Here is a 53,599-nt window from a genome sequence, read left to right as displayed (position 1 = left end):
CGCCGGTCGAGCCGGTGAGCGACGTGACGTATCACGACCCCTGCTACTTGGGCCGGCACAACCGCGTGTTCGACGCCCCGCGCGAGCTGCTGGGCGAGATCACCGAGATGCCGCGCAACCGCGAGCGTTCGTTCTGCTGCGGCGCGGGCGGCGCGCGGATGTGGATGGAGGAGAAGATCGGCAAGCGGATCAACATCGAACGCACCGAGGAAGCCCTCGCCACCGGCGCCAAGACCATCGCGGTCGGCTGCCCGTTCTGCTACACCATGATCGGTGACGGCGTCACCGCGAAGGGCGAGCAGGAGAACGTCCAGGTCGTCGACGTGGCCTCGGTGTTGCTCCGCTCGCTCAAGCAGGAGGTCTAAGCCGACGATCCCGCGGTCGCCGCGGTGGTCGAGGCGATGATCGCGACCATCACGGCGGCCTGGATCTCCTCGATCGTCTTGCGTACGGCCTCGGCGGCCCACGCGCCCTCGCCGATCTCCTTGAGCCGGGCCGTCACCCGCTTGCGGTCGATCCCCGGAAGGATCTTGCGGTCGAGCTCGGTGGCCGCGACCAGCGCGCAGAGCGCGGCCGTCCGGGGCTCGACCTCGCCGGCGCCGAGCACCGCGGTACGGATCCGCTCGCGCGCGGCGGCCTCGACGGCCGGGACAACGCCGTTCACGGACGGGTACTTCGTACGCGGAAAGACCCAGAGCACCCGGTCCTTCTCGACGGTGAGCACGCCGTCGGCGACCAGCTTCTCGAGGATGCGCGGGCGGGCCTGCTTCGAGAGTTTCGTGACCCAGTGGCCGGGTTTGCGGGGCTTGTCCTCGGCGATCCGCGCCAGCGCCTCGTCGGCGAGAGCGTCCCCGATCGGCCCGCGATCGACCACGACCACCCTTTTGTCCGCGATGTCCACGCGGCGGGCCAGCGCCAGCTCGAGCAGGATCGCCCCGCCCAGCCCGTTGTCCAGGCGGGTGCCGTCCGTCAGCGGCGTGCCGTCCTCGTCGTAGGCCAGCAGCAGGAACTCCTCGGGAAGGCTCATCCTTCGACGGTAGCCGGTGGTGCGGCACACGTACTTCCCGCGCCCGTGTTCACGCATGCGAATGGCCGGTCCGGCACAATGAGGACCGAGGTGAATCCGATCATGGACGGCGTGCTCCTGACCGCGGTGCTCCCGTTGGCGGCGTTCGCGCTGCTCACGACGGCGAACGCGTTCTTCGTGGCGGCCGAGTTCGGGCTCGTCACGGTCGACCGGGCCGAGATCGACACGCGGGCGGGCGAGGGCGATCGCCGCGCCCGTACCGTGCAGCACGTCCTGCACAACCTCTCGTTCCAGCTCTCCGGCACCCAGCTCGGCATCACGCTGGCCACGATCCTCACCGGCTACCTCGCCGAGCCGGCCCTCTCGAAGCTGTTCGACCCGCTGATCAAGCCGATCGCCGGGGAGGCCACCGACGGGATCACCCACGCGCTCGCGCTGATCGTCGCCACGCTGCTGTCGATGCTCTTCGGCGAGCTCGTCCCCAAGAACGCGGCGCTGGCCCGGCCGATGCCGATCGCGCTGGCCACCGCGGCGCCGCTGCGCACCTTCTCGCGGCTCTTCAAGTGGCTGATCGCGGCGCTCAACGGCTCGGCGAACTGGCTGGTCCGGCGGATCGGCATCGAACCGCAGGAGGAACTGGCCAGCGCCCGCTCGCCCGAGGAGCTGGGCCTGCTCGCCGCGATCAGCGCCCGGGCCGGTGCGCTGCCCACCGAGACCGCGACGCTGCTGCGCCGCACGATCCGCTTCGGCGAGAAGCGCGCGGCCAAGGCGATGACCCCGCGGGTCGACGTGGTCGGGCTCAAGACCACCGCGAGCGTCGCCGACCTCATCGCCGTCTCGCGCGACACCGGGCACACCCGTTTCCCCGTCTACGAGAACACCATCGACGTGGTCATGGGGGTGGTCGGGGTGCCGGACGCGCTCGGGGTGCCACTCGAGCGCCGTGCCGCGACTCGCGTCGCGACGATCGCGAAAGAGCCCGTGTACGTGCCGGAGAGCCTCGGCCTCGACCGGGTGCTCGCGGCGCTGCGCGCGGCGGACGCCGACCTGGCGATCGTGGTCGACGAGTACGGCGGCACCGACGGCGTCGTCACGGTCGAGGACCTGATCGAGGAGCTGGTCGGCGAGATCACCGACGAGTACGACGCCGACGTCGAGGAGGCCGGCGCGCAGGAGCTGACCGCGCCCAGCGGCGACAAGACGTTCCTGGTGGACGGGATGCTGCGCGAGGACGAGCTGATGGAGCAGACCGGGTTCACGCTGCCCGAGGGCCCGTACGAGACGCTCGCCGGCTTCCTGCTGGCCCGGCTCGGCCACATCCCGGTGGCGGGCGAGTCGCTCGAGGAGCACGGCTGGGAGTTCACCGTGATGGAGGTCGACCGGCACCGCATCGAACAGGTGCGCGTCGTCGTACCTGCCCCGCAGGGGCTCGGGTTCTCCGCGCCGTCCGTAGGACCAGGCGCCGGTAGCGGCACAGCCACGGAGCCCGCCGATGACTAAGCTCCTGGTCACCGTCCTGCTGCTGATCGGCAACGGCGTGTTCGTCGGCGGCGAGTTCGCGCTGATCGCGTCCCGGCGTACCGCCCTCGAGCCGCTCGCCGCCACCTCCCGGCCCGCCCGGTGGGCGCTCTCGGCGATGAACCAGATCCCCCTGATGATCGCCGGCGCCCAGCTCGGCATCACGGTCTGCTCGCTCGGGCTCGGCGCGATCGCCGAGCCGGCCCTCGCGCACGTGCTGGAGGGCCCGTTCGCCGCGCTCGGCCTGCCCGAGAACATGCTGCACCCGGTCGCCTTCGTGCTGGCCCTGATCGTGGTGGTCTACCTGCACACGGTCATCGGCGAGATGGTGCCCAAGAACATCACCCTGGCCGGTCCGGAACGAGCCGCGCTGATCCTGGGCCCGTTCATGCTGGCCTTCTGCACCGCCACCAAGCCGCTGCTCAACGCGATGCGCTGGGCCTCCCGCACGGTGCTCAAGCTGTGGAAGGTCGAGGCCACCGACGCGGTCAAGACCGTCTTCACGGCCGAGGAGCTGGCCGGCATGGTCACCCAGGCACGCAGCGAAGGCCTGCTCGGCTCGGAGCAGTACGCCCGGATCCACGCGGCGCTCGGCCTCAACGACCGCACCGCCGCCGACACGCTGCGCCCCTGGTCGGGCGTGACCACGGTCGCCGACGACGTCTCGCCGGCGACCATCGAGGCGATCTCCACCCGCACCGGCCGTTCCCGCTTTCCCGTGGTGCACCGGGAAACCCGCCGGGTGCTGGGCTTCGTACACGTCAAAGACATTCTCGGGTACGCGGCGGGACAGCGCCGCCTGCCCATCCCGGCCGACATCATCCGCCCGCTCGCGGTGGTGGCGCCGGAGCGGACGCTGGCCGACCTGCTGCTGGCCATGCGCCGAGACCGCCTGCACATCATGCTGGTCAGCGACGGCCGGCGGCCGCTCGGCGTGATCACCCTGGACGACGTGATCCACGCCGTGGTCGGCGAGCCGGGGCACGCGCTCGCGCCGGCCCGCTCGATCTAGCCGGCCTTGTCGGGCACCCGCTAAGTCAGATTCGAGACGTTGAGCAGGTCAGCGGCCTCCTGGATGCTCAGGTCGGGCATGCCTTCCATTGTCCGTTAGTCGCCGATGGTGAGGAAGACGTTGTCGATCTCGCCGGCGTACTGGTCGTTGCCCTGGGCCGGGCCCTTTCCGCCGACGCGCAGTGGCTCGGCGTTGGCGATGGACAGGCGCCGCGGGACGCGCACCCACGCTCGCGGCACCCCGTCGACGATCGTGGTGAGGCGGTTGTTGGCGCGTGCGCAGGTCAAATCGTGCCAGCGGCCGTCGGCCACGTCGACCCATGGCTCGGCTCGGTAGATGCGGCCGGTGCGGCCGGTGATCACGCAGCTGGGGTGGCCGAGGCGATGGTCGACCTGGAGCTTGAACTGGCTCACGCCGCCGACCGAATAGCCCTTCTGCACCACATTCGCCCCGTCCGACAGGTCGCCGTGGGTCATCAGGACCGAGGCGCCGTACTGGAGGGTGCGCGTGCCGGGGTTGAGCCCGTCGTCGCGGAAGCCCTCGAGGATCGCCCTCGGACAGTCGATCTCGCGGGCCAAGGTGCAACGGTCGGGATAATCAACGGCAAGACCAGGGCCCTGGGGTACGAGTCGGAGCGCGCCGCCGTTCTGGGCGAGCGGGCGCAGCTCGTGCCCGCCTGCCAGGTCGGTGATCGGATTGCGCACTCCGCCGTCGAAGGTGTAGCGCAGGCTGACCGGTGCGGCGGCGACCCCGATCCGGCCCGCGGCCGGCCTGGGTGACCGGAAGTCCGCGGCGGGCAGCACCCCGCTCGCCGGTGGGGTGCCGGCCGACGCGCGGGCCGGGGTGAGCCCGGCGATGAGCAGGAGCACGCCCGCGAGGACAAGAGGTCGCCGATGACGAGACATGCGGCAATTGTCCGGATTACCCGCTCTATACGGAAACCCACACCAGCACTCCGGCAAAATGCATCGGATTGCACCCGGAAGTGGTACCCCATGTGGGTGTCCAGCGATACCCCAGCCGAACCGCGACAAGATCGCAGCCAATATTGTCAACAAAACTGGAAGGCGCAGGTGAGGTGGCCGAACTAGGGGTCGGGTACGGTCGATCCGGCCAGCGCGATTGTTGACAATCCGCCCGCGCCACCTAGGCTCTAACCCGTAACAGCGGCGCAGCGGGACGAGCGCGACGCGCCACCAAGGTCCCGCCGGGGATTCGGGAGGCTGGGGCATGAGGACCGTCGTGGTAACGAACCCGCCGCGGGCGGACGTCGACGACGCCGAGACCCTGGGCGGCTACGGCGTGGCCACCGTGCACGAGGCCCTCGGCCGGGTCGGCTATCTCGGCCCCGAGTTCCGCCCGGCCTGGCCCGGGGCCCGGATGGGCGGCACCGCGGTCACCGTGCTCTGCTGGCCCGGCGACAACCTGATGATCCACGTGGCGGTCGAGCAATGCCGCCCCGGCGACGTGCTGGTCGTGGCCACCAACTCCCCGTCCACCGACGGCCTGTTCGGCGAGCTGTTCGCGGGCGCGCTGCGCAAGCGCGGCGTACGCGGCGCGGTGCTGGCCTCCGGCGTACGCGATGTCTTTGATCTTCGGGAAATGCAGTTTCCGGTCTGGTCGCGCGCCATCAGCGCCCAGGGCTCGGTGAAGGCGACCGCCGGCGCCGTGAACGTGCCGATCGTCCTCGGCGGACAGACGATCCACCCCGGCGACGTGATCCTCGGCGACGACGACGGCGTCACGCTCGTGCCCCGGCTCGACGTGCCCCGAGCCCTCAAGTCGGCGAAGGCCCGCCTCGACAAGGAGGCCGCGACCCGGGCGGCCTTCGCCGAGGGCGAGCTCGGCCTCGACCGGTACGGCCTGCGCGACAAGCTGGCCGGCCTGGGCATCGAGTACGTCTCCTACGAGGAGTACGCCCACGGTGACTGATTACGACAGCACCGGTGTTCGCTGCACGATGCTGCGCGGCGGCACCTCGCGCGGGCTCTACTTCGAGCCGGCCGACCTGCCCGCCGACCCGGCCGAGCGCGACGACCTGCTGCTGCGCCTGATGGGCACGCCCGACCCGCGCCAGATCGACGGTCTCGGCGGCGCCACGTCGCTGACCAGCAAGGTCGCCGTGATCAGCCGCTCCGAGCACCCGTCGGCCGACGTCGACTACCTGTTCCTGCAGCTCGGCGTCGACGAGCCCACGGTCAGCACCGGGCAGAACTGCGGGAACATCCTGGCCGGCGTGGGGCCGTTCGCCGTCGAGCGGGGCCTGGTCCCGGCCGGCGACCGGGAGACCAGCGTGCGCATCCGCATGGTCAACTCGGACAGCGTCGCCGTCGCCACCTTCGCCACCCCGAGTGGCCGCGTCGAGTACCGCGGGGCCGTGGCGATCTCCGGTGTGCCCGGCACCGCGGCCCCGGTGACGCTGGCCTTCACCGACACCGAGGGTTCGGCCACCGGCCGCCTGCTGCCCACCGGCAACATCCGCGACGCGATCGACGGGATCGAGGTGACGTGCGTCGACAACGGCATGCCGGTGGTGCTGGCGATGGCCGGGGAGTTCGGCCTGACCGGGTACGAGTCGCCCGAGCGGCTCGCCGTCGACCAGCCGCTGCTCGGCCGGATCGACGCGTTCCGGCGCAAGGCCGCCCAGCTGATGGGCCTGGGCGACGAACCGGGGCCGATCCCCAAGACCGTGCTGCTCGCTCCGCCCCGTGCCGGCGGCCGGGTCAGCACCCGCTCGTTCATCCCGGTGCGGCCGCACACCTCGATCGGCGTGCTGGCGGCGATCAGCGTGGTCACCGGCATGCTGCTGCCGGGCGCGGTCGGGCACGAGCTCGCCGCGGAGTGGCCGGCCGGCAGTTCCCAGGTCGACGTCGAGCATCCATCCGGGCACCTGCTGGTCGACGTCCTCGTCGACGGCCGGACGGTCCTTCGGTCGGGGGTCGTCCGCACCGCCCGCAAGCTCTTCGACGGCACCGCCTACCCCCGGGGAGAAACGAAGTGATCATCGACTGCCACGTGCACTACACGACGGTGCCCGCCGCGCACACCGACTGGCGCAGGGCGCAGCTCGCGGCGTGGGAGACCGGCGAACGTACTCCGGCGTACCCCGACATCCCGGACGACGCGATCCGCGAGTCGATCGAGGGCAGCCAGCTGCGGCTGATGCGCGAGCGCGGCGTCGACCTGACCATCTTTTCCCCGCGCGCCTCGGCGATGGCGCACCACCAGGGCGACGAGACGGTGAGCCGGCAGTGGGCCGAGGCCTGCAACGACCTGATCCACCGGGTCACCCGGCTCTATCCCGACAGCTTCGCCGGCGTCTGCCAGCTGCCGCAGTCGCCGGGCGTGCCGATCGCCAACTCGATCGCCGAGCTGCGCCGCTGTGTCGAGGAGCTCGGCTTCGTCGGCTGCAACCTCAACCCCGACCCGAGCGGCGGCCACTGGACCTCGGCGCCGCTGACCGACCGCGGCTGGTACCCGTTCTACGAGGCGATGGTCGAGCTGGACGTGCCGGCCATGGTGCACGTCTCGGCGGTGACCAACCCGAACTTCCACGCCACCGGCTCGGCCTACCTGAACGCCGACACCACCGCGTTCATGCAGTTCCTCCAGGCCGACCTGTTCCGGGACTTCCCCGAGCTGCGGATCGTCATCCCGCACGGCGGCGGCGCGGTGCCGTACCACTGGGGCCGCTTCCGCGGCCTGGCCGACATGCTCAAGCGGCCGCCGGTGGAGGAATCCGTCATGGGCAACGTCTTCTTCGACACCTGCGTCTACCACCAGCCCGGCATCGACCTGCTGTTCGAGGTCATCGACATCGACAACCTGCTGTTCGGCTCCGAGATGGTCGGCGCCGTGCGCGGCATCGACCCGCGGACCGGGCACTACTTCGACGACACCCGCCGGTACGTCGAAGCGTTGGATCTTGCGACCGGCGACCGGGAGAAGGTCTTCGAGCGCAACGCCCGGCGCGTCTACCCGCGACTCGAACAGCTGATCAAAGCCTGAGGAGAGCCCGGACTTGCCTGCCGACGACCGTCGTCCGACCATCCCGCCCGCCGGCCCGGGCCGGACCGAAGACCCCGCCCGCCACGCCCGGGACGCCCTCCGGGACGCGATTCTCAACGGCGAGTACCTGCCCGGCGAGCGGCTCGTGGAGGCGCAGCTCTGCGAGCGCCTCGGGGTGAGCCGCTTCAACGTGCGCGCCGCGTTGCAGGACCTCGCGGCGGACGGCCTGGTCAAGGTCGAGCGCAACAAGGGCGCGCACGTCCGCAAGGTGACCCTCGACGAGGCGGTCGAGATCACCGAGGTGCGCATGGTGCTGGAGGGCCTGGTCGCGGCGCGCGCCGCGGCCCGGGTGACCGACGAGCAGGCCAGCGAGCTGGACGAGATCGGGCTGCTGATGCGGCGGGCGGTCAACGCCGGCGAGTTCCGCCGCTACGGCGACCTCAACCAGCGGCTGCACGGGCTGATCCGCGACATCGCCGGCCACCGCACGGCCGACGGCATCATCGAGACGCTGCGCGGCCAGCTCGTCCGCCACCAGTTCATGATCTCGCTCCACCCCGGACGCCCGGCGATCTCGCTGCCGCAGCACGAGCGGATCATCGAGGCGATCCGGAATCGGGATCCCAAGGCCGCGGAGTCCGCGATGCGCGAGCACATCGCCAGCGTGATCGAGGCGCTTCGCGACGTCGACGCGACGGAGTTGCGATGATCATCGCGGTGCTGGGACTGGGCGAGGCCGGCGGCCTCATCTCGGCCGGCCTGGTGGCGGCGGGGGCCGAGGTGCGAGGGTACGACCCGCGGGTCGATCCACCCCCGGGCGTACGGCGATGCGGCAGCGACGCCGAGGCGTGCGAGGGCGCGGAACTGGTGTTGAGCCTCAACAGCGCCGCCGACGCCCCGCAAGCGCTGGCCGAGGGTTTGCCCGGCTGCGCGCCCGGCACGCTGTGGGCCGATCTCAACACCGCCGCCCCGGCCGAGAAGCTCGCGCTGGCGGAGGCGGCCGCCGATCGGGTACGCGTCGTGGACGTCGCAATGATGTCCCCGGTCCCCGGCCACGGCCTGCGCACCCCGATGACCGCGAGCGGCCCGGCGGCCGGCGACTACGCGGCGATGATGCGCCCGCTCGGCGCCGAGGTCGACGTGCTCGACGGACCGGTCGGCGCGGCCGCCACGCACAAGCTGCTGCGCAGTGTGTTCTACAAGGGACTGGCCGCCGCCGTGCTGGAGGCGACCGCTGCGGCCCGGACCGCGGGCCTCTCCGAGTGGCTGCGCGGCAACATCACCGCGGAGCTGATCCGGGCCGACGCCGCCACCCTCCAGCGGCTGCTCACCGGGTCGAAGACGCACGCCGTACGCCGGATCCACGAGATGGAGGCGGCCGAGCGCCTGCTCGGCGACCTGGGCGTGCCGGCCCGCGTCACCCGCGCGAGCCGGGACTGGCTGGCCGACCTGGCCGGCGACCCCGACGCTTGAGCGCCGTCGCCGCGATTGTTGACAATCGCTGGGGGAGTATTTGAGCGCACCAACTGCCGTTTCGCGTCGGCTTCGCGGCGGCCGGGCAAAATCGTTGACAATCCTGTAACCGAGGCTCTAGCGTTCTGGCAGGTGGCACGGCCGCGGGACATTGGTCTATGCGAATGGTAGATCCCTTCTCTTTGGAAATCTCCAGTCCGGCTTCGATGACGTGAGGGTGCTGAGAACCATGCTGAGAAAACGGCTCATCGCATTGCTGACCGTCACCGCGCTGGCAGCCACCACGGCCGCCTGCGGTGGCTTGGACGACTCCTCGGACGGCAACACCGGGTCGAGCTCGCCCGACAAGGTCAAGGTCGGCGTCATCCCGATCGTCGACGTGGCGCCCATCTACCTGGGCAAGGCCAAGGGCTTCTTCGAGAAGCAGAACATCGACCTCACGCTCGAGCAGGCCCAGGGCGGCGCCGCGATCGTGCCGGCCGTGGTCAGCGGGCAGTACCAGTTCGGCTTCAGCAATGTGGTGTCGCTGCTCCTCGGCGCGTCCAAGAACGTCCCGATCAAGGTGGTCGCCAACGGCAACAACGCCACCGCCGACCCCCAGAAGGACTTCAGCGGCCTGCTCGTCAAGGACCCGGCCATCACCCGCCCGAAGGACCTCGAGGGCAAGACCGTCGCCGCCAACACGCTGAAGAACATCGTGGCCACCTCGGTGAACGAGATCGTCCGGAAGGACGGCGGCGACCCGACGAAGGTCAAGTACGTCGAGGTCGCGTTCCCCGACCAGGCCGCGTCGCTCGAGGCCAACCGCGTGCAGGCGGTCTTCCTGGTCGAGCCGTTCGTGTCCTCGGTGAAGTCGAAGAACTGGAAGCAGCTCGGCTCGTTCGCCGCCGTCAGCCCGAGCCTCATGGTCGCGGACTACTTCACCTCGTCCCAGCTGCTCGGCGAGAAGCCCGACCTGGCCAAGCGCTTCACCTCGGCGCTGAAGGAGTCGCTGGCGTACGCCGACGCCCACCCCGACGAGGTGCGGCAGATCGTCACCACCTACACGACGATCAAGGCAGACGCCGTGGCCGCCATGACGCTTCCGAAGTACAACCCCGAGATCGACAAGGCATCGCTCGACCTCATGAACAGCCTGCTGGTCAAGGACGGCCTCCTCACGGCCCCGGTCGACACGGCGAAGCTGATTCAGCAGTGACCGCTCCGCTCGGATCCCTGCGCAGGGCCGGAGACTCTCCGGCCCTGCTCGGGCTCGCCGGGCTCCTCGGCTTCGGCGCGCTCCTGGAGATCCTGCCGCGGGCGGGCGTGCTCCCCGCGGAGTATTTCCCGCCGGCCAGCCGGATCCTGAGCGCGCTGGTCGAGGAGTTCGGCCGCGCCCGCTTCTGGCAGGCGGTCCTCGGCACGGTGACGACCTGGCTGCTCGGCCTCGCGATCGCGGTGGTGGCCGGCATCGTGCTGGGCATCGTGATCGGCTCCGTCCCGGCGCTGCGGCTCGCCACCGCGTCCACCATCGAGTTCCTCCGGCCGATCCCCTCGGTGGCGCTGCTGCCGCTGGCGATCGTGCTGTTCAGCGCCCCGATCCGGTCGATCCTGCTGCTGGTGGTCTACGCGTCCTTCTGGCAGGTGCTGATCCAGGTCCTGCACGGCGTGGCCGACGTGGACCCCGTCGCCCGCGAGACCGCGGCCTCCTACCGGCTCGGCCGCTGGCGCAAGGCCCGCTACCTGGTCTGGCCGACCACCCTGCCGTACGCGATCACCGGCATCCGCCTGGCCGCGTCGGTGGCCCTGGTCCTCACCATCACCGGCGAGCTGCTGATCGGCGGCACCAAGGGGATCGGCGAGGAGATCAACGTCGCGCAGAGCAGCATCGCGGTGCCGTCGATGTACGCGCTGGTCGTCGTCGCCGGTCTCATCGGCCTGGGCGCCAACCTCGCCACCCGCCGTGCCGAGCGCCTGGTGCTCGCCTGGCACCCGTCGGTCCGAACGGAGATCCCGCTGTGACCCGCCTGCTCGCCCGGGCCGGTCTGGTCCTCGGCCTCCCGGTGATCCTGCTGGTGACCTGGTGGTTCGCCAGCGCCGGCAGCAAAAGCTTCTACCAGCCGCCGCTGGAGACGATCGTCAAGGTCTTCCCGCACACGTGGACGGCCGAGCGATTCCGCGTCGACGTGCTGCCGAGCCTGATCCGGCTGTTCATCGGCTACGGCCTTGCCCTGCTGGTGGGCATCGGCCTCGGCGTGCTGATCGGCGCCAACCGCCGGCTGCGCTCGCTCGTCGAGCCGATCCTCGAGTTCCTCCGGGCGATCCCGCCGCCGGTGCTGGTGCCGATCCTCATTCTCATCGCCGGCATCGGCAACCCGACCAAGGTGCTGGTCATCGTGGCCGGCGGCATCTGGCCGATCCTGCTGAACACAGTGGAGGGCGTACGCGGCGTCGACGAGATCCTCGCCGACACCTGCCGGAGCTACCGGATCCACGGCTGGCTGCGGATGCGTACCTTCGTCTTGCGCGCGGCCAGCCCGCAGATCGTCGTCGGCGCCCGCCAGGCGCTGTCCATCTGCATCATCATGATGGTCATCGGCGAGCTGCTCGGCGCCACCGACGGCCTCGGCTACACGGTCGTCGAGTTCCAGCGCGGCTTCCAGATCCCCGAGATGTGGAGCGGCGTGTTCGTGCTGGGGCTGCTAGGTGTCCTGCTGTCGCTGGCCTTCACCCTGGTCGAGCGGCGAGTCTTGAACTGGTACCACGGAGCGCGCGCCGCCGAGCGCAGCGGACGGTAGGGAGTACGGCGATGCTGGAGATCCAGTCCCTGCGCAAGACGTACGGCGGTCAGGGCCGGGTCGTCGAGGCGATCGGCGACATCACGCTGACCGTGGGGGACGGCCAGTTCGCCTGCGTCGTCGGCCCGTCCGGCTGCGGCAAGACCACGCTGCTGCGCTGCCTCGGCGGCCTGCTCACGCCGACCGCGGGCGAGGTGAAGGTGAACGGCCAGGCGGTGACCGGCCCGCCCGACGGCGTCGCGATCGTCTTCCAGGAGTACGGCCGCAGCCTGTTCCCCTGGCTGCGCGTCGCCGAGAACATCGAGCTCCCGCTGAAGTCCAAGGGCATCGCCAAGGCCGACCGTCGCACAATCGTCGCCGAGTCGCTCGAGGCCGTCAGCCTGGCCGACGCCGGCAAGGCGTACCCGTGGCAGCTCTCCGGCGGCATGCAGCAGCGCGTCGCGATCGCGCGGGCGATCGCCTTCCAGCCCCGCGTCATGCTGATGGACGAGCCGTTCGCCGCGGTCGACGCGCAGACCCGGGCCGACCTCGAAGACCTGGTGCGGACGGTCTGGAAGCAGTTCGGAATGACGATGCTGTTCGTCACCCACGACATCGACGAGGCGGTCTACCTGGGCCAGCGGGTCGTGGTGCTCTCGTCGTCGCCGACCCACGTGCTGGAAAACCTCGACATCGACCTGCCCGACGACCGCGACCAGCTCAAGACCCGCTCGGACGCCCGCTTCGTCGAGTTGCGCTCGCACATCTACGCCCGAATCCAGGAGGCAAAGGGCGCCGGCGGCAACGCTACGGTGGCAACCGCCCCTTGACGACCGCCCACCTCAGCCCGGTCGCCTCGCAGCGTTCGACCAGCCCGAGGATGCACCACCGCGACCGATGGTCACCGTTGGGGTTTGCGGTTGGACAGCCGAGCGTTGTCCAGCTCCCACTGCAGCACGGTGTCGAGCGTGTCAAGTGCCCGCCCCTCGACCGTGGCGTTCGGGCTCTGCAGACCGTCGACCACCTCGGGCAGGGCCGCCACCACCGCTGCGGCGGCGGCCTGAATCGGCTTTTCGGCGCCGTCGGCCACGGCCCGGATCAGGTTCACCACCGGGATGCGCGCGGTGCCTGCGTACCGTCCGGCGATCCGCTTCAGGCCGGCCGGCAGTCCCGACCCGGCCTCGCGCGTGGCCGCGGACAGCCCGGCGAGGAGAAACTCGGCCAGTTCGCTGTGGCCGGCAGCTAGACCGGGAAGCACCGCCGTGACCGCGGCGCGGGTCGCTGCCTCCGCGGTCGTCTCGGTGCCGCCGTCCGCCGGGGCGTCCGCCTGGTAGGCCAGTCGCCGCCGGCCCGCGGTGCTCATCTGGAACAGAACCATCAGCGCCATCGCCCGGTAGTAGTCGCTGATCCCGTCGGCACCCGCCAGCGCAGCCAGCCGCGGCACCGCGCCGGGGGTGCCGGGCACCGCCGTGCCCTGCGGGAACGCGTCGTCGGCGATCGCCGCAATCAGGTCGCCCACACCGTCGAAGGTGCGGCCCTCGAAGGGCACCACCTCAGCGGCCGCGCGAAGATCGGCGGCGGGACGGCGAAAACCACCGCACGTGAGTCCGGGAGGCTCGGGCAGAGACGGTGCGGCGGCCGTCTGCGCGCCGACGACCCCCGCGCGGATCCGGTCGGCCTCGGCCCGGTCGAGCTCGTGCGCCAGGCCCTCCCGGGAGAAGCGCTCGATCGCCTTGTCCGGGAACTGGCCGCACGCCGAGTTGACCTGACCGCCGAACTTCCGGGCAATGGCCGCAACGGCCTTCTTCTCGGCCAGTGAGACTTCCAGGGGACCCTCGTAGGGCGGGTCCACCGCGAGCGAGTGGGCTCGCCACCAGCCGGCGAAGCGACCCTCCAGCGGGTCGTTCGGCACCTCCCGTACCGCGACCAGCAGGTGGCCGCGCTCGGCCAGCTTCTCGGCGACGGCGTAGGCCGAGACCTCATCCGGCACCGACACGACGAAGCGCATCTCACGAATCACGGCCGCAAATCCTATTGACGAAGGGTCGGCTGCCCGGCGTCGGAAGCGCCGGGCAGCCCACGGCGCCGTATCCTCCAACCCAACTGACCGGAGCCCGACCGCCCACCACGCTTCGTGTGACAGAACCGAATTACGTGAGCGTCGACAGTCCGAAGCCGTAGCCGCCGTAGGAGCGCCCGGCCTGCACTTCAACGACCTACGGCACACCGGAAACTCGCTGGCCTCGCGCACACCAGGCGCAAGCCTGCGCGACATCATGGCCAGGATGGGCCACGACAGCCCACGCGCAGCTCTGATCTACCAACACGCCAACCGAGAGGCCGATCAGGGCATCGCAGACGCAATCGACAAGGCGGTAAAGGCGGCCCGCCGCAAGCCAAGCAAACGGACGGCAACCCCGTCGGCCGGCGGCGATGAGGCAGCCGCCTAGCGAGCTAATGGCACGTTAATGGCACGCGGCCCGTCCGAAGCGCTCAGCGCGTCCATCGCAACGTGGGGGTCTGGGGGCTCGGCCACCAGGTAGAAATGCGAGAAGCCCCTGGTCCGCGCACTTTGCGGACAGGGGCTTCCCGGATACGAGCGGGTGACGGGAATCGAACCCGCACTGTCAGCTTGGGAAGCTGATGTTCTGCCATTGAACTACACCCGCGGCGGGCATCACTGTACCTGATTTGGCACGGCCGTGGCGGGAGCGGCCCGCGGCTAACTCGCGATGGCCAGTGGGCGGGATAACTCGGCTCGCCAGGTGCGGGACAAAGGGTGGACCTTGGGGGCGGCGGCCAGCGGCAGGGCGCCGGAAGGGCCGTGGCGGCGGAGGGTTGCTGTCTCGATGCGGAGCTCGTAGAGGTGCCAGTCGACGGCCGGCGAGGCTCGCCAGGCCTCGGAGAGGGTGGCGATCACGAGCGGGTCGTGGACTCGGGTGGCTCGGCCGGTCAGGTAGGCCTCGTCGTCGCTCTCTTCCGGGGGAAATGAGTGCAAGGCGTAGCGGCCGTCGCGGGCCAGGTCGCGGCGTTTGGGGGACGCGACTATGAAGCAGTAGAGGGCCTCGTCGGTGAACACGGGCGAGACGGGATGGACCCGGGGGCCGCCGTCGGGGCGGACGGTGGCCAGGTAGGCCATGCCGGGACCGTACTGCTCGAAGAGGGCGCGGATGGCTGCTGCCAGCGACGGGTCGGCGGCGGCGAAATCGGACCAGGAAGCCATGGGGTGATTCTATCGAACATATGTTCGACACGCCCAGGGAAACACGCCGAAAGTGCAGCTCGGTATGGTGTTGCGATGCTGCTCTCCGACCGCGACCTCGTCAGTGAGATCAAGGCTGGCGATCTCGCCCTCGAGCCGTTCGAGCCGGCGCTCATGCAACCGTCCAGCATCGACGTGCGGCTGGACAGGTTCTTCCGGGTGTTCAACAACCACCTTTACACCCACATCGACCCGGCCGAACAGCAGGACGACCTGACCGCGCTGGTCGAGGTGGCTCCGGGCGAGGCGTTCGTGCTGCACCCGGGCGAGTTCGTGCTTGCCTCCACGCTCGAGGTGATCACGCTGGGTGAGCAGCTCGCGGGACGCCTCGAGGGCAAGAGCAGCCTCGGGCGGCTCGGGCTGCTGACGCACTCGACGGCCGGCTTCATCGACCCGGGATTCTCGGGGCACGTGACGCTGGAGCTGTCCAACGTGGCCAACCTGCCGATCAAGCTCTGGCCGGGCATGAAGATCGGGCAGCTCTGCATCTTCCGCCTGTCGTCGCCGGCCGAGCACCCCTACGGTTCCGCCGTCTACGGCTCCCGCTACCAGGGACAACGTGGCCCGACGCCGAGCCGTTCGGCGCAGAACTTCCGGGTCTGGCCGACCGCCTGACGGGGGTTATCCGCCCAGCCCGGCGGACTCGACGAAGGCGCGGGCGGTGATCAGAGGCTGAGCAGCTTGGCCAGGCGGCGCCATTCCTCGCGCGGCAGGTGGTCGGTGGGGTCGGCCGGCAGTACCTGGATCGCCACGTGGTTGGCGCCCGCGGCGAGGTGGGCGTCGATGCCGGCCCGGATCGCCTCGTCGTCGCCCCAGATGACGGCCTGGTCGAGGAAGCGGTCGCTGCCCTCGCCGGACAGGTCGGCCTCGGTCAGGTCGAAGCGGCGCAGGGCGTTGGTGTAGTTCGGCAAGGCGAGGTAGCTGCGCGCCATGCGGCGGGCCACCTCGTGGGCCTGGGCGCGATCCGCGCCGAGGAAGACCTTCTGCTCGGGGATGAGCAGGCGGTCACGGCCGACGATCTCGCGGGCCTGGGCTGTGTGGGCGGGTGGCATCAGGTACGGCAGGGCGCCGGCCGTGAGGTCTCGGGCCGCGGCCAGGGTCTTCGGCCCCAGGGCGGCGATCATGCGCTCGGCCGGCGGGACCTCGCTGAGCTTCTCGGTCAGGAAGGTGCGCAGGCGGGTGAGGGGCTTCTCGTAGAGCAGACCCATCTGCTCGGCGGCGGGGGCGTGGCCGGAGCCGACGCCCAGGTAGAAGCGGCCCGGGAACTGGCCCTGGATGCGTACGTGCGACGCCGCCAGGCGGGGTCCGTCGCTGCGCCAGATGTCCACGATGCTGGTCCCGACGACCAACCTGGACGTCGCTGCCAGCAGGGCCTCGGGCAGCAGCAGATCGTCCGGCGGGCTGCCGCCGATCCAGACCGAGCCGAAGCCGAGGCCTTCCAGCTCCTGAGCCGCGGAGGCGACCTGGCCCGCATTGTCCGGCCAGTGCTTGCGGGAGATCCAGATTCCGTAGCGTCCGAAGTCGTCCACACCTCGGATCGTACGATCGAGGGCGTTCACCCGCCGGAGAGGAACGCCACCGTGTACCTGATGATCTCGACTTATCTGGTCCCGCTCGACGAGATCGCCGAGGTGCGCGACGAGCACCTGGCCTTTTTGGAGGGTTTGTCCGCGCAGGGCACGCTGGTGGCGGCCGGCCGGCAGGAGCCGCCGACCGGCGGCATGGTGCTGCTCGACGTCGCGGACGAGGCGGCGGCCCGCGCGGTGATCGCCCATGACCCGTACGTGCTGCGCGGCCTCGCGGAATACGAGGCGCGCGGCTGGAACCCGACCGTCGGCGCCCTCAAGGATTACGGCAAGTCCTGACCCGTCAGAAGTCCGCGAATGTTCAGTTCCGCGGAGACTTCGGGCGGACATTCGTCGACGATCACGGCGGTGCCCACGTACGTGCCGGGGAACAGGCTTCGTAACGCCCGGCACTGGGCGCCGGTCGCCGCCCAGTCGTCGACCACCAGCACCCGGTCATCCGGATGCGTCAGGCCCACCCGTACACCCAACTGCTGTTGATCTCCTCGATGATCGCTGGGGACCGTTGCCCAGATCATCGGCTCCGCGATGGGACGCCGCGCCCCGGCGCGGTATGCCTCCACGAAACCGGCGCCCAACGCTCGCGCCACCAGGGGGCCTACCAGAAATCCGGTGACTTCCGGCGAAACCACCACGGTCGGGGCGGAGGCGCGGAACAGGTCGGCCAGCGCGTCGCCGAGACCGGAAATGACCATCGGATCCCGCCACCAGCCGGAGCGGTCGCTGACCAGATAGCCGCTGCCGTCGGCCGGGTCGGTCCAGTGGAAGCGGGACCGGAGGAGGTCACGAAGATCGACTGCCACGCGGACATCCTGTCACCGCGGCCGGCCCGACCGACCCCCGGTGACGAAACAGGTGGTTAGAACCGAGTCAGACTAGGGGTCAAGTTGATGCAGTGACTCGCCCTCATCGTGCATGCTGTTCCGCGTAACCATGCCGACTTCAACGCCGGGCCATCGCCGCCCGCTCAGCCCTGGATCCCGCGCCGGTCTCGGCGCGGCCCTCGTGCTGCTCGCGGTCGTGTCCGCCGTGGAGCTCGCGGACGGCGAGCACGCGCATTTCGTCGGCCTCCTCGCCGCAGTCCCGTTCCTCGCCGCCGTCTTCGCCTTCTGGCAGACCGTCTTGGTGGCGGGCCTGCTGGCCACGATCGTCGGGATGGTCTTCGTCGGGGTGGACCCGGCGCAGGGCATGTCCGGCGTGGTCAACATCGTCGGCGTCATCGTGGCCACCGGCATCGCGGCGGCGGGGGCGACGATCCGGCAGCGGCAGGCCGACCGGATAGCGGAGCTGCAGCGGCTCGCCGCGGTGGCCCAGCAGGCGGTGCTGCGCCCGATCGGGCCGCAGGTGGGTTCGCTCTCGGTCGCCGGCCGGTACATCTCGGCGACGGCGGCCGCGGACATCGGCGGCGACCTCTACGAGGCTCTGGACACCCCGTACGGCGTACGCATCATCATCGGTGACGTGCGGGGGAAGGGACTGGACGCCGTCCGCCTCGCGAGCATCGTGCTCGGGTCCTATCGGCACGTCGCCTACGAGCGGGCCGACCTCACGGCGGTGGCCGCGGATCTCGATCGGGCGGTGGCCCGCAGCGTCGGCGACGAAGACTTCGTGACCGCCGCGCTGGTCGAGGAGCGGGGCGGGACGCTGACGATCGTCAACTGTGGACATCCGGCGCCGCTGCTGCTGCGCCGCGGTCAGGTGATCTCGCTGGAGCCGGACGCGCCGGCGCCGCCGCTGGGCTTCATGCCGGAGGTCAAGGCCCGGGTGGATCGGCTGGAGCCGGGGGATCGGCTGCTGCTGTTCACCGACGGGCTGGGCGAGGCGCGACGGGACGGCGAGTTCTTCCCCACGGCGGACCGAGCGTGGCGGCTGCTCGGGCACGGCACGGTGGGCGACGGCCTGGCGTCGCTGGAGACCGCGCTGGTCGACTGGGTGCACGGCCGTCTCGAGGACGACATCGCGCTGGTGCTCATGGAATACACGGGGCCCGGCGACGGTCCCACCGTACCCATGCCGAGCTGGGAGGTCGGCGCCGCCGGAAGTTAGGCGGCGGCATGTCAGGCGGCGGCGGTGTCCGCCTTTTCGGGCTCCTCGGAAGGGACCGGCGAGGCCGGTGGTACCGGGTCGGCCTGGCGGTGCTTTCCGACGTAGTTGCGTGGCTGATCGGCCTGGCGAGGCTCGGGAATCAGGTTTTTGATCGTGGCGAACATGACGCGCCCCCTTGGCTCCGACAAAGAGAGAAGCTCTATCCCGACCAACGAGCCACGAGAGCGCTCGATACGTCGCCGGGACGGTCGTCGACGGTTATTGGCCGAACGGTTGTGCCCCCGCCCACCGATCCGTCGGTTCGCGTCAAAAACCCTTGCGGGTTGTCCGTTCCTACCGATGGGTAATACAGTGGGAGTTACTGACGGGTAACTCGCGTGTCACTCGCGTCGTTCGGAAGCGGGGCCAGCTCCATGACTCACTACAAGGGCAACCTTCGGGACCTCCAGTTCAACCTGTTCGAGGTCTTCGAGGCTGATCGTGCGTTCGGCCAGGCGCCGTACGATGAGATCGACGTCGACACCGCGCGCGACGTCCTCACCGAGATCAACCGCCTCGCCACCGAGGATCTTGCGGCCAGCTACACCGACGCCGACCGCAATCCGCCGGTCTTCGACCCGGCCACGCACACCGCTCCGCTGCCCGAGTCGTTCAAGAAGTCGTTCCGGACCTGGATGGCCTCGGAGTTCTGGCGCCTCGACCTGCCCTCCGAGCTGGGCGGCACGCTGGCGCCGCGGGCCCTCTGGTGGGCGCTGGCCGAGCAGGTGCTGGGCGCGAACGCCCCGGTGTGGATGTACTCCTCGGGCCCGTCCTTCGCGCACGTCGTGCACACCGAGGGCACCCCCGAGCAGAAGGAGTGGGCCAAGCTCTTCGTCGAGAAGCAGTGGGGCTCGACCATGGTGCTCACCGAGCCGGACGCGGGCTCGGACGTCGGCGCCGGACGCGCGCGGGCCATCCCGCAGCCGGACGGCTCGTGGCACATCGAGGGCGTGAAGCGGTTCATCACGTCGGGCGAGCACGATCTGACCGACAACATCATCCACTACGTGCTGGCCCGCCCGGTCGGCGTCGAGGGCGTCGGCGGCCCGGGCACCAAGGGCCTGTCGCTGTTCATCGTGCCGAAGTACCACTTCGACGCCGCGACCGGCGAGCTGGGCGAGCGCAACGGCGTCTACGCCACCAACGTCGAGCACAAGATGGGCCTCAAGGTCTCCAACACCTGCGAGCTGACCTTCGGCGAGCAGGGGACGCCGGCCAAGGGCTGGCTGCTGGGCGAGGTGCACCAGGGCATCCGGCAGATGTTCATGATCATTGAGTACGCCCGGATGATGGTCGGCACGAAGGCGATTGCCACCCTGTCCACCGGGTACCTCAACGCGCTCGAGTACGCCAAGAACCGCGTCCAGGGCGCCGACCTGGTGCGCAACGAGGACAAGGCCGCGCCCCGGGTGACGATCACGCACCACCCGGACGTACGCCGCTCGCTGATGCTGCAGAAGTCGTACGCCGAGGCGCTGCGCGCCCTGGTGATCTACACCGGCACCTGGCAGGACAAGGTCGCCATCGCCAAGGCGGCCGGCGACGAGAAGGCGGCCAAGGCCGCCGCCAAGGTCAACGACCTGCTGCTTCCGCTGGTCAAGGGGGTGGGCTCCGAGCGGGCGTACGAGCTGCTCGGGCACGAGGCGCTGCAGACGTACGGCGGCTCCGGCTTCCTGCAGGATTACCCGCTCGAGCAGTACGTCCGGGACGCGAAGATCGACACCCTGTACGAGGGCACCACCGCGATCCAGAGTCTCGACCTGATCTTCCGCAAGATCGTGAAGGACCAGGGCCGCGCGCTGGCCACCCTGGCCACCGAGATGCAGGGCTTCGTCGAGAGCGAGGCCGGCAACGGCCAGCTCAAGGAGGAGCGGCTCGCGCTCGGCAAGGCGCTCAGCGAGCTCCAGCAGATCCTCGGCGTCACCATGGGCTGGCTCGGCGCGGTGCAGGGCGGCGAGACCCGCGAGCTGTACAAGGTGGGTCTCAGCTCCCGCCGCGTCCTGCTCGCGCTGGGCGACGTGGTGCTCGCGTGGCTGCTGCTGCGCCAGGCCGAGGTCGCGCTCAAGGCGCTCAACGGCGAGGTCTCCCCGGCCGACAAGCACTTCTACGAGGGCAAGGTGGCGGCGGCCCGCTTCTTCACCCGCGAGGTGCTGCCCCGGGTCGGCGCCGACCGCCGCATCATCGAGAACACCACGCTGGACATCATGGACCTTCCCGAGGAAGTGTTCTAAACCGCTCAGCCGCGGGCCGTGTGGCGCTCGACCAGGGACATCGAACCCGGTTCGGTCTGCGCCCACGGCCCCTGCGCGCGGTGCACCGCCAGGCTCGCGGTGCGCAGCTCGACCTCCTGCCCGTCCCACTCGGCGTCCGGGACCAGCAGGATGGACACTTCGGACACGGTCGGGTTGTGCCCGACCACCAGCACCGTGTGGACGGTGTCGGGGACGGTGCGGAGCAGATCGAACACCTCGGTGCGGCCGCCCGCGTACAGGCTCTTCTCGTAGCGCACCTCGGGCGTGACGCCGCCCCTGCCCGCCTGGGCCAGCGCGATCGAGACGCCCTGCCAGGTCTGCCGGGTGCGCTTCGCCGGCGAGCAGAAGACCAGGTCGGGGTGGATGCGCTCGTCGGCCAGCCAGGCGCCGGCCGCGTCCGCGTCGTTCTCGCCGCGGGTGGTGAGCCGCCGGTCGAAATCGGGGTCGTCGCCGGGGGTCTCGGCCTTGGCGTGGCGGAGAAGCACGAGCGTCCGAACGGTCATGGCACCAGCTTGCCTGATTACGGATCCGGCCGCGTGGGTAACCCCCTGACCGAGGCATTGACCCCGGTACGGATCAAGGAGGCCCGGCAATGGGCATCGGCGGAAGTATCTTCCTGCTGGCGGTGGGGGCGATTCTGGCGTTCGCCGTCAACGCGGACATCAGCGGACTCGACATCAACGTCATTGGATGGATCCTGATGGCCGCCGGCCTGATCGGGTTGATCGTCACGCTGTGGTTCTGGAACAGCCGTCGCCGGACCGTGGTGACGCGACAGAGCCAGACGCCGGTCGCCGGTCCCGGATACTCGGCCGAGTACCGCGAGACGCGCCGCGACGACGCGCCCCCGCCTCCGCCCCCTGGCTACTGATCCCCCCGAACCGCGGCGCCGACCCACCGCCCATCCCCCTGGCGGCCGGGTCGGCGTCGCGCGTTTCCACGGTCCTTTGGGATTTCAGGAGAGCTGGGCACGGATCGAGTCGGCGAGCGGCGTGACCGGACGGCCCAGCAGCGTCTCCAGATCGGTGCGCGGCACGTCGAGGGCGCCCCGCGAGGCGGCACGGTCCGAGTCCGCGAGGATCTCGGCGGCGGCCGGCGGCAGACCCACTCCGACCAGCAGCTCCGCGTACTTCTCTTCGGGCAGGTCGGTGTAGGTGACCGTCTTGCCGGACAGCCGGGAGATCTCGGCGGCCAGCTCGTCCATCGTGAACGACTCGCCGCCCAACTCGTACACCTTGCCCGCATGCCCCTCGCCCACCAGGGCGGACGCCGCGGCCTCGGCGTAATCCGCCCGCGGCGACGCGGCGATCCGGCCGCGGCCGGCCGCGCCGAACAGGCCGTGCTCCAGCGCCTGCTGGACGTTGTAGTTCTCGATGTACCAGCTGTTGCGCAGGATCGTGTGCGGCAGGCCCGAGTCGGCCAGCAACCGCTCGGTGAACAGGTGCTCGGCGGCCAGCTTCATGTCGGTGGTGTCGGCCTTGGGCGCGCTGGTGTAGACGACCAGGCCCACGCCGGCGTTCTTGGCCGCGGTGACCACGTTGGTGTGCTGCTGGATGCGCCGGCCGACCTCGCTGCCCGAGATGAACAGCACCTTGTCGGCGCCGCGGAAGGCGTCGGTGAGCGCGTCGACGTCCTCGTAGGCGACCTGCTTCACGGTGATCCCGAGGTCGGCGATCTTGTCGACCTGGCGGCCGAGGCCGACGATCTCGCTCGCGGGCACGCCCTTGGCCAGCAGGGACTCGATGGCGAGGCGGCCGAGGTGCCCGGTGGCGCCGGTGACGACGATGGTCATGGTTTCTCCTTACCTGAGGCTGTCAGAAGAAGCCAACAGGGCAGCTCAACCATCACTTCCCAGAAGATAGTAGGCACCTTGAAGTGCAGTACTTACCGGCGGGATACTGACGGCATGCTGCCCGATGCCTATGCCGCCGATTGCCCCAGCCGGCAGATCCTCAACCGGATCGGCGACACCTGGAGCGTGCTGGTCGTGGTGATGCTCGCCGACGGCACGCATCGGTACACCGAGCTGGCCCGGCGCATCCAGGGCGTCAGCCCCAAGATGCTCACCCAGACGTTGCGCGGGCTGGAGAGGGACGGGCTGATCACGCGTACGGTTCATCCGGTCGTCCCGCCGCGGGTGGACTATGCGCTCACTTCGCTTGGGCAGAGCCTGTACGGCCTGGTCGAGGGCCTCGAGAAGTGGGCCGAGGCACACATCGACGATGTGCAGGCCGCCCGGACTGCCTACGACGCCGCTCAGGCGTAAAGAGCGAAATACACGGCTATGTGGTGGCAGATCGCCGCCACCAGGGTGCAGGCGTGGAAGAACTCGTGGTGTCCGAAGACGTTCGGCCAGGGGTTCGGCCGGCGCATTGCGTAGAAGACCGCCCCGACCGTGTAGATCACGCCGCCCAGGACCAGCAGCACCAGGCAGGCCACGCCGCCGCGGTGCAGCACGTCGGGCAGGATGGCGATCGCGGCCCAGCCCAGCGCCACGTACAGCGGGGCGCCGGCCCATCGCGGCAGATGCGGCCAGATCACCTTGAGCGCCACGCCGCCGAGCGCGCCGCCCCAGATCAGCCCCAGCATCAGCGCGGCCTTGCCGGGCGAGAGCAGCTCGACGCAGAAGGGCGTGTAGGTGCCCGCGATGAAGATGAAGATCATCGAGTGATCCATGCGGCGCATGATCTGGTAGCCGCGCTCGCTCCACACCCGCCGGTGGTAGAGCGCGCTGATCCCGAAGAGGCCGCACACGGTGGCGCTGTAGACGAGGCAGCTCAGAAAGGCCGCGATGCCCGGGCGGCTGAGCGCGATCGAGCAGAGCACGATGCCGCCGACGAGAGCGACGAAGAACGCGTACTGATGAAGGCGACCGCGTAGCCGCGGTTTGCCGAGGTCGGTCGGCTTCATCCGGAACGGGGCGGAAATCGTCACGCCTCCTAGGTTACGGCACCGTAAGTTACCGACCGGTAGTGAAGTCGCTCACCACGGTGCGTCAGGCAAGATGATGCTCATGAGAGTAAGGCCCGTCGGCGGCAGCGCGCTGCTGATCGAATGCCGCGACGGTGCCGAGGTCGAGGCCTGGCGGGCCGACCTCTGGCGTCGTCGGGAGGCCGGTGAGCTGCGGTTCGACGAAATCGTGCCGGGCGCGGCAACGATCCTGCTCGATGGTGTGAGATTCTCCGCCGCGACGCTGGCCGCGCTTGCTCCGCCGCCGCCTTTGCCCGCAACGGCCGGGCCGCTGATCGACATCCCGACCACGTTCGACGGCGCGGATGTCGCCGATGTCGCGTCGCGATGGGGTGTGCCGGTCGCGGCGGTGGCGCAGCGATTGACGCAGACGTCGTTCCGCGTGGCTTTTTGCGGGTTCGCGCCGGGTTTCGCGTACCTGCGCGGACTTCCGGAGGAATGGTCGGTGCCTCGGCTCGCCGCACCGCGATCTCGCGTTCCGGCGGGGTCGGTCGCCCTCGCCGACAGCTATCTCGGGATCTATCCGGCGCCCTCGCCGGGCGGGTGGCGGCTGGTGGGTCACACAGATCAAGAGCTTTTCGACGTACGCCGTGAGCACCCGGCCCTGCTCACGCCGGGGACGCGCGTGCGACTGGTGCCGACATGATCACGGTGCAGCGGGCGGGCCCGTTGACCACCGTGCAGGACCTGGGACGGATCGGCTACGCCCATCTGGGGGTGCCGCGGTCGGGGGCGCTTGACCTTCCGGCGATGCGGTGGGCCAACGCGATGGTGGGCAACCCGATCGGGGCGGCGGTGCTGGAGACGACGTTGCTGGGCTGCGCGCTGCGGTTCGAGGTCGCGGCCCGGGTCGCCGTCGCGGGCGCCGAGGCGGTGGTGCGGGTCGACAAGCAGCCGGTCCCCACCACGACGGTCATCGAGGTCGCGGCCGGGGCGGTGCTCGACGTCGGGCGGGCCACGCGTGGCGTGCGCTCGTACGTGGCGGTGGGCGGCGGCGTCGGCGTCGAGCCGGTGCTGGGCAGCCGATCGACCGACACGCTGTCGGGCCTGGGGCCGCCGAGGCTCGCCAACGGCATGACGCTTGACCTTGCGTGGTCTTCGCCCAGTGAAGCAGCGGGGTCTGACAAGTTTTCCGGGCTGTCCACAGGGGCGGCGGGCCCGGGCGGCGGCGAGCTGGTGCTGGGCGTGCGGCTCGGGCCGCGGGATGACTGGTTCGTGAGCGGTGAGCTCTTCGCGTCGGCGTACACAATCTCTCCGGTCAGCAACCGCGTCGGCTGCCGGCTGGCCGGCAGCGCCCTGACCCGCACCCGGGCCGGCGAATTGCCCCCGGAAGGGATCGTGCTGGGCGCGGTGCAGGTGCCGGCGGACGGGCAGCCACTGATCTTTCTGGCCGATCATCCGACCACGGGCGGATATCCGGTCATCGGGGTGGTGGCGGACGTGACTCCGCTGGCTCAGGCGCGGCCGGGGACTACGGTGCGGTTCCGTGCGATCGATTGATCTGAACGCGGACCTCGGCGAGGGCTTCGGCCGCTGGTCCCTCGGCGACGACGAGGCGCTGCTCGACATTGTGACCTCGGCGAACGTGGCGTGCGGCTTCCACGCGGGCGACCCGGCCACCATGCATCGGATCTGCCGGGCGGCGGTTTCGCGCGACGTGGCGATCGGGGCCCAGGTGGGCTACCGCGACCTGGCGGGCTTCGGCCGGCGGCGGATCGAGTACGACCTCGACGAGCTCCGCGACGACATCCTGTACCAGATCGGGGCGTTGGAGGCGTTCTGCCGGGTGGCGGGGGGCAAGGTCAGCTACGTGAAGCCGCACGGTGCGCTCTACAACACCGCGGCGGTCGACGAAGGCCAGGCGTCGGCGGTGGTGGCGGCCGTGCGCGCCTACGACGAGACGCTGCCGGTGCTGTGCCAGCCCGGCTCGGTGCTCGCCCGCCTGGCCGGCGCGGCGGGCCTGACGGTGGTCGGCGAAGGGTTCGCCGACCGCGGCTACCGGGCCGACGGCACGCTCGTGCCCCGGTCGGCGCCGGGTGCGCTGATCCAGGATCCGGAGGCCGTGGCGGCGCGGGCGGTGCGGATGGCCGTCGAGGGCGTCGTCGACACCGCCGACGGCGACGTGATCCCCTGCCCGGTCGAGTCGATCTGCCTGCACGGTGACACGCCCGGCGCGGTGCGTCTGGCCGGCAGCGTGCGGGCCGGCCTGCTGGGCGCCGAGCTGGCCGTCGCGCCGTTCAGCTAATGGGGTTTATGCCGGCTCGTCCATGCCGCGCAGGATCAGCGGTAGGCGGGACGGGCCGCCGGGGGTGACCACGACCGGCACTCCCCAGTCCTGCCGGGTCAGGTGGCAAGCCGGGAACTCCTCGTCGACGTCGCACGTCGCGGCCTGGGCGATCACCTGCAGGACGCCCTTCCCGACCGCCGGGTTGATCACCAGTGGGCGGGACAGGTCGGTGGTCACGCCGGCGCCCTCGAGCAGGAGCTCCGGCGGCGCGGCCGACACCTCCAGCCGGGTCGACGGGCCGAACTGGGTGTCGAGCTTCTGGCCGGGCGCGGGGGTGAAGACGATGTCGAGGGTCAGCGGGCCGGCGCCGATCACGGACGGTGGGCGCTCGGTCTGGTGGCGCTCGCCGGTGACGGTCTTGACGATGCCGGGAGCGAGGTGGATCAAGCGGTGGCCGCCCGACTCCACCACGAAGACCTCGCCCGTGGAGGTGACCAGGATGTCGCTGGGCTCGGCAAGGCCGGAGTCCACGGTGGACACGGCGTCGGTGGCCGGGTCGTAGCGGCGGACGGCGCCGTTGTACGTGTCGGCGACCAGCACCGAGCCGTCGGGCAGGGCGGCGACACCCAGCGGGTGCTGGAACAGGGCCTGCTCGGCGGGGCCGTCGACGTGGCCGAAGTCGAACAAACCCTGGCCCACGGCGGTGTGCAGCACGCCGGCCTCGATGTAACGCAGCGCCGAGGTCTCGCTGTCGGCGATCCACAGGCGGTCGCCGCCCACCGACAGGCCGGACGGCTGCGCCATCCACACGTCCGGAATCGGGCCGTCGCGCAGCGACTCGACGGTGGTGCCGGCGTAGACGCCGACCGTGCCGGCCGCCGGCTCGAACCACCACAGCTCGTGGATGCCGGCCATCGCGACGATGACCTTGTCGTCGTACCAGGCCACGTCCCAGGGAGAGGACAGGTCGGCCTCGAGCGCCGGCTGCGTGCCCTCGACCGCGGAGCGCCAGGGCTTGCCGGAGCCGGCCACCAGGGTGACCTCACCGGAGTCCAGCCGGAGGCCGCGTAGCTGATGATTGACCGTGTCGGCGACCACGACGTCATAGCCGACCCGATCGCGGACCGAGGGCGGCAGCAGGAGCAGGCCCTGCGGCTCGCTGAACGGGGCGCCGCCCTCACCGGTGCCGTAGCGGCGCACCAGCGTCTCGCCGTCGGGGGTCAGCTCGACGACCGAATGGCGCGCCGAATCGGAGACCAGCAGGTTGCCGCCGGGCAGCTCGATCGCCTTGCCGGGGAAGCGCAGCAGGGTGTCGGCGGGGGCGGGCGGGACGTACGGGCCGTCGCCGCGGTGCAGCGTGCCGTCCGCGGAGTGCTTCGCGATCAGCTCGTCGATCAGGCGGGACAGGCCCTCGGCGTGACCCTCGCCGGCCATCGAGGCGACCAGATAGCCGGTCGGGTCGATCACCGCGAGCGTGGGCCAGGCCTTCGCCGCGTACTGCTGCCAGAGGTGCATGTCGGCGTCGTCGATGACCGGGTGGTGCACGCCGTACCGCTCGACCGCGGCGGCCAGCGCCTCGTGGTTCTGCTCATGCACGAATTTGGGCGAGTGCACACCGATGATGACCAGGGCGTCGCCGTACTTCTGCTCCACCGGGCGCAGCTCGTCGAGGACGTGCAGGCAGTTGATGCAGCCGTAGGTCCAGAAGTCGAGCAGTACGACCTTGCCACGCAGGTCGGCGAGGGTGAGGTCCTTGCCACCGGTGTTCAGCCAGCCGTGGCCGCGCAGCTCCGGCGCCCGTACGCGTGCAGTCATCGCACCATCGTGCCGCACCCGATGCCCGGGGCGGCGCGATGGTGGTCAGGATGACATCAGCCGTGCGGCTTGAGGCAGAGCACCTGGTTGCCGTTGTCGGTCGGGTTCACCACGTACGGCTGCTTCGGGTCCTCGCACTTGGAGACGTCGCTGACGATCGACACGACTTGGAACGACTGAGCGTCGCCGCAGTCGGCCTTCACCGCGGCGTCGCCGTCGCGCTTCACGCATTCGCCGGCGCTCACGCTGATCGCCTTGCTCTTGTCGCCGGCGACCAGGTAGACCACGCCCAGCGCGACCCCGAGCAGCAGCACCGCGCCGATGACGACCGCGATCAGGATCGGGAACATCCGGACCCGCGGTGTCTCCGGCTTGGCCGGGGCCGCGGCGTCCGGCTTGAACTGGTCGAAACGGCCCTGCTCGGCGGGGCCCGGCCAGTTGGTGGTGTCGTCCGGTCGGGGCGGCGTCACCGTGGCCCGGCTGATCGCGTCCGAGATTTCGGGCGAGCCGGCGCCGGGCGGCGGGAACTGCGGCGGGGAGTAGGGGTTCTCCCGGCCCGCGATGTCGGTGGTGAGCTCGCCGTACTGGTCGGGCGCGTAGGGGTTCGGCGGCGGGTTGCCGAAGTCGCCGAACTGCGGCGGCGGCTGCTGCGGCGCGGCCGGCTTGGCGAAGTCGCCGAACGGCTGCGGCGGGGCACCCGGGTTGGTGAAGTCGTTGAAAGGCTGTTGCGGGCCGCCGGGAGTAGTGAAGTCGTTCACCGGCTGTTGCTGCGCCGGGTTGGTGAAGTCGCCGAACGGCGGCAGGTTGCGCGGCTGCTCGGCGCCGCCGAACGGCGGCTGCTCGGGCGGACCGGCCGGCGAACCGGGGTTGGTGAAGTCGCCGAACGGCGGATTCGCCGGCGAGGCGGGCGCGGGCGGGGAGACGCGGGCGCTCGCCGAGGCCCGGGCGGTGGCGCGGGCCGGCGACTGCGGGGCGATGCCAGGGCCGCCCGGCTCGCCGCCGGATCCGTTGTGGTCACCCGATTCTTGCGGGTACGCCGGTGAGCCGAACCCGCCGGGAGCCGGGGACTCGGCCACGTCGCCGGACGGTTGGTCGTCCTCGCCTTCGGCCGGGGCGGCGGGACGGCCGTAGACGCGGGCCTGCGGCGCGGCGGCCGGCGGCGGAAGCTCGGCGGGATCGACGGGCGCCACCCGGCTGGCCGAGGGCACCGAGGCGCTCGCGGTGACCGGCCGGGCCGAGCCCATCGCGCCCTGGTGCTCGGCGGGGTCGCGCGGGGCCGGGACCGAGCTGTTGCGGCTCTCGGCCACGACGGGTGCGCCGCCGGCCGCGCCGAGTGCGGCGCCGGGAACGCGCTGGGGGTAGCCGCCGCTGCCGCGGCCACGGTCGCTGCCAGGGCCAGGGCCAGGGCCAGGGCCAGGGTCAGGGCCACCGTCGGCGTCGGCCGGGGCGTCGGGGCGGCGGTAGAGCGAGTGGTCGTCCTGGCCGTCGTCGGAGGGCGCGCCGCCGTTGGCCGAGTACGGCTGTTCACCGAAGGCCGTGGGAGCGCCGGAAGCCGAGGGGGCGCAGGAGGCGGGGCGCTCGCCGAACGGTGAGGCCGACCGGTCGTCGGGGCGTTCGCCGAAGGGCGAGGCCGACCGGTCGCCGGGACGCTCGCCGAACGGCGAGGCCGGTCGGTCGTCGGGGCGTTCACCGAAGGGCGAGGCCGACCGGTCGCCGGGACGCTCGCCGAACGGCGAGGCCGGTCGGTCGTCGGGGCGCTCGCCAAAGGGCCGGTCGCCGAAGGCCGTGGGGGCGGCGGAGGCGGGGCGCTCGCCGAACGGCCGGTCGCCGAAGGCCGTGGGAGATCCGGAGGCGGGGCGCTCGCCGAACGGTGAGGCAGATCGGTCGTCGGAGCGTTCACCGAAGGCGGCGGGCTCGTCCGAGGAGGGGCGCTCGCCGAACGGGGATGCCGAGCGGGCGCCGTAGGGCGAGGTCTCGTCGCCGAAGGCGGCCGAGGGCTGTGCGGAGCCGAAGGCGCCCGAGTCGGGCTCGGAGGCGCGGGGTGCCTGTGCGGACTCCGTGTCGCCGAACGGGGCGGGCCTGGCCGAGCCGTAGGTGCCGGCGGCGGGGGAGTCCGGGCGGGCGGAGCCGTAGGGCTGGTCGTCGGCGGGGGAGCCCGGGCGGGCGGAACCGAAGGGCTGGTCGTCGGCGGGCCCGGCCGGGCGGGCGGAGCCATACGGCCGGTCGTCGGCGGACGGGCTGGTGGCGCCGTAGGAAGGCTGGTCGAGGGAGGTGGGCCGGGCCGAGCCGTAGGAAGGTGCCTCAGCCGGCTGGTCGCCGGGGGTGGGGCGGCCGTATGGGTTGGGCTCGTCGGCGGAGGCCGTGGGCGGGGGGCCGAACGCGCTGAACGAACCGTCGGGCTGGCCGGCGCCGGGGGGCGGGCCGAACGGGCTCTGCCTGCTGCGGATCGGCAGGTCGGTGCCGGGCGCGGCCGGCTGGGCGGCCGGCGGTTCCGCCGGGGGCTCGGCCGACGCGGACGACGGGATCGTGGCGGCGCCGCGCAGCGGGAAGCCGCCGCTCTCGCCCCGGCGGGTCGGGAACGTGGCGCCGCCCGGGGCCGCCGGGCCGGAAGCGGCAGAGCCCGAAGATGCGGGGCCAGCGGATCCGGGGCCCGACGATGCGGGGCTGGATGATGCGGAACCGAAGCCGTCCAGGCCGGAGGAGGCGCGGCCGGACGATGCGGGGCCGAAGCCGTCCAGGGCGGAGGAGGCGCGGCCGGATGATGCGGGGCCGAAGCCATCCAGGCCGGACGATGCGGGGCCGGAGGACGCGGGGCCGGAAGCGGCGGGGGTGGCGCTGCCGCGCATGGGGAGGCCGCCGCTCGGGGTGCGCGCGGACGCGGGGGCGTCGGGAAGGTCGCCGAGGGTGGCGCCGGGCACGCGGACGCGCTGGTCGCCGAAGGCGGAAATGCCGGGCGGCCGGCCGGTGGCCCGGTCGGCGTCGGGGGCGGCGGGCTGCTCGGGGAGCGTGCCGCGGCCGGGAGCGCCGGCCGCGAAGCCGTCGAACTCGCCGATCGTGCCGGGGTCGACCGGGGCGGGGGTGCGCTGCGGCAGGGGTGGGGCGTTGTCGCTGTCGGCCTGCTGCGGGGCCCACGCCGAGCGCGGCGGCTCGGGGGCGTTTCCGGAGGCCGGCACGAACGAGGAACCCGACGGCGCCGACGGCTGGCCGAACGGCGAGCCCTCGGCCGGGGACCGATCGAAAGGCGCGGCGGCGGGCGGCGGGAGCGACGACGAAGCCGCGGGCGGCGGCAGCGGCGAGGACCCGGCGGGCGGCGGGAACGGCGACGAATCCGCGGGTGGCGGGAACGAGGACGACGACGCGGGCGGCGGGAAGGAGGACGACGACGCGGGTGGCGGAACCGACGACGAAGCCGGCGGCGGGAACGAGGACGACGCCGGCGGCGGGAAGGGGGCTGAGGCGGCGGACGGTGTCGCGGCGCCGTAGGAGGATGCGGCCGCGCCGGGGGACACCGAGCCGTACGGCGAGGCGGCGCCCCGCTGCGGCAACGAGTTGTCTCCCTCGGGGGCGGGGATGCGGGCCGAACCGTAGGAGGTGCCGCTCGCGGTGGCGGGCCGGGCCGCGTCGGAGCCGGAGCCGAAGGTGCGGACGGCCGGGACCACGAACGGCGAGCCGCCGTTCGGCGTGGCCGGCGGCGGCGGTGCGTACGAGCTGGGGAAACCGTCGGTGGGCGGCGGAGCGGTGACCCGGCCGGCGGCTCGGCGGCCGTCAGTGTCCGGCGGGAAGTCGTCCGACGTTGAACCGCCCGAATTGGCCTCGGCCGGTTGCGTACCGGCGTACTGCCCCTCGGACGTCATGAGCGCCTCCTCGTCATTGCGGCCGTGCCAGCTTTGCACGGACGCGACTCACCGGCGAATCGCACCGGCGCCGTGCCCAGCTCTGAGGCCAGGCCGTGCGGGACCCGCCGGCGCGGGCGCGCCTCGAAGGCCCCAGCCCCCGTGCCGACCGGCCGAGCCGGCGTGGGAACCGTGCCCAACCGTACCGGGCCGGGGCGGCGTGAGGAATCCCGGTGTACGCCCGGAAGGGGACGGCCAGCTGATCTTTAAGGCAGACTTGAAGGTCGCTTCCGGCCGGATTTCGGGGCCGACGGTGGGCCGATCGGACGGCAAAGAGCCCGCCCGGATGACTCCGGACGGGCTCTCGGCTGGGCTGAATCAGAAGACCCGGCTGTGCCGGATCAGAAGGTCTTGCGCTGGGCGAAGATGGCGATCTCGTCGCGCATGGCCTGGGTCGGCGCGGACTTCCACGCGCGGTCGATGGCACGGTTCTCGCGGTTGATCATCCGACGCTCACGGACGCGGTCGACGATGCTGCTCATGGTGCTGGTCACTTCCCCCTCGGCCCTCGTGAGGCCAAACGTTTCGCTGCTCTGTTCGAGACAAGACCATTCTGACTCGTCTCGAACAGAGTTGCCAACGATTCCGGGGGTGATCGTGAGCACGTGCCTAACGATCGAAGGTCGAGATAATCAGTTGCCTAGGTTTCTCTGGTGTGCCACGTCAATGAAGCGCGCGCCTACGTCCACGAGAGCAGCGCCGCCTCCGGGTCGGTCAGGAACTCGCCGACGTCCCGCAGGAACTTCGAGCCCAGCTCGCCATCGATGATCCGGTGGTCGAACGAGAGGCCCAGCGTGGTCACCTGGCGGATCTTGATCTTGCCGTTGTGCACCCACGGGGTGGGCTTGACCGCGCCGAACGCCAGGATGGCCGACTCGCCCGGCGGCAGGATCGGGGTGCCGGTGTCGACCCCGAACACGCCGACGTTGGTGATCGAAAGCGTGCCGCCCGCCATGTCGGCCGGCGGCGTCTTGCCCGATTTCGCCACTTGGACGAGGGTGTTCAGCGCCTCGGCCAGCTCCCGCAACGTGAGACGTCCGGCGTCCTTGATGTTGGGCACGATGAGACCCCGCTCGGTCGCCGCGGCGATGCCGAGGTTCACGTACTCCTTCACCACGATCTCGCCGGTCTCGCCCGACCAACTCGAGTTGACCATCGGGTGGCGCTTGACCGCGAGCAGCACGGCCTTGGCCACCAGCAGCAGCGGCGAGATCCGCACGTCGCGGAAGTCGCGGCTCGCCTTGATCTTCTCGAGCGCCTTCATCGTGCGGGTGACGTCGACCGTGAGGAACTCGGTGACGTGCGGCGCGGTGAAGGCCGAGGCGACCATGTTCTCCGCGGTCAGCTTGCGGACGCCCTTGATCGGGATCCGCTGCTCGCGAGAAGCGTCAAAAGGAGCGGCGGTGGCCGCCGGGGCAGGCGCCACGGCCTTGTGCACGTCGTCCCGCGTCACCGAGCCCATCGGCCCGGTCCCCACGAGCGAGGCCAGGTCGACGCCCAGATCCCGGGCCAGTTTGCGAACCGGGGGCTTGGCGAGGACCGGGCCCGCGGGGACGTTCGAGGGCTGCTCCGCGGGGACCGGCACGGGCGCGACAGCCGCCGGAGGCGGGGTGCTGCCGTTGCTTGCGGTTGTCGACGGTGCCGAAGGCGTACCCGATCGGGGTCTGCGTTTTGCTGTTGTGTTTCGCGGGCCGTAACCCACCAGGACGGCCGTGCGTCCGCCCGGAGCCGGACCACCGATCAGGCCGGGCTCGACCATGCCCTCGGCCGGCGCGACCTCGACGGCAGCGAGCGACTCGGCCGACGGCTCGGGCAGGTCACCTGAGCCGGGCTGGGTGTCGATCGCGACGATGGGCGCGCCCACCTCGACCGTCGTGCCCGCCTCGTGGAAGATCTTGGTGACGACGCCGGCCCACTTCGCCGGGATCTCCACCGCGGCCTTCGCCGTCTCGACCTCGACGATCGGCTGGTTGAGCTCGATGGTGTCGCCCACCTTGACCAGCCAGGAGAGGATCTCTCCCTCGGTCAGGCCCTCGCCGAGGTCGGGCAGGGTGAACTCCTTGATCCGCGACATCGGCGTCACCAGCCGAACGAGCGGTCGACGGCGTCCAGCACCCGGTCGAGATCGGGGAGGTAATCCTCCTCGACCCGGGCGGCCGGGTAGGGAACGTCATAGCCGGTCACCCGCAGCACCGGCGCCTCCAGGGAGTAGAAGCACTCCTCGGTGATCCGGGCCGCGATCTCGGCGCCCACGCCCAGGTTGCCCGGGGCCTCGTGCACCACGACGGCGCGGCCGGTGCGCTTCACCGACTCGTAGACCGTGCCCATGTCCAGCGGGGACAGCGAGCGCAGGTCGATGACCTCGAGGTCGCGCCCGTCCTCGGCGGCCGCGGTGGCGGCGTCGAGGCAGGTGCGCACCATCGGGCCGTACGCGAGCAGCGTCGCGTCGGCGCCCGGCCGGGCCACCCGCGCGTCGTGCAGCGGGAAGGCGGTGGCCAGGTCGGCGCCGAGGTCGACCTCGCCCTTCTCCCAGTAGCGGCGCTTGGGCTCGAAGAACACGACCGGGTCGTCCGAGGCGATCGCCTGGCGGATCATCGTGTACGCGTCGGCCGGGTTGGCGCAGCTGACCACCTTGAGGCCGGGGATGTGCGCGAACAGCGCCTCGGGCGACTCGGAGTGGTGCTCGACCGCGCCGATGCCACCGCCGAACGGGATGCGGATGACGATCGGCAGCCGCACGTTGCCCAGCGAGCGGTAGAACATCTTTGCCACCTGGGCGACGATCTGGTTGAACGCCGGGAAGACGAAGCCGTCGAACTGGATCTCGCAGACCGGGCGGTACCCGCGGATGGCCAGGCCGATCGCGGTGCCGACGATGCCCGACTCGGCGAGCGGGGTGTCGATGACCCGGTCCTCGCCGAAGTCCTTCTGCAGGCCGTCGGTGATGCGGAAGACGCCGCCGAGCTTGCCGACGTCCTCGCCCATGATGATGACCTTGGAGTCATCCTCGAGCGCGCGGCGCAGGCCGTGGTTCAGGGCCTTGCCAAGGGTGATGGTCTCGCTCATCAGTGGGCGCTCCCCTCGAACGACGCGTGGTACCGCACGAACTCCGCCTTCTGGGCGTCGACCTCGGGCGAACCGTGCGGGTAGACGTTGTCGAACAGGGTCACCGGCTGCGGGTCGGGCATGGCCAGCACCCGCTCGCGCAGGTCGAGCGCGAGCTTCGTGGCGGCCTCGTCGACGTCGCCGAAGAAGTCGTCGTCGCCGATCTTCTGCTTGGTGAGGAACGCCTTGACCCGGGCGATCGGGTCCTTCGCCTTCCACGACTCGACCTCGCTGGCGATGCGGTAGCGGGTCGGGTCGTCGGAGCTGGTGTGCGCGCCCATCCGGTAGGTGTAGGCCTCGATCAGGGTCGGGCCCTGGCCGTTGCGGGCCTGGTCGAGCGCGGCGCGGGTGACCGCGAAGGTGGCCAGCACGTCGTTGCCGTCGATCCGGACGCCGGGGAAGCCGTAGCCGAGCGCGCGGCGGTAGAGCGGGATGCGGGTCTGCCGCTCCAGCGGCTCGCTGATCGCGTACTGGTTGTTCTGGCAGAAGAACACGATCGGGGCGTGGAACACGCCGGACCAGACGAACGCCTCGTTGACGTCGCCCTGGCTGGTCGCGCCGTCGCCGAAGTACGCGATGACCGCCTCGCCGTCGGCGTTGCCGGTCTTGCCGTCCATGGTGATGCCCATGGCGTAGCCGGTGGCGTGCAGCGTCTGCGCGCCGATCACGATCGTGTAGGTGTTGAACTTGAACTCGTTGGGGTCCCACCCGCCCTGGTCGACGCCGCGGAACAGGCCGAACGGCATGATCGGGTCGATCCCGCGGGTGTAGAGCACGCCGTGCTCGCGGTAGGTGGGGAACGCCATGTCCTGCGGTCGCAGCGCGCGGCCCGAGCCGACCTGAGCCGCCTCCTGGCCGAGCAGGCTGGCCCAGATGCCCAGCTCGCCCTGGCGCTGCAGGGCGGTCGCCTCGGCGTCCAGCCGGCGGACCGTGACCAGGTCGCGGTAGAGCGCTCGATACTCGTCGTCGGTGAAGTCGACGGTGTACGTCGTGCCGTCCGCCGTGGTGACGCTGTCCACGCGTTCGCCCTCGGGGGTGAGCAACTGGACGAAGCCGCCGGGTGGGGCATCTTCACCGTTTCGCGGGATCTCCGCGCCGACCGAAGGTCCAGGCGTCGGTAGTGGCACAGCTCCGCTGTCGCCGTTCGCCATCCGTGTCTCCCTGTTCGTCTCTGCGCCCGCGGCGGGTGTTGCCCGTCCGCGCGGCGAACCGCTGGGTCGCCGCGCCTGACCTTGGTGAGGTTGCCGCGCGACGCTACGGCGCGGGCCGAGGCCCCGCCGGGGAGTGACGGCGCCCACCGCCCCGGCAGATCGGCAGCGGTGCCGTCGCCTTCATCCTGACAGAGAACGTGAGCCCGGTTACAGGTCGGGTCGATCACAGTCCGGAAATTCCTCCGTCACATCGGGGTCCGTTTTTGTCCTATTAAGCGGTTTTCGTACGGTCACTACCGTACGAATGGACCATATGTCCCGCTGCTCCCGGTGGCATCCGTCGTTCAACCCTCTGTCCGAGACCGATCCATGTTGATCTTTTTCGTAGGGGGTTCCCGGCCGTGGCGGAGCAGCCAGACGACGACCTCGTACCGCCGCTCAAGGTCATGCGAAAGCGGCTGAACGGGGTGTACCGGGCGGATTCCGGTTTCTCCGGACCGACTCGACGGTATGTGCTGATCTTGGCGCTTCTGGTGGGACTGGCGTCGGTGCCCACCCTCGCCGCGATCACGGCCGGGTCCAGCGAGCTTGCCGACGGCGGCACCGACACCATGGACATCCCGTTCCTGCCGCCGGCGTCGCCCGGGCCCGTGCTTCCGGACGCCCGGGTGGGCGCGTCGCCGCCCTTGCTGCCGCCCGGCGTTGCCGGGACGGCACTGCGGGCGGGCCGGCTGCTGGGCGAAACGGGCAAGCGCCGTGGTTGGTCCGAGCCGTCTCCCGCTTTCCCGTACGGCGGGAAGCACGCGGCCCGCGGCTCGGCCCAGAAGTCCGGTTCTGACAAGTCGGCACGCCCTCGCCGCCCGGCTTCCTCGGAGCGCGCGCCGGCGATGGCGGCTTTCCCGGCGTTGCCCGGAATGCCCGCTCTTCCGCATTTGCCATCGGTGCCCGGGCGATCGGTCCGGCCCGCTTCGCCGCGTGCTTCCGCCGCCCTCGATCCGGTGGATTTCGCGGCAGACGGCGACGCCATCCCCGAGTTATCGGATATTCCCGATAGCGGCGACTTGTCGTCGCGGCACCACCAGCAAAGATGCGCCCGTTCCACCGACAGCGACCGGTCGGCCGACCGGTCCGAGCACAGCCGGAGGTCACCCGTGGCCGAACGTCCGCAGAACATCCGAGCGTCCCGCATCCTCGAGCGCAGCTACCCCGCGGGCAGCCTCAACACCCGCCATCTGATCCCCGAGGCGCGCGCCGAGGAGAACCAGATCGAGCGGCCGTACCGCGGCAGCCACCGGGCCGGCAGCCTGCACCATGCCGACGACACCCCGGCCCAGCGCCGCAGCTCCCGGGTGGGCCGCCACCACGCCGAGCCCACCGAGGACCTGAGCGGCCACTGGTGAGCCCGGTCGGCCTCGGTCCGGCCTTCTCCGGCTCGGCCTCGGCTGGCTCGGCCTTCGTTCGGCCTTCGTTCGGCCTTCGTTCGGCCTTGGCTCGGCCGGTTGCGATGATCGTTGGTTGGGCGGGGCTGCCATGGCGGGGTGCCCGATGGTGCCGGTGGCTGCCGCCAGTTGCGCTGGGCGTGGGTCCCGCGATGCGGCCGCTGTGTCTCAAAGAGCGGATGTGGCGGCCCGCGATCCCGGCTACTGGAACGACCGGTCCATGTTGCGGGACATCTCACGAGCGAGTGCCGGAAATATCGGCTTTTACTGTCCGGGCGTCGGCCCAGATCAGCCAAGGTTGATAAGTCTCCGCTCGCAACTAACGCGCACTTATCAAGATCTCGCCGCGCCGGCGGCAGCCGCGGTGACCAGGCGGGCTCCCGGCCCTGGCAGCCCAGCCCGGCCACCTGCGAACCGCAGCGGGCGGCAACCACGGTGAGCAGGCAGCCTCGCCGGCCATGGCCGCGCCGCCTGATCACGCACGGACCGCGACCGGGCCGCGGCCACGGTGGGCAGGCCAGGCCCTGGCAGCGCGGCCCGATCACGCGCGGACGGCGGCGGGCGCGGCTACTCGTCGAGGCGGTGGCGGTTGGCGTCCAGCCAGGCGTCGATGGCCTCGTGGTCGTCGGGGTCGACGCCTTCGGAGATCAGCTGGGCCACCGCGGCGGTGGCGGGGCTGCGGCGCTCGCCGGTCGCGTAGAGGCGGGCGAACTCGGGGATCATCTCCTCGACCAGCTCGTCGGTCTGGATCGCGGCGGCCTCGGGCAGGCCCCGGCGGCGCGTGGTGTAGGCCGACCAGGCCCGGGCGACCTTGGGGAGCATGGCGGCGTCGTCCATGTCGAGGACGGCGCGGCGGTGCACCCAGTCGAGCAGGAAGAGGCCGGCCACGGCGGGGCTCCAGCGCAGTGGGTCGGCGCCGGGCAGGGTGGCGGCGTGGTCCAGCAGCAGGCTGACGCAGAAGTGCAGGGAGGCCAACTCGTCGTCGGCGCTCACCTTGTCGAGGCCGAAGGTGGCCGCCTCGGGGCCGGCCAGGAAGTCGCGGGCCAACTCGGTGTTGCTGGGGTGCGGCGGCTCGGCGAGCGGCGGCGTGCCGGCGCTCGGCAGGAGCGCGAGGCGGGCGGCGGCCAGGGCACGGTCGGTGGCCAGGGAGCCGTCGGCCGGCAGCGAGCCCAGCCCGTCGGTGACGGCCAGGTGGCGGTCGACCTCCTCGCGGACCCGGGCCGGATCTTCCTCGCGGAACCAGGTCAGCTCGTCCTCGGCGCACATCTCGCGCACCTGCTCGAGGACGCGCTCGGCCGAGGAGCCGACGAACACGTCCTTGGTGATGCCGATGTTGTGGTCGACCAGGGCGACGACCGCGTGCTCGGGACCGCCGTCCTCGTTCTCGTAGGCGAACGTGACCAGATAGGACGTCTGATCGCCGTAGACGTCGCCGTACGCGTAGCAGCCGGTGGGGCGCACCCGGCCCAGCTCGGCCGCCCACGACGGCGCCTGCGCGCCCCGCCTGACGTCGGCCGCGCCGGCGGCGTCGGGCACCAGCGCCGCGAACACCTCGCGGATCGTGGTGGCGGCGGCCGTGCGGCGCCGGGTGGTCGCGGAGAGGAACTCGCCGACGAAATCGCGCACCGCCGCGGCCCGGTCGGCCTCGGCGATCGAGTAGACGCTGCCGAGCAGGGCCGTGCCCAGCATCTCGGCGTCCAACGCGCAGTCGAGTTTCGCCACGTCACGCGCCGCGTGCAGAACTGCCTCGAACGGGGTCGATGATGGCGACATAACGCGAGCGTACCGGTCCCCGTACGCTCGGAGACTACTCCGAACGAACGGTCGTGAGCGCCTCGCGCGCCTGCGCGTACGCGTTCAGCACCTCGCGGACCGGCGCCACGACGTACTCCCGGGCCACCTCGGTGATCGAGGCGCGCAGCCGTTGCTCGGCCCGGGCGCGGGCCCGCCGGGCGCCCCAGTTGACGATCGGCTTGAGCAGCAGCCAGAGCAGCAGGCCGGCCAGCACGCCGCCGAGCAGCAGCAGCGTGGGCAGCGGCACCGCCCCGACCTTGGGGTAGCGCAGCTCGGGCAGGCCGAGCAGGCGTACCGCGTAGCCGGCCAGCAGCCAGCCCAGCCCGGCGACGGCGGCGGCGACCAGCGCCCACTGGAGGATGCCGACGCCGCGCCACCACAGCGGGGTGCGGCCGGCGCCCAGGTCGGTCTTGGCGACCGCCCGGTCGAGCGCGTCGGGCAGGTCGTCGACGCGGGAACGGGCCGCATTGGTCAGCGCCGGCGCCCACATGGCCGGCAGCGGCGCGGCCGCGCGGGCGGCGACGGCACGCACCGAGAGGCCGACCGCCGACTTCTGCGCGGCGTCCGCCTCGGGCAGCGAGGTGCGCGGCACGATGTCGGTGGAGACCGCGTCCGTCGGCGCCGTCCCGGTCAGGTGCAGCCGGCGCAGCGGGTCGGGGCGCAGCCGGCGCAGCCCGCGCACGACCGGCCAGCCGGTGGCCGCGGCCGCCCGGTGCCGGTAGGAGCCCGCGGTGGCGTCGGCGACCGCGCCCACCCCGGCCGAGGCGGCGAGCGCCTCGGAGAGCTGGCGGACGGTGGCCCGGTCGACCTCGTCCTCGGCGGCCGGCGGGCCGATCATCAAGGTCAGTGGCTCGCTGACGGTCTGCAGGTCGCCGGCCAGGCGGCGCAGCGCGGCCTGCCGGTCGGCGACGGTCTTTTCCAGAGTCTCGCGCAGCTCGTGCAGCATGCCGGGCTGCTTGGCCGAGGTGGCCATCACCGGCGCGCCGGACAGGCCGTCCTCCTCCAGCAGGCGGCGCAGGTCGCCCAGCACCACCTCGGTGTCCTGGGTGGACAGCCGGTCGGCCTGGTTGAGCACCACGATGGTCACGCCGGTGTGCTCGCGGAACTGGCTGAGGTAGGCCTGGTGCAGGATCCGGTCGCCGTACTTCTGCGGGTCGACCACCCAGACCACCTGGTCGACCAGGCCGAGCAGGCGGTCGACCTCGAGGCGGTGACTGCGCTCGATCGAGTCGAAGTCGGGCAGGTCGAGCAGCACCAGGCCGCGCAGGGCGGCCTCGTCGTCGCCGTCCAGGGCGCTCTCCCGGATGAAGCGCTGCCGCGGCAGCACCCCGATCCAGTCGAGCAGCTGGTTGGCCGGCTCGAGCGGGCCCCAGACGCAGGCGTGCGCGGCGCCGGTGGTCGGCCGGCGCACCCCGACCGGCGAGAGCTTCAGCCGGGCGAGCGCGTTGAACAGGCTCGACTTGCCGCTGCCGGTGCTGCCCGCCAGCGCCACCACGGTGTGGTCGCGAGAGAGCGAGAGCCGGTTGCCGGCCCGCTCCACCAGTGTGTGCGCGGCGACCAGGTCGGCGTCGGGCAGATAGGGATCGACCAAGCGGAGGAACTTGCTCAGCGACTCCAGGCGCTGCACCAGTTCCTCGGCGTCCACCCGACCGTCCGCGCCGGTCAGCGCGCCGCGCACCTTCTCGATCAGATTCATGTCGCGCTCCCCGTCAACGCGAGCTCCACCCGCGCGGCCTCGACGTCGAGCGCGGCCCGGCGCAGGTCGGCGGCGGGCTCGATGTCCAGCCCGGTCGCCGCGGTGCGGTTGGTGTACCGCGCGGCCTCGGCGTCGAGCAGCTCGCCCACCCGGAACAGCAGGTCCTCGCGGGCGCGGTTGGCCAGGCCGCGGATCGCCTGGTCGCCGAAGACCGCCTCGAGCACCTTCTGGGCCGCGACCGTGGTGCCGGCGCCGACCGCGAGCTCGAGCCCGGTCGGGATGAACGCGGTCGAGGTGAAGACGGCGATCATGACGGCCAGGCCGGCGCCGTTGACCGCGTAGGCCGCGCCGCGCGCCACCACCCGCTTTTCCGCGCTCTGCTCGCGCACCAGGCCGAGCACCCACTGCTGCCAGTCGCGGACCAGCCGGTCGGCGCGCTGCGGCAGGTCGGCCGAGGCCCGCTGCAGCTCGGGATCGAGCAGCGCCGCCCCGGCCGGGTGCGCCTGCCACGCCGAGTACGCCTGCTCGGCGGCGTCGGTCGCCACCCCGCGCAGCAGCGTGACCAGCTGCGACTCCAACGCCGTCTGCAGGTTGCGGCCGGGCAGCGGGCGGCCGGTGATCGCCGAGACGACGCGGTCGCGCAGCAGGCCGACTCGGTTTTCGAGGGTGCGCATGAACTCGCCGGTGCCGACGAATTCCTGCCAGCGGGCCAGCACCTCGCCCCGCAGCAGCCGGCCGTCGCGCAGCCCCTCGACCACGACCTGCCGGGCGTTGCGGTAGGCGATCGCGACCCGCTCGTCGAGCGCGTGTGCGGCCACCGACTGCTCGTCGGCGGCGTCGGCGAGGCCCGCCACCGCCGGGCCGAGGGCGGCCAGCGCGCCGTCGAGGGTCTGCCGCACCACCGCGGAGCGGGCATTGGCGTCGGCCGCGAGCTGGCCGAACCAGTCGTGCAGCGGGCCGACCACGTCTTCGGCGATCAGGCCCTGACCGTCCAGCGTGGTCTCGGGCAGCACGAACAGCGGGGCCGCCCCGAGGTTGCGGGCGGCCAGCATCTCCCGCAGGTGGGCGGTGACCTCGCCGGCCGCCTCGGCGGGCACCCGGTCGAGGACCAGGGCGATCACCGTGCCGCGCAGCCGGGCCGTGGTCAGCAGCTCCCAGGGCACATTGTCGGCGTAGCGGGCGGCCGTGGTCACGAACAGCCAGAGGTCGGCCGCGGCGAACAGCTGCGCGGCCAGCTTCCGGTTGCCCTCGACCACCGAGTCGACGTCGGGCGCGTCGAGGAACGCGAGGCCGGCGCCGAGCGCGGGGGCGGAGACGATCTGCAGCGTACGAGGGTCGGCGCTGGACTCGGGCGTGCGCACCAGGCCGGGCAGCAGCTGGCCCTGGCGGAACCAGGCGAGGTCGGCGGGGTTGCTCACCAGCACCGGCGAGCGGGTGGTGGGACGCAGCACGCCGGCCGCGCTGACCGGCGCCCGGACCAGGCTGTTGACCAGGGTCGACTTGCCCGCGCCGGTGGAGCCGCCGACGACGACCAGCAGCGGCGCGTCGAGCCGGGCCAGGCGGGGCAGCAGGTAGTCGTCGAGCTGGGCGACGAGGGCGGCGCCGACCCGGCGGGCCTCCTCGGCGGACGGCATGACCAGGGGGTACGGCGTGCCGCCGATCGCCGCCCGCAGCCGGCTCAGCGCGGTGGCGAGGTGCCCGACCGCGGCCGGGGGCTCGGCCGGTAGCTGCGGGTGATTTATTTCATCGCCGCCCGGTGCCGTCGGTGCCGCGGCCAGCGGCTGCTCGACCTGTTCGGGGGCCGCCGCCGGCGTTTCGATCTCGGTGCTCTGATCACTTTCCGTGATCGGGGCATCGTCGGGCGACGGCGCGTCCGGCTCCGGCCCGGGCTCGGGATCGGGCTGCGGTGGGGCGGACTTTTGTCCCTTTTCGGGCGGCGACTGGGGCGATGGGGTGGTGGGCACGACGGCTTCCGTAGGATCAGAGGTGTTCCCGGCGTCGGTCGAAACCGTACTCGTCAGGTCATTCTCGTCCGATCCGGCGGGCTGTTGCGCTGCGGGGTCCACGGCGGCTAGGGCCGATGGACCGACCGCGTCACCGTGCGTCGTCACGGGTAAAGAGTGCCTGATCTATGCATGCAGGACAACAGGTGCCGGTATGCCGTGACCGGACAGGTATCTGCCGAAGTGCTGGCGGGCGGCGCCCTTGCGCCGAGTTGGCTCAACTTGGATTTGACGGGTGGCCGGGCCGTGGCATCATTGAGTCGGTTCCACTCAACTTCAGGAAAGCCTTCAGTCTTCTCTTGGGTGGTGGGTGGGGCGGTTGGATGGGAACCGAGACTCAGTAAGAAGCGAGGAACACCATGGCACGTGCGGTCGGCATCGACCTCGGCACCACGAACTCCTGCGTCAGCGTTCTGGAAGGAGGCGAGCCCACCGTCATCGCCAACGCGGAGGGCTCCCGGACGACCCCGTCCATCGTCGCCTTCGCGCGCAACGGCGAGGTGCTCGTCGGTGAGGTCGCCAAGCGCCAGGCGGTGACCAACCCCGACCGGACCATCCGTTCGGTCAAGCGGGAGATCGGTACCAGCTGGTCGATCGACATCGATGGCAAGAAGTACACGCCGCAGGAGATCTCGGCGCGGGTCCTGATGAAGCTCAAGCGTGACTCCGAGGCGTACCTCGGCGAGACGGTCACCGACGCGGTCATCACCGTCCCGGCGTACTTCAACGATGCGCAGCGCCAGGCCACCAAGGAGGCCGGCGAGATCGCGGGTCTCAACGTGCTGCGCATCGTCAACGAGCCCACCGCCGCGGCCCTCGCCTACGGCCTCGACAAGGGCTCCAAGGAGCAGACCGTCCTGGTCTTCGACCTCGGCGGCGGCACCTTCGACGTCTCGCTGCTCGAGCTGGGCGACGGCGTCATCGAGGTCAAGTCGACCTCCGGCGACAACCACCTGGGCGGCGACGACTGGGACCAGCGGATCATCGACCACCTGGTCAAGACCTTCCGCGGCGAGCACGGCATCGACCTGGGCGCCGACAAGATGGCCCTGCAGCGTCTGCGCGAGGCCGCCGAGAAGGCGAAGATCGAGCTGTCCGCCGCGACCACCACGAGCATCAACCTGCCGTACATCACGGCCGGCCCGGACGGCCCGCTGCACCTGGACATGTCGCTGTCCCGGGCCGAGTTCCAGCGCATGACGCAGGACCTGCTCGACCGCTGCAAGGGCCCGTTCGAGTCCGCGATCAAGGACGCCGACGTCAAGCTCTCCGACGTCGACCACGTGATCCTGGTCGGCGGCTCGACCCGGATGCCGGCGGTCGCCGACCTGGTCAAGAGCATGACCGGCAAGGAGCCCAACAAGGGCGTCAACCCGGACGAGGTCGTCGCCGTGGGCGCCGCGCTGCAGGCCGGCGTGCTCAAGGGCGAGGTCAAGGACGTTCTGCTCCTCGACGTCACCCCGCTGTCCCTGGGCATCGAGACCAAGGGCGGCATCATGCACAAGCTGGTCGAGCGCAACACGACCATCCCGGCGCACCGCTCCGAGGTCTACACGACCGCCGACGACAACCAGCCGTCCGTGCTGATCCAGGTCTTCCAGGGCGAGCGCGAGATGGCGGCGTACAACAAGAAGCTCGGCACCTTCGAGCTCAGCGGCATCGCGCCGGCCCCGCGCGGCGTGCCGCAGATCGAGGTCTCCTTCGACATCGACGCGAACGGCATCGTGCACGTGTCCGCCAAGGACCTGGGCACGGGCAAGGAGCAGAAGATGACGATCACCGGCGGCTCCGCGCTGCCGAAGGACGACATCGAGCGGATGATGCGCGACGCGCAGGACCACGCGGACGAGGACAAGAAGCGCCGCGAGGACGCGGAGACCCGCAACCTGGCCGAGCAGCTGCAGTGGCAGACCGAGAAGTTCCTGGCCGAGAGCGGCGACAAGCTGCCCGAGGACAGCAAGAACAAGATCGGCGAGGCGCTCGGCGAGCTGCGCGGCGCCCTCGGCGGCTCCGACATCGAGAAGATCAAGGCGGCGCACGAGCGGCTCTCGCAGGTCTCGCAGGAGGCCGGCTCGCTGCTCTACTCGCAGGGTGACGGCACCCAGGCCGCGACCGGTGGTCCGGACGGCACCGAGGCGCCCGGTGGCGCGACCGGCGCCGGCCCGACCGGTGCTCCGGGTGCTGCCGCAGGTGGCGACGACGTGGTCGACGCCGAGATCGTGGAGGACGACAAGAAGTGACTGCCGCGGACGACGAGAACGACGGTCGGACGACCGAGCGGGTCGTCATCCGGGACCGACGCAAGATAGATCCGAAGGCCGAGGGCGGCGCCAAGGGCACCGCCGAGGTCAAGGACAAGTCCTCGGCCGGCGGCGCGCACCGCGCCGCCGAGCCGGAGGAGGGCGCCGAGGTCCCCGTCGACGACGAGGACAAGAAGCCCGCGCTCGGAGCCGAGCTCGAGGCTCTGCGCGGCGAGCTCGACGAGCGGACCCACGACCTTCAGCGGGTCACCGCCGAGTACGCCAACTACCGCAAGCGGGTCGACCGGGACCGGGCGGCCGCCGCCGAGCTCACCACGGGAGCGGTGCTCACCGCGCTGCTCCCGGTGCTCGACGACATCGACCGGGCCCGCGAGCACGGCGACCTGGTCGGGCCGTTCGCCTCGGTGGCGGAGTCGCTCACCGCGGTGACCGGCAAGCTGGGTCTCACCGCGTTCGGCGAGAAGGGCGACCCCTTCGACCCGAACCGGCACGAGGCGGTCGCGCACCAGACGTCGGCCGACGTCACGGAGCCGACCTGCGTCGAGGTCATGCGCCGGGGTTACACCCTGGGCGAGCGGCTGCTGCGGGCCGCTCTGGTCGCGGTCGCCGACCCCGAGTGATCTCACAGGCTGTGCCTCTACCCAAGCCTGGACTATCAGTCGGCGGAGCTCGTCCCGCCCACGGCGATGCGGTGGGCGGGACTCCCGCTAGGAGGAGGTGGACGCGATGAGCTCGAAGGACTGGCTCGAGAAGGACTTCTACGCCGTGCTCGGCGTGAACAAGTCCGCCTCAACCGACGAGATCAAGAAGGCGTATCGCAAGCTCGCCCGCGACCTGCACCCCGACCGGAACCCGGACAACCGGGAGGCCGAGGAGAAGTTCAAGGCCGCGTCCGAGGCGTACGACGTGCTCTCCGACGACAAGAAGCGCAAAGAGTACGACGAGATGCGCTCGCTGTTCGGCTCGGGCGCGTTCCGCCGGGGCGCGCGTTCCGGTTCGCCGGGCGGGCAGTTCGACCCGTCCGATCTGTTCGGTGGCTTCTCCAACGCGGGTGCCCAGGGCGGGGCCGGCGATCGCCGGTTCGGCGGGGCCGGCTTCTCCGACATCTTCAGCTCGATCTTCTCGGGCGGGGGGCCGGGGGGTGGCGCGGCCCGGCGCGGCCCGCGCCGCGGGCGCGACGTGGAGACCGAGGTGACCCTCGACTTCACCCAGGCGGTACGCGGCACGACCCTGCCGCTGACGCTGCGCTCGGCCGGCGAGTGCGACACCTGCCACGGCAGCGGGGCGAAGCCCGGCACCACGCCGCGCACCTGCCCGCAGTGCCACGGCAGTGGGCTGATCTCGCGCAACCAGGGGTCGTTCAGCTTCTCCGAGCCGTGCCGCGAGTGCCAGGGCGCGGGCACCATCGTCGACGAGAAGTGCGCCGAGTGCCGCGGCACCGGCGGGGTCACCAAGACCCGTACGATCAACGTCCGCTTCCCCGCGGGCGTGGCCGACGGCCAGCGGATCCGGCTCAGCGGCCGGGGCGAGCCCGGCGACCGCGGCGGTCCGGCCGGCGACCTGTACGTGCAGGTGGCCGTCCGTCCGGACGAGCTGTTTGGCCGCAGCGGCGACGACCTCACGCTGACCCTGCCGATCAGCATCGCCGAGGCGGTGCTCGGCGCCGACCTGCGGGTGCCCACGCTGGACGGGCCGGTCACCATGCGGGTCCCGCCCGGCACGCCGAGCGGGCGCAAGCTGCGGGCCCGCGGCAAGGGCGTGGCCCGCAAGAGTGGGCCACCCGGCGACCTGATCGTCACGGTTGACGTGCAGGTGCCGGACGGTGTCACGGGGGAAGCGCGCGATGCGCTGGAGCGTTTCGCGAAACTGACCCCGCCGGCCGGGCGGGAACGGCTCGAGGCGCGCGTGCGCCGGGGCGGTTAGGACGTTCTCGGGAGGTGGCACATGTATGAAGAGATCGACATCTCGGTGGAGCAGGCCTCCGACGCGAAGGTCCTGATCATCTCGGTGGCCGCGCGGCTGGCCGGCATGCACCCGCAGACCCTGCGCCAGTACGACCGGCTCGGGTTGGTGCAGCCCGGCCGGGCGGGCGGCGGCGGGCGCCGGTACAGCGAGCGGGATGTCGCGTTGCTCCGCGAAGTGCAGCGGCTGAGCCAGGAGGACGGCGTCAACCTGGCCGGCATCAAGCGCATCATCGGGCTCGAGCAGCTGGTGGCCGACCTCCAGCAGCGCATCCAGGAGCTGGAGGCGCAGCTCGACGAGGCGTACCACCGGATCGCCCAGATGGAGAGTCCGTACTCGAGGCGTGACCTGGTGCGCCAGGAGCGCCCGTCGACGGCCCTGGTGGTGTGGCGTCCGCGCCGCTCCGCCGACAAGTAGGACATCGCTCGTAGCGGATGGCGGCCTTCCCCGGAAGGCCGCCCTTCTTTGTGATCCGGTCGTTCGCCGCGGGCTGATCAGCGCCCCAGCGTGCCGCCGCCGGTCGTGCGGCCGAACATGCCGAGGCGGCGCGGGTGGCGGACCAGGCCGCCCTCGATCCAGTCGGAGTAGTCGAAGGCCTCGGGCCGGCTCATCAGGACGCGGCAGTTGTGCGCCCAGATGGACATCGGCTCGTCGCCGACCTCCTCGGCGCGTTCGACGTACTTCTTGAGGCGGCGTTTGCGCTGGTTGGTGGCGTTTTGCCGGACTCCGTCGGCGGCGTAGATGTACATGCAGTGCTGGGCGAAGCGGCGCGCGGGGCACTGACGGTCCATCGCCAGCTCGAAGAGCGTGGGCGCCAGGACGTCACCGGCGATCAGCAGATCCCAGTCGGGCGGCATGTTGTCCAATGGCACGGACTCGGGGTGATATGCCCATGCCTGCAACTCCTCCGGTCGCGGATCGACCGGGTTTGCGAACCCGTAGAAAGTCGACTCACGCACAGTCACGCCGCCGCCCCGCCGTAAAGTCCGATTAACACAACTTGTCGAGCCCGAACGCTAGCGCGCCCAAAGTTACTACGGAAGTGTTAGCGGGTCACAATCGGATACTAGTCAGTAGCATTAAGCAGCGTTGCCGGTTCGGCACCTTACTCACCTGCGGGAAGAGGGTTGACGGGCCGCCGCCGGTCGGCCATGCGGCGCCGCACGACGGTCCGGAACCACTGGTAATCGGGCAGGCGCGCGAGCATCGGGCCGGAGATCACGGTGATCAGCACGTAGGCCGTCGCCAGCGGGGCCAGTCGCGGCTCGACGCCGGAGGCCACCGCCAGGCCCGCGATGACCACCGAGAACTCGCCGCGCGGCACGAGGGCGAGGCCGGCCCGCAGCTGACCGGGGAGCGCGATGCCGGCCCGCTTCGCGGCGAGATAACCGGTCAGCACCTTGGTCGCCATGGTGAGCACGGCCAGCCCGAGCGCGGGCAGCAACACCGGCGGCATGTCGGCCGGGTTGGTGGACAGGCCGAAGAAGACGAAGAAGACCGCGGCGAACAGGTCGCGCAGCGGGGAGAGCATCTCGGTGGCGTGGTGCGCGACCGGGCCGGAGAGCGCGATGCCGACCAGGAACGCGCCCACCGCGGCCGAGACCTTGAGCTCGGCGGCCACGCCGGCCACGAACAGCGTCAGGCCGAGCACGCTGAGCAGCAGTGCCTCCGGGTCCTGCACCGACATGAACTTGCTGATCGTGCTGCCGTAGCGGATCGCCACCACCAGGACCGCGATCACGGTGACCACCGCGACCGCCAGGGCCTTGGCGCCGCCGGCCAGGCCCACCCCGGCCAGCACGGCGGTGACCAGCGGGAGGTAGAAGGCCATCGCGAGGTCTTCGATCACCAGCACGCTCAGGATGACCGGGGTCTCGCGGTTACCGAGGCGGCCGAGGTCGCCGAGCACCTTGGCGATCACGCCGGAGGAGGAGACCCAGGTGATGCCGGCCAGCACCAGGGCGGCCCGCCAGTCCCAGCCCAGCAGCAGCGCGAAGCCGGCCCCGGGCAGCGCGTTGAGCAGGCCGTCGATCAGGCCGGCCGGGGCGGCGGCGCGCAGGTTGCCGACCAGCTCGGTGGCGGAGTATTCCAGGCCGAGCATGACCAGCAGCAGGATGACGCCGATCTCGGCGCCGACCTCGATGAACTCCTCGCTGGCCGAGAGCGGGATGAGGCCGCCGTGCCCGAAGGCGAGGCCGGCCAGCAGGTAGAGCGGGATGGGCGAGAGACCGACCCGGCGGCCCAAGCGGCCGAGCATGCCCAGGGCAAAGAGCAGCGCGCCGACCTCGATCAGGAGAATCGTCGTACTGTGCACTCTTTCGCCCTTAATTCTGGGGTTTTCTGTCGCGGGTAAATAGAGCTGGCCGGCCTAGTCGTCGCGCTCGCCGGCCAGGATGGCGGTGACGCCGTCCAGGCCCTCGCGGGTGCCGACCGCGACCACGACGTCGTTCGCCTCGAAGACGAAGGACGGGCCCGGCGAAGCGATCACCTCGCGGTCGCGCAGCACGGCCACGATCGACGCGCTGGTGCGGGTGCGGGCCCGGGTGTCGCCGAGCTGGCGGCCCACGAACGGGGAGCCGGCCGGCAGCGCGATCTGCTCGGTGAGCAGGCCGGCCGCCTGCTGGCGCAGGCCGGCGAGCTGGCCGAGCATCAGCGACGCGCCGAGCACGTCGGCGAGCGCCTCGGCCTCGCCGTCGGTCAGCGGGATCGACGCCAGGCACGAATCCGGGTCGTCCACGTCGTAGAGCACCAGGTCACGCCGGCCGTTGCGGTGGGAGACCACTCCGACCGTGCGACCGCTCGAGGTGACGAGGTCATGCCGGACTCCGATCCCCGGCAGCGGAGTCTGTTCCACCCTTACACGCACGCCTGCAACGGTACTGGATGTTCCACGGGACACCCTTTTCACTATGGGCGATACGCCGGACCTATGCGGCGGATATCGCGGGCTCCCTCGTGATGAGCCGTTTCCGGTGGAGGGCGCGGGTGCGGCCGCTGGCCACCAGCAGGAGCGCGCCGACCAGGCAAAGGCCCAGGTTGAAGGCGTACGCGAGGCGGAAGTCGAAGTGCTGCGCCAGCCCGAACAGCGGGGCCGCCATGATCTGGCCGATCGGGAACGTGTTGGTGACCATGGTGGTGGCCCGCCCGGGGTGCTCAGGCATCAGGTCCTGCACGTACGAGATGCTCAGCGCCCCGACCGTCGAGATGACCACCGCCTGGAGGAGCTGGGCGGCGGCCAGCACCCAGACGTGCGCCGCCGTGGCGGCGACCGCGTGGTAGGCGACCGCGCAGAGGACGCCCACGAAGATCAGCCGGCGGATCGGGACGCGGGTGGCCAGCGCGCCGAGCGCCAGCATCATCGGGATCTCCAGCGCCGCGCAGACGCCCAGGATCAGGCCGGCCTGGCTGATCGTGCCGCCCAGGTCGTCGCGCACGAACAGCGGCATGGCCTGGACGTTGAGCGTGGACGCGGTGGTGACCACGGTGAAGCTCGCGATGATCAGGAAGAGGGCCGCGGGGCTCTTCGCATGGGTGGCCTCGTGCGGGGCCGGGGTGACGGCCGCGGCGGGCACCTTGGGCAGCATCGTGACGACCAGCAGGGCGCCGACCAGGTAGAGGGCGCCGGCCAGGCCGTACGTCCAGCCGAAGCCGTGCGCGGCCAGGATCAGCGCGGCCAGCGGCGGGCCGCCGACCCAGGCCGCCGAGAACAGGGTGCGCAGCGCGCTGATCCCGAAGGCGGCCCGGGACGGGTCCTTCTGGTGCAGCATCTGCCGGGCGTACGCGAAGCTCTGTGGAAAGAGCGACCCGGCGATCGCCGTGAGCGTCACGGTGACCGCGAGCACCGCCCAGTAGTTCCGGAGGACGGCCGTGAGGCCGGCGCCCAGCGCGCCGGCGAGCGCCGCGGTGATCAGCAGCTGGCGCCGGATCGGGCGGCGGTCGGAGACGCGGCCGATCAGCCAGGACACCGCCACGCCCGAGATCGGCGCGACGATCAGGAAGGCCGTGGTGCGGATCGGGCCGGCGTGCAGCCCCTCGGCGAGGAAGAGCGCGAGATAGGGACCGACGAACGAGGTCGCCAGGCCGACCACGATGAAGATCAGAGAGAGCGGGAGAAGCCGGCGGGTCAGGGGTGGTACGGCCATGATTCGTTACGGTACGGCGCGGTGGGCGCCCGTCCGGAAGCGTTCGTGTCCACCGTCACGGCCGTTCGGCCAGTGACGTTGTCGAGGTGGTTCTAGGCTTCTAGAGTTGAGTGGAACCCGCTCAAGTTCTCCGATCAGGTGGAGTCGATGAACGCCGAACGTTTGACCACCAAGAGCCGCGACGTCATCACCGGCGCCGTCGCCGACGCGGGCCGCCGCGGGCACGCCACGGTCGAGCCGTGGCACCTGCTGCTCTCGCTGCTCGACACCGGCGGGTCCACGGCGCCCGCGCTGCTGCGTGCCGTCGGCGCCAACCCGGCCGACGTGCGCCGTGCCGCGGTGCGGGCCCTCGAGCAGATCCCGTCCGCCCGCGGCGCCAGCACCGCCGAGCCCAGCCTGTCCCGCGAGTTCGTCAACGCGATCGGCGAGGCCGAGCTGATCGCCCAGCCCCTCGGCGACGAGTACGTGTCGACCGAGCACCTGCTGGCCGGCCTCGCCCGGGTCGGCGGCGCGGTCGGCCGGGCCCTCAAGGGCGTCGGCGCCACCGAGGAGTCGCTGGTCGCGGCGTTTCCGCAGGTGCGCGGCGGCGAGCGGCGGGTGACCACCCCCGATGGCGAGCAGACGTACCAGGCGCTGGAGAAGTACAGCGTCGACCTCACCGCGCTGGCCCGCGAGGGCAAGATCGACCCGGTGATCGGCCGGGACACCGAGATCCGCCGGGTCGTGCAGGTGCTGTCCCGCCGCACCAAGAACAACCCGGTGCTGATCGGCGAGCCCGGCGTCGGCAAGACCGCGATCGTCGAGGGCCTGGCCCAGCGGATCGTGGCCGGCGACGTGCCCGAGACCTTGCGCGACAAGAAGCTGGTCTCGCTCGACCTCGGCGCGATGGTGGCCGGCGCGCAGTACCGCGGCCAGTTCGAGGAGCGGCTCAAGAGCGTCCTCGAGGAGATCCGCGGCTCCAACGGCCAGGTCGTCACGTTCCTCGACGAGCTGCACACGGTGGTCGGCGCCGGCAAGGGCGAGGGCTCGATGGACGCCGGCAACATGCTCAAGCCGATGTTGGCCCGCGGCGAGCTGCGCATGGTCGGCGCCACCACGCTGGACGAGTACCGCGAGCACATCGAGAAGGACCCGGCCCTCGAGCGGCGCTTCCAGCCGGTCGTGGTCGGCGAGCCGACGGTCGAGGACACGATCGGCATCCTGCGCGGGCTCAAGGGCCGCTACGAGGCGCACCACCGGGTGCAGATCACCGACGCGGCGCTGGTCGCGGCGGCCTCGCTGTCCGATCGGTACATCAGCGACCGGTTCCTGCCCGACAAGGCGATCGACCTGATCGACGAGGCCGCGTCCCGGCTCCGCATGGAGATCGACTCCCGGCCGGTCGAGCTCGACCAGCTGCAGCGGCAGGTCGACCGGATGCGGGTGGAGAAGCTCGCGCTGGAGAAGGAGACCGACCCCGCCTCGCGTGACCGGTTGTCGCGGCTGGAACGCGACCTGGCCGACCGCGAGGAGGAGCTGACCGCGCTGAACGCCCGGTGGGAGCGGGAGCGCGGCGGCCTCAACCGGGTCGGCGAGCTGAAGAAGCGGCTCGACTCCGCCAAGGCCGAGCTCGAGCGGGCGCAGCGCGACGCCGAGTGGGAGAAGGCGTCGCGGCTGCAGTATCAGGAGATCCCCGCCCTCGAGCACGAGATCGCCAGCGCGTCCGCGGCCGACGAGGAGGAGAAGGCCGAGCCTCCGATGGTCAAGGAGGAGGTCGGCGCGGACGACATCGCCGAGGTCATCTCGTCGTGGACCGGCATCCCGGCCGGCCGGATGATGGAGGGCGAGACCGCCAAGCTGCTGCGCATGGAGGACTCGCTGGCGGCCAAGGTCATCGGGCAGCAGGAGGCGGTGGCCGCGGTGGCCGGCGCCGTCCGCCGGGCCCGAGCCGGGATCGCCGACCCCGACCGGCCCACCGGCAGCTTCCTCTTCCTCGGCCCGACCGGCGTCGGCAAGACCGAGCTGGCCAAGGCGCTGGCCGGGTTCCTCTTCGACGACGAGCGGGCCATGGTCCGCATCGACATGAGCGAGTACGGCGAGAAGCACTCCGTGGCCCGGCTGGTGGGCGCGCCGCCCGGGTACGTCGGCTACGAGGAGGGCGGGCAGCTCACCGAGGCGGTGCG

Annotated in this window: 50 protein-coding genes, 1 tRNA gene and 1 pseudogene (1 of these 52 only partly in view); 28 read left to right on the top strand and 24 right to left on the bottom strand. The window is 71.4% G+C overall.

All coding sequences use genetic code 11. The features are described from left to right. Positions 1 to 365 (top strand): (Fe-S)-binding protein (locus ACFQS1_RS28750; RefSeq protein WP_378974284.1); only part of this gene is annotated, 365 nt, incomplete at its 5' end. Here ACFQS1_RS28750 and ACFQS1_RS28745 read toward each other — a convergent pair. Continuing rightward, positions 362 to 1,027 (bottom strand): GOLPH3/VPS74 family protein, encoded by a 666-nt coding sequence (locus ACFQS1_RS28745; protein ID WP_378974282.1) that lies wholly within the window; start codon positions 1,025 to 1,027, stop codon positions 362 to 364. The genes ACFQS1_RS28750 and ACFQS1_RS28745 overlap by 4 nt on opposite strands. 102 nt (positions 1,028 to 1,129) lie before the next feature. Here ACFQS1_RS28745 and ACFQS1_RS28740 point away from each other — a divergent pair, with 102 nt between their 5' ends. Together ACFQS1_RS28740 and ACFQS1_RS28735 are read left to right on the top strand one after the other, a co-directional pair. Then, positions 1,130 to 2,527, top strand: coding sequence for a hemolysin family protein (locus ACFQS1_RS28740; protein ID WP_378974280.1), 1,398 nt, complete (start codon positions 1,130 to 1,132; stop codon positions 2,525 to 2,527). Further along, positions 2,520 to 3,557, top strand: coding sequence for a hemolysin family protein (locus ACFQS1_RS28735; protein WP_378974278.1), 1,038 nt, complete (start codon positions 2,520 to 2,522; stop codon positions 3,555 to 3,557). The genes ACFQS1_RS28740 and ACFQS1_RS28735 overlap by 8 nt, the downstream gene beginning before the upstream one ends. A 95-nt stretch (positions 3,558 to 3,652) precedes the next feature. Here ACFQS1_RS28735 and ACFQS1_RS28730 read toward each other — a convergent pair whose 3' ends face one another. Beyond that, a complete protein-coding gene (locus tag ACFQS1_RS28730; protein WP_378974275.1) occupies positions 3,653 to 4,426 on the bottom strand; it encodes a LamG-like jellyroll fold domain-containing protein in 774 nt (257 codons plus the stop codon). 361 nt (positions 4,427 to 4,787) lie between these two features. Between ACFQS1_RS28730 and ACFQS1_RS28725 the strand changes: the two genes are divergently transcribed. The 9 genes from ACFQS1_RS28725 to ACFQS1_RS28685 all read left to right on the top strand — a co-directional run bounded on the left by ACFQS1_RS28725 (position 4,788) and on the right by ACFQS1_RS28685 (position 12,624). Then, positions 4,788 to 5,489 (top strand): 4-carboxy-4-hydroxy-2-oxoadipate aldolase/oxaloacetate decarboxylase, encoded by a 702-nt coding sequence (locus ACFQS1_RS28725; protein ID WP_378974273.1) that lies wholly within the window; start codon positions 4,788 to 4,790, stop codon positions 5,487 to 5,489. Next, positions 5,482 to 6,558 carry a 4-oxalomesaconate tautomerase gene (locus ACFQS1_RS28720; protein ID WP_378974270.1) on the top strand — a complete coding sequence of 359 codons (1,077 nt, stop codon included), beginning with the start codon at positions 5,482 to 5,484 and terminating at the stop codon, positions 6,556 to 6,558. Before ACFQS1_RS28725 ends, ACFQS1_RS28720 begins: the two co-directional genes overlap by 8 nt. Further along, a complete protein-coding gene (locus ACFQS1_RS28715) occupies positions 6,555 to 7,565 on the top strand; it encodes an amidohydrolase family protein (protein ID WP_378974267.1) in 1,011 nt (336 codons plus the stop codon). Before ACFQS1_RS28720 ends, ACFQS1_RS28715 begins: the two co-directional genes overlap by 4 nt. Positions 7,566 to 7,578: 13 nt before the next feature. Beyond that, a complete protein-coding gene (locus ACFQS1_RS28710) occupies positions 7,579 to 8,274 on the top strand; it encodes a GntR family transcriptional regulator (protein WP_378974265.1) in 696 nt (231 codons plus the stop codon). After that, entirely contained in the window at positions 8,271 to 9,038 is a 768-nt protein-coding gene (locus ACFQS1_RS28705) for an NAD(P)-dependent oxidoreductase (protein WP_378974263.1), read from the top strand. The genes ACFQS1_RS28710 and ACFQS1_RS28705 overlap by 4 nt, the downstream gene beginning before the upstream one ends. A gap of 229 nt (positions 9,039 to 9,267) precedes the next feature. Then, the gene (locus ACFQS1_RS28700; RefSeq protein WP_378974261.1) at positions 9,268 to 10,236 is read left to right on the top strand and encodes an ABC transporter substrate-binding protein; all 969 of its coding nucleotides are present in this window, start codon (positions 9,268 to 9,270) and stop codon (positions 10,234 to 10,236) included. Continuing rightward, positions 10,233 to 11,039, top strand: coding sequence for an ABC transporter permease (locus ACFQS1_RS28695; RefSeq protein WP_378974259.1), 807 nt, complete (start codon positions 10,233 to 10,235; stop codon positions 11,037 to 11,039). Before ACFQS1_RS28700 ends, ACFQS1_RS28695 begins: the two co-directional genes overlap by 4 nt. Beyond that, positions 11,036 to 11,815 carry an ABC transporter permease gene (locus tag ACFQS1_RS28690; protein WP_378974257.1) on the top strand — a complete coding sequence of 260 codons (780 nt, stop codon included), beginning with the start codon at positions 11,036 to 11,038 and terminating at the stop codon, positions 11,813 to 11,815. Before ACFQS1_RS28695 ends, ACFQS1_RS28690 begins: the two co-directional genes overlap by 4 nt. A gap of 11 nt (positions 11,816 to 11,826) precedes the next feature. Then, positions 11,827 to 12,624: an ABC transporter ATP-binding protein gene (locus ACFQS1_RS28685; RefSeq protein ID WP_378974254.1), complete on the top strand. Its 798-nt coding sequence runs from the start codon at positions 11,827 to 11,829 to the stop codon at positions 12,622 to 12,624. A gap of 71 nt (positions 12,625 to 12,695) precedes the next feature. Here ACFQS1_RS28685 and ACFQS1_RS28680 read toward each other — a convergent pair whose 3' ends face one another. Beyond that, entirely contained in the window at positions 12,696 to 13,892 is a 1,197-nt protein-coding gene (locus tag ACFQS1_RS28680; RefSeq protein ID WP_378974252.1) for a hypothetical protein, read from the bottom strand. 73 nt (positions 13,893 to 13,965) lie between these two features. On the opposite strand from ACFQS1_RS28680, the pseudogene ACFQS1_RS28675 reads away from it, so the two are divergent. Next, a pseudogene (locus ACFQS1_RS28675) lies at positions 13,966 to 14,244 on the top strand (site-specific integrase); the annotation flags it as partial. A gap of 148 nt (positions 14,245 to 14,392) precedes the next feature. Here ACFQS1_RS28675 and ACFQS1_RS28670 read toward each other — a convergent pair. Both ACFQS1_RS28670 and ACFQS1_RS28665 read right to left on the bottom strand, forming a co-directional pair. Then, positions 14,393 to 14,463, bottom strand: a tRNA-Gly gene (locus tag ACFQS1_RS28670). Positions 14,464 to 14,516: 53 nt separating this feature from the next. After that, positions 14,517 to 15,017, bottom strand: coding sequence for a pyridoxamine 5'-phosphate oxidase family protein (locus ACFQS1_RS28665; protein ID WP_378974249.1), 501 nt, complete (start codon positions 15,015 to 15,017; stop codon positions 14,517 to 14,519). A 75-nt stretch (positions 15,018 to 15,092) separates the two neighbouring features. Between ACFQS1_RS28665 and dcd the strand changes: the two genes are divergently transcribed. Further along, positions 15,093 to 15,671: a dCTP deaminase gene (gene dcd / locus ACFQS1_RS28660; RefSeq protein ID WP_378974246.1), complete on the top strand. Its 579-nt coding sequence runs from the start codon at positions 15,093 to 15,095 to the stop codon at positions 15,669 to 15,671. Positions 15,672 to 15,721: 50 nt separating this feature from the next. Here dcd and ACFQS1_RS28655 read toward each other — a convergent pair whose 3' ends face one another. Continuing rightward, positions 15,722 to 16,585, bottom strand: a complete 864-nt coding sequence (locus tag ACFQS1_RS28655) for a TIGR03620 family F420-dependent LLM class oxidoreductase (protein WP_378974243.1) — start codon at positions 16,583 to 16,585, stop codon at positions 15,722 to 15,724. 60 nt (positions 16,586 to 16,645) lie between these two features. On the opposite strand from ACFQS1_RS28655, the gene ACFQS1_RS28650 reads away from it, so the two are divergent. Then, on the top strand, positions 16,646 to 16,921 hold the full coding sequence (locus ACFQS1_RS28650) for a YciI family protein (RefSeq protein ID WP_378974241.1): 276 nt from the start codon (positions 16,646 to 16,648) through the stop codon (positions 16,919 to 16,921). Here the strand turns inward: ACFQS1_RS28650 and ACFQS1_RS28645 are convergent. Further along, entirely contained in the window at positions 16,906 to 17,445 is a 540-nt protein-coding gene (locus ACFQS1_RS28645; RefSeq protein ID WP_378974238.1) for a phosphoribosyltransferase, read from the bottom strand. The genes ACFQS1_RS28650 and ACFQS1_RS28645 overlap by 16 nt on opposite strands. Before the next feature lie 112 nt (positions 17,446 to 17,557). On the opposite strand from ACFQS1_RS28645, the gene ACFQS1_RS28640 reads away from it, so the two are divergent. Continuing rightward, positions 17,558 to 18,688, top strand: a complete 1,131-nt coding sequence (locus tag ACFQS1_RS28640) for a PP2C family protein-serine/threonine phosphatase (RefSeq protein ID WP_378974235.1) — start codon at positions 17,558 to 17,560, stop codon at positions 18,686 to 18,688. 11 nt (positions 18,689 to 18,699) lie between these two features. On the opposite strand, the gene ACFQS1_RS28635 is transcribed toward ACFQS1_RS28640, so the two are convergent. Beyond that, positions 18,700 to 18,852 carry a hypothetical protein gene (locus ACFQS1_RS28635; protein ID WP_378974232.1) on the bottom strand — a complete coding sequence of 51 codons (153 nt, stop codon included), beginning with the start codon at positions 18,850 to 18,852 and terminating at the stop codon, positions 18,700 to 18,702. Between the two features lie 249 nt (positions 18,853 to 19,101). Here ACFQS1_RS28635 and ACFQS1_RS28630 point away from each other — a divergent pair, with 249 nt between their 5' ends. Beyond that, positions 19,102 to 20,958: an acyl-CoA dehydrogenase gene (locus ACFQS1_RS28630; RefSeq protein ID WP_378974230.1), complete on the top strand. Its 1,857-nt coding sequence runs from the start codon at positions 19,102 to 19,104 to the stop codon at positions 20,956 to 20,958. Positions 20,959 to 20,963: 5 nt separating this feature from the next. Here the strand turns inward: ACFQS1_RS28630 and ACFQS1_RS28625 are convergent, their stop codons facing one another. Then, positions 20,964 to 21,482, bottom strand: a complete 519-nt coding sequence (locus tag ACFQS1_RS28625) for a SixA phosphatase family protein (protein ID WP_378974227.1) — start codon at positions 21,480 to 21,482, stop codon at positions 20,964 to 20,966. A gap of 89 nt (positions 21,483 to 21,571) precedes the next feature. On the opposite strand from ACFQS1_RS28625, the gene ACFQS1_RS28620 reads away from it, so the two are divergent. Further along, positions 21,572 to 21,850 carry a DUF6458 family protein gene (locus ACFQS1_RS28620; protein ID WP_378974224.1) on the top strand — a complete coding sequence of 93 codons (279 nt, stop codon included), beginning with the start codon at positions 21,572 to 21,574 and terminating at the stop codon, positions 21,848 to 21,850. A gap of 84 nt (positions 21,851 to 21,934) precedes the next feature. Here the strand turns inward: ACFQS1_RS28620 and ACFQS1_RS28615 are convergent, their stop codons facing one another. After that, complete coding sequence (locus tag ACFQS1_RS28615; protein WP_378974222.1) at positions 21,935 to 22,771, bottom strand: SDR family oxidoreductase; 837 nt, start codon at positions 22,769 to 22,771, stop codon at positions 21,935 to 21,937. Positions 22,772 to 22,885: 114 nt separating this feature from the next. On the opposite strand from ACFQS1_RS28615, the gene ACFQS1_RS28610 reads away from it, so the two are divergent. Next, entirely contained in the window at positions 22,886 to 23,245 is a 360-nt protein-coding gene (locus ACFQS1_RS28610) for a winged helix-turn-helix transcriptional regulator (RefSeq protein ID WP_378974220.1), read from the top strand. On the opposite strand, the gene trhA is transcribed toward ACFQS1_RS28610, so the two are convergent. After that, positions 23,236 to 23,913 carry a PAQR family membrane homeostasis protein TrhA gene (gene trhA / locus ACFQS1_RS28605; protein ID WP_378974218.1) on the bottom strand — a complete coding sequence of 226 codons (678 nt, stop codon included), beginning with the start codon at positions 23,911 to 23,913 and terminating at the stop codon, positions 23,236 to 23,238. The two genes, ACFQS1_RS28610 and trhA, sit on opposite strands and share 10 nt — an antisense overlap. Positions 23,914 to 23,992: 79 nt before the next feature. Between trhA and ACFQS1_RS28600 the strand changes: the two genes are divergently transcribed. From ACFQS1_RS28600 to ACFQS1_RS28590, 3 genes are read left to right on the top strand one after another with little or no spacing between them, the layout of a single operon-like run. Next, the gene (locus ACFQS1_RS28600; protein WP_378974296.1) at positions 23,993 to 24,595 is read left to right on the top strand and encodes a 5-oxoprolinase subunit B family protein; all 603 of its coding nucleotides are present in this window, start codon (positions 23,993 to 23,995) and stop codon (positions 24,593 to 24,595) included. Further along, complete coding sequence (locus ACFQS1_RS28595; RefSeq protein WP_378974216.1) at positions 24,592 to 25,449, top strand: 5-oxoprolinase subunit C family protein; 858 nt, start codon at positions 24,592 to 24,594, stop codon at positions 25,447 to 25,449. The genes ACFQS1_RS28600 and ACFQS1_RS28595 overlap by 4 nt, the downstream gene beginning before the upstream one ends. Further along, entirely contained in the window at positions 25,445 to 26,194 is a 750-nt protein-coding gene (locus tag ACFQS1_RS28590) for a LamB/YcsF family protein (RefSeq protein ID WP_378974294.1), read from the top strand. The genes ACFQS1_RS28595 and ACFQS1_RS28590 overlap by 5 nt, the downstream gene beginning before the upstream one ends. 6 nt (positions 26,195 to 26,200) lie before the next feature. Here the strand turns inward: ACFQS1_RS28590 and ACFQS1_RS28585 are convergent, their stop codons facing one another. The 6 genes from ACFQS1_RS28585 to pdhA all read right to left on the bottom strand — a co-directional run bounded on the left by ACFQS1_RS28585 (position 26,201) and on the right by pdhA (position 36,140). Continuing rightward, the gene (locus ACFQS1_RS28585) at positions 26,201 to 27,991 is read right to left on the bottom strand and encodes an NHL domain-containing thioredoxin family protein (protein WP_378974214.1); all 1,791 of its coding nucleotides are present in this window, start codon (positions 27,989 to 27,991) and stop codon (positions 26,201 to 26,203) included. A 56-nt stretch (positions 27,992 to 28,047) separates the two neighbouring features. Continuing rightward, a complete protein-coding gene (locus ACFQS1_RS28580) occupies positions 28,048 to 31,845 on the bottom strand; it encodes an LppU/SCO3897 family protein (RefSeq protein ID WP_378974212.1) in 3,798 nt (1,265 codons plus the stop codon). A gap of 380 nt (positions 31,846 to 32,225) precedes the next feature. Further along, positions 32,226 to 32,489 carry a hypothetical protein gene (locus tag ACFQS1_RS28575; protein ID WP_378974210.1) on the bottom strand — a complete coding sequence of 88 codons (264 nt, stop codon included), beginning with the start codon at positions 32,487 to 32,489 and terminating at the stop codon, positions 32,226 to 32,228. A gap of 74 nt (positions 32,490 to 32,563) precedes the next feature. Beyond that, a complete protein-coding gene (locus ACFQS1_RS28570; protein ID WP_378974207.1) occupies positions 32,564 to 33,958 on the bottom strand; it encodes a dihydrolipoamide acetyltransferase family protein in 1,395 nt (464 codons plus the stop codon). 5 nt (positions 33,959 to 33,963) lie between these two features. Then, positions 33,964 to 34,953, bottom strand: a complete 990-nt coding sequence (locus tag ACFQS1_RS28565) for an alpha-ketoacid dehydrogenase subunit beta (protein ID WP_378974292.1) — start codon at positions 34,951 to 34,953, stop codon at positions 33,964 to 33,966. Beyond that, positions 34,950 to 36,140 (bottom strand): pyruvate dehydrogenase (acetyl-transferring) E1 component subunit alpha, encoded by a 1,191-nt coding sequence (gene pdhA, locus ACFQS1_RS28560; RefSeq protein ID WP_378974205.1) that lies wholly within the window; start codon positions 36,138 to 36,140, stop codon positions 34,950 to 34,952. The genes ACFQS1_RS28565 and pdhA overlap by 4 nt, the downstream gene beginning before the upstream one ends. A 401-nt stretch (positions 36,141 to 36,541) precedes the next feature. On the opposite strand from pdhA, the gene ACFQS1_RS28555 reads away from it, so the two are divergent. Beyond that, entirely contained in the window at positions 36,542 to 37,540 is a 999-nt protein-coding gene (locus ACFQS1_RS28555) for a hypothetical protein (protein WP_378974203.1), read from the top strand. 606 nt (positions 37,541 to 38,146) lie between these two features. Here the strand turns inward: ACFQS1_RS28555 and ACFQS1_RS28550 are convergent. Genes ACFQS1_RS28550 through ACFQS1_RS28540 form a run of 3 tightly spaced genes read right to left on the bottom strand, consistent with a single transcriptional unit; the run spans position 38,147 to position 42,703 of the window. Beyond that, positions 38,147 to 39,352: a hypothetical protein gene (locus ACFQS1_RS28550; RefSeq protein WP_378974201.1), complete on the bottom strand. Its 1,206-nt coding sequence runs from the start codon at positions 39,350 to 39,352 to the stop codon at positions 38,147 to 38,149. A gap of 34 nt (positions 39,353 to 39,386) precedes the next feature. After that, positions 39,387 to 41,069, bottom strand: a complete 1,683-nt coding sequence (locus ACFQS1_RS28545; RefSeq protein ID WP_378974198.1) for a GTPase — start codon at positions 41,067 to 41,069, stop codon at positions 39,387 to 39,389. Then, positions 41,066 to 42,703, bottom strand: a complete 1,638-nt coding sequence (locus tag ACFQS1_RS28540) for a GTPase family protein (protein WP_378974290.1) — start codon at positions 42,701 to 42,703, stop codon at positions 41,066 to 41,068. Before ACFQS1_RS28540 ends, ACFQS1_RS28545 begins: the two co-directional genes overlap by 4 nt. A gap of 728 nt (positions 42,704 to 43,431) precedes the next feature. Here ACFQS1_RS28540 and dnaK point away from each other — a divergent pair. The 4 genes from dnaK (at position 43,432) to ACFQS1_RS28520 (ending at position 47,712) form a co-directional block, all read left to right on the top strand. Further along, a complete protein-coding gene (dnaK, locus tag ACFQS1_RS28535) occupies positions 43,432 to 45,312 on the top strand; it encodes a molecular chaperone DnaK (protein WP_378974196.1) in 1,881 nt (626 codons plus the stop codon). Then, the gene (gene grpE / locus ACFQS1_RS28530) at positions 45,309 to 45,953 is read left to right on the top strand and encodes a nucleotide exchange factor GrpE (protein WP_378974194.1); all 645 of its coding nucleotides are present in this window, start codon (positions 45,309 to 45,311) and stop codon (positions 45,951 to 45,953) included. Before dnaK ends, grpE begins: the two co-directional genes overlap by 4 nt. 106 nt (positions 45,954 to 46,059) lie before the next feature. Further along, the gene (dnaJ, locus tag ACFQS1_RS28525; protein WP_378974191.1) at positions 46,060 to 47,256 is read left to right on the top strand and encodes a molecular chaperone DnaJ; all 1,197 of its coding nucleotides are present in this window, start codon (positions 46,060 to 46,062) and stop codon (positions 47,254 to 47,256) included. Between the two features lie 21 nt (positions 47,257 to 47,277). Beyond that, positions 47,278 to 47,712, top strand: coding sequence for a heat shock protein transcriptional repressor HspR (locus tag ACFQS1_RS28520; RefSeq protein ID WP_378974189.1), 435 nt, complete (start codon positions 47,278 to 47,280; stop codon positions 47,710 to 47,712). Between the two features lie 77 nt (positions 47,713 to 47,789). Here ACFQS1_RS28520 and ACFQS1_RS28515 read toward each other — a convergent pair whose 3' ends face one another. The 4 genes from ACFQS1_RS28515 to ACFQS1_RS28500 all read right to left on the bottom strand — a co-directional run bounded on the left by ACFQS1_RS28515 (position 47,790) and on the right by ACFQS1_RS28500 (position 51,437). Further along, positions 47,790 to 48,260 carry a hypothetical protein gene (locus ACFQS1_RS28515; RefSeq protein ID WP_378974186.1) on the bottom strand — a complete coding sequence of 157 codons (471 nt, stop codon included), beginning with the start codon at positions 48,258 to 48,260 and terminating at the stop codon, positions 47,790 to 47,792. A 140-nt stretch (positions 48,261 to 48,400) separates the two neighbouring features. Beyond that, positions 48,401 to 49,609 carry a cation:proton antiporter gene (locus tag ACFQS1_RS28510; protein WP_378974185.1) on the bottom strand — a complete coding sequence of 403 codons (1,209 nt, stop codon included), beginning with the start codon at positions 49,607 to 49,609 and terminating at the stop codon, positions 48,401 to 48,403. Between the two features lie 54 nt (positions 49,610 to 49,663). Beyond that, positions 49,664 to 50,161, bottom strand: a complete 498-nt coding sequence (locus ACFQS1_RS28505) for a cation:proton antiporter regulatory subunit (protein ID WP_378974183.1) — start codon at positions 50,159 to 50,161, stop codon at positions 49,664 to 49,666. A 61-nt stretch (positions 50,162 to 50,222) separates the two neighbouring features. Beyond that, positions 50,223 to 51,437 carry a sugar efflux transporter gene (locus tag ACFQS1_RS28500; protein ID WP_378974181.1) on the bottom strand — a complete coding sequence of 405 codons (1,215 nt, stop codon included), beginning with the start codon at positions 51,435 to 51,437 and terminating at the stop codon, positions 50,223 to 50,225. 147 nt (positions 51,438 to 51,584) lie between these two features. On the opposite strand from ACFQS1_RS28500, the gene clpB reads away from it, so the two are divergent. Then, positions 51,585 to 53,599, top strand: the 5' portion of a protein-coding gene (gene clpB / locus ACFQS1_RS28495) for an ATP-dependent chaperone ClpB (RefSeq protein ID WP_378974179.1). The gene runs 574 nt beyond the window's last position; only the first 2,015 of its 2,589 coding nucleotides appear in the window; its start codon is at positions 51,585 to 51,587; its stop codon lies beyond the right edge, outside the window.

The organism is Paractinoplanes rhizophilus (genome assembly GCF_042664765.1).
GTDB lineage: Bacteria > Actinomycetota > Actinomycetes > Mycobacteriales > Micromonosporaceae > Actinoplanes > Actinoplanes rhizophilus.
Note: the sequence above shows the minus strand (reverse complement) of the source record. Positions and strands in the feature narration are given on the sequence as shown.

What these genes read in the sequence shown, in the direction of transcription:
- ACFQS1_RS28745 (WP_378974282.1), bottom strand. Translation starts at nt 1,027, where the DNA reads ATGAGCCTTCCCGAGGAGTTCCTGCTGCTGGCCTACGACGAGGACGGC.
- ACFQS1_RS28740 (WP_378974280.1), top strand. Translation starts at nt 1,130, where the DNA reads ATGGACGGCGTGCTCCTGACCGCGGTGCTCCCGTTGGCGGCGTTCGCG.
- ACFQS1_RS28735 (WP_378974278.1), top strand. Translation starts at nt 2,520, where the DNA reads ATGACTAAGCTCCTGGTCACCGTCCTGCTGCTGATCGGCAACGGCGTG.
- ACFQS1_RS28725 (WP_378974273.1), top strand. Translation starts at nt 4,788, where the DNA reads ATGAGGACCGTCGTGGTAACGAACCCGCCGCGGGCGGACGTCGACGAC.
- ACFQS1_RS28705 (WP_378974263.1), top strand. Translation starts at nt 8,271, where the DNA reads ATGATCATCGCGGTGCTGGGACTGGGCGAGGCCGGCGGCCTCATCTCG.
- ACFQS1_RS28700 (WP_378974261.1), top strand. Translation starts at nt 9,268, where the DNA reads ATGCTGAGAAAACGGCTCATCGCATTGCTGACCGTCACCGCGCTGGCA.
- ACFQS1_RS28685 (WP_378974254.1), top strand. Translation starts at nt 11,827, where the DNA reads ATGCTGGAGATCCAGTCCCTGCGCAAGACGTACGGCGGTCAGGGCCGG.
- ACFQS1_RS28665 (WP_378974249.1), bottom strand. Translation starts at nt 15,017, where the DNA reads ATGGCTTCCTGGTCCGATTTCGCCGCCGCCGACCCGTCGCTGGCAGCA.
- dcd (WP_378974246.1), top strand. Translation starts at nt 15,093, where the DNA reads ATGCTGCTCTCCGACCGCGACCTCGTCAGTGAGATCAAGGCTGGCGAT.
- ACFQS1_RS28650 (WP_378974241.1), top strand. Translation starts at nt 16,646, where the DNA reads ATGATCTCGACTTATCTGGTCCCGCTCGACGAGATCGCCGAGGTGCGC.
- ACFQS1_RS28640 (WP_378974235.1), top strand. Translation starts at nt 17,558, where the DNA reads ATGCTGTTCCGCGTAACCATGCCGACTTCAACGCCGGGCCATCGCCGC.
- ACFQS1_RS28635 (WP_378974232.1), bottom strand. Translation starts at nt 18,852, where the DNA reads ATGTTCGCCACGATCAAAAACCTGATTCCCGAGCCTCGCCAGGCCGAT.
- ACFQS1_RS28630 (WP_378974230.1), top strand. Translation starts at nt 19,102, where the DNA reads ATGACTCACTACAAGGGCAACCTTCGGGACCTCCAGTTCAACCTGTTC.
- ACFQS1_RS28625 (WP_378974227.1), bottom strand. Translation starts at nt 21,482, where the DNA reads ATGACCGTTCGGACGCTCGTGCTTCTCCGCCACGCCAAGGCCGAGACC.
- ACFQS1_RS28620 (WP_378974224.1), top strand. Translation starts at nt 21,572, where the DNA reads ATGGGCATCGGCGGAAGTATCTTCCTGCTGGCGGTGGGGGCGATTCTG.
- ACFQS1_RS28615 (WP_378974222.1), bottom strand. Translation starts at nt 22,771, where the DNA reads ATGACCATCGTCGTCACCGGCGCCACCGGGCACCTCGGCCGCCTCGCC.
- ACFQS1_RS28610 (WP_378974220.1), top strand. Translation starts at nt 22,886, where the DNA reads ATGCTGCCCGATGCCTATGCCGCCGATTGCCCCAGCCGGCAGATCCTC.
- ACFQS1_RS28600 (WP_378974296.1), top strand. Translation starts at nt 23,993, where the DNA reads ATGAGAGTAAGGCCCGTCGGCGGCAGCGCGCTGCTGATCGAATGCCGC.
- ACFQS1_RS28595 (WP_378974216.1), top strand. Translation starts at nt 24,592, where the DNA reads ATGATCACGGTGCAGCGGGCGGGCCCGTTGACCACCGTGCAGGACCTG.
- ACFQS1_RS28585 (WP_378974214.1), bottom strand. Translation starts at nt 27,991, where the DNA reads ATGACTGCACGCGTACGGGCGCCGGAGCTGCGCGGCCACGGCTGGCTG.
- ACFQS1_RS28580 (WP_378974212.1), bottom strand. Translation starts at nt 31,845, where the DNA reads ATGACGTCCGAGGGGCAGTACGCCGGTACGCAACCGGCCGAGGCCAAT.
- ACFQS1_RS28570 (WP_378974207.1), bottom strand. Translation starts at nt 33,958, where the DNA reads ATGTCGCGGATCAAGGAGTTCACCCTGCCCGACCTCGGCGAGGGCCTG.
- pdhA (WP_378974205.1), bottom strand. Translation starts at nt 36,140, where the DNA reads ATGGCGAACGGCGACAGCGGAGCTGTGCCACTACCGACGCCTGGACCT.
- ACFQS1_RS28550 (WP_378974201.1), bottom strand. Translation starts at nt 39,352, where the DNA reads ATGTCGCCATCATCGACCCCGTTCGAGGCAGTTCTGCACGCGGCGCGT.
- ACFQS1_RS28545 (WP_378974198.1), bottom strand. Translation starts at nt 41,069, where the DNA reads ATGAATCTGATCGAGAAGGTGCGCGGCGCGCTGACCGGCGCGGACGGT.
- ACFQS1_RS28540 (WP_378974290.1), bottom strand. Translation starts at nt 42,703, where the DNA reads ATGCCGTCCGCCGAGGAGGCCCGCCGGGTCGGCGCCGCCCTCGTCGCC.
- dnaK (WP_378974196.1), top strand. Translation starts at nt 43,432, where the DNA reads ATGGCACGTGCGGTCGGCATCGACCTCGGCACCACGAACTCCTGCGTC.
- dnaJ (WP_378974191.1), top strand. Translation starts at nt 46,060, where the DNA reads ATGAGCTCGAAGGACTGGCTCGAGAAGGACTTCTACGCCGTGCTCGGC.
- ACFQS1_RS28520 (WP_378974189.1), top strand. Translation starts at nt 47,278, where the DNA reads ATGTATGAAGAGATCGACATCTCGGTGGAGCAGGCCTCCGACGCGAAG.
- ACFQS1_RS28500 (WP_378974181.1), bottom strand. Translation starts at nt 51,437, where the DNA reads ATGGCCGTACCACCCCTGACCCGCCGGCTTCTCCCGCTCTCTCTGATC.